Origin of the sequence: Frigoribacterium sp. SL97 (assembly GCF_026625765.1) — a bacterium.
In the GTDB taxonomy this organism is placed as follows: Bacteria; Actinomycetota; Actinomycetes; order Actinomycetales; family Microbacteriaceae; genus Frigoribacterium.
Genome location: NZ_CP113062.1, coordinates 2,841,463 through 2,898,370 on the forward strand (window position 1 = coordinate 2,841,463; position 56,908 = coordinate 2,898,370).

Genomic DNA, 56,908 nt, shown 5'->3' on the forward strand with positions numbered 1-56,908 from the left:
CAAGGGACTCGACCCCGAGAACGCCGGTAGCGACCTGCTGAAGGGCGCCGTCGAGATCCTGCAGGGCACCGACACCACCTTCCGCTTCGACGGTTCCGACCTGATGCCCAAGTCGGTCGGCTCCGACAGCTTCTGGAAGGGCATGGTCGACTGGATCGACGGCACCGACACCGACACGGTGCTCGACGAGATCCAGGCCGGCTACACCTCGTAACACCCGCGCCACAGGGGCCACCGCACGTCGGTGGCCCCTGACCCCGCGCCCGCTCGCCGCCCCGCTCGCCGATCCGAGCGGCGGCGGCGACGGGTCGCGTCCTGCTCGGACCCGAACGTGAAAGGACAGAGATGTCCAGTTTCTTCCAGTGGCTGGCGGGAATCCCGCCCCTGGCGCAGATCCCCTTGATCCTCATCGCCTTCACCGCCCTCGTGGCCGTGGTGCTCGTCTTCGTCGAGTTCGCCCCCCGCCGAGGCACGCAGTACACGATCATCCGACTGGCCGTCTGCGTGGTCGTCCCGGTCGTCGTGCTGCTGGCGTTCGGCCTCTACAACTCGGTCATCTGGGTCGCCGCCGTCGCGGCCGTCCTGGGAGGCGGACTGTTCCTGCTCGACTACCGCTCGAAACGCGGTGCCGGCTACTCGCTGCAGCTGATCGCCTTCATGACCCCGGCCGTGTTCTTCCTCGTCATCGGCCTGATCTACCCGACCATCACGACCGCCGGCCAGGCCTTCATGAAGAACGACGGATCGGGCTTCGCCGGGCTCGACAACTTCGTCTGGGTGTTCACGAGCCCCGACGGCCTGACCGCCTTCGGCAACACTCTCGTCTGGGTGCTGCTCGCACCGATCACGGCGACCGCGATCGGCCTCGCCTACGCCGTCTTCATCGACAAGAGCCGGGGCGAGAAGTTCCTCAAGCTGCTCGTGTTCATGCCGATGGCCATCTCGTTCGTCGGCGCCTCGATCATCTTCAAGTTCTTCTACGACATCCGCCAGGGAGAACAGATCGGCCTGCTCAACGGCATCCTCGTCGCCTTCGGCGGCCAGCCGGTCGACTGGCTGGGGCTCGAACCGTGGAACACGCTGCTGCTCGTGATCGTGCTGATCTGGACCCAGGCCGGATTCGCCATGACGGTGCTGTCGGCAGCGATCAAGGGCGTCCCCGCCGAGCAACTCGAGGCGGCGTCGCTCGACGGCACCAACGGGTTCCAGGCGTTCCGGCACATCACCGTCCCCGGCATCCGAACGACCATCATCGTCGTGCTGACGACCATCTCGATCGCCTCGCTGAAGGTCTACGACATCGTCTCGGCCATGACCGGCGGACGCAACGACACGACGATCCTCGCGTTCGAGATGGTCCGGCAGTTCCAGCTCGGCAGCCGTACCGGCTACAGCTCGGCGCTGGCGGTCATCCTCTTCGTGCTCGTGCTGCCGATCGTCATCTACAACGCCCGCCAGATCCAGAAGCAGAGGGAGATCCGATGACTGCCACACCCACCCCCGTCGGGGTCGCCGTCGGCTCGGGCACCGAGAGACAGCTCAAGCGAGGAATCGCGAAGATCGAGACCTCGAGCGGCAAGCTGAAGAAGGGCACGACCAGCCGCGGCGCCACCATCGCCGCGTTGATCATCGCCGTGATCTGGACCCTGCCCACGGCCGGGCTGTTCATCTCGTCGTTCCGGCCCGCGAACGACATCAAGACCACCGGCTGGTGGACCGTCTTCGCCAACCCGGGGTTCACGCTCGACAACTACGTGAACGCCCTCAACTCGGGCGACAGCCTCACGCTCGGGAAGGCGTTCCTGAACTCGCTGGTGATCACGTTGCCGGCGGCGCTGATCCCGATCACGATCGCCAGTCTCGCTGCGTACGCGTTCGCCTGGATCGACTTCAAGGGACGCAACACGATGTTCGTCCTGGTGTTCGCCCTGCAGATCGTCCCCATCCAGATGGCTCTCGTGCCGCTGCTGCGACTGTTCTCGGACGGTCTGCGCATCGGCGGTCTGTACATCCTGCCGGGGCTCGGGGTGAACGGTCTCGACGGCTCGTTCGCGAAGGTCTGGATCGCCCACACGATCTTCGCCCTGCCGCTGGCCATCTTCATGCTGCACAACTTCATCTCCGAGATCCCGGCCGAGGTGATCGAGGCCGCCCGCATGGACGGCGCCGGTCACGGACAGGTGTTCTTCCGCATCGTGCTGCCGCTGTCGATGCCCGCGATCGCCTCGTTCGGCATCTTCCAGTTCTTGTGGGTCTGGAACGACCTCCTCGTGGCCACGGTCTTCACCTCGGGCCAGGGCTTGCCGATCACGAAGGCACTGCAGGACCTCTCGGGGTCGTACGGCCAGTCGTGGGAGCTGCTCACGGCCGGGGCGTTCATCTCGATCATCGTGCCGCTCATCGTGTTCTTCGCCCTGCAGCGGTTCTTCGTGCGCGGCCTGCTGGCCGGCGCCACGAAGGGCTGAGCCCGTCGCAGCACGAGAGACCGCCAGGCGACCGCCTGGCGGTCTCTCGTCATGTCGTCCGGTCTTGCGCCGTGCCGGGCCGTGTCGGACCGTGTCGGGTCGGACCGTGCCGGGTCGGACCATGCGGGGCCGTGCCGTGTCGGACCACGTACCGGAAACGAAAAAACCGCCAGGCGAGAGCCTGGCGGTTTCTGTCGGTGCTGGTGACCCCAACGGGATTCGAACCCGTGTTACCGCCGTGAGAGGGCGACGTACTAGGCCGCTATACGATGGGGCCGTATTTGCAACTCGTCGAGTATGCCACACCCCGCGAGCCCGTCACAAATCGAGGCACCGGCGCGTCGAGATCGACCCGCCCGACGCGCGTACAGTCGCTGTCATGCGCCTCACGAAGCTCGAACACGCCTGCCTGATCCTCGAGAAGGACGGGCGCAAGCTCGTCGTCGACCCCGGGTCGTTCACGGCTCCCCTCATCGACCTGCACGACGTCGACGCCGTCGTGGTCACCCACGAGCACGCCGACCACTGGACGCCCGACCAGCTGACCCATCTGCTCGCCACGAACCCCGGGGTGACGGTCTACGGCCCCGCGGGCGTGGCCACGGCCGCCGAGGGCTTCGACGTGCACGTGGTCGGCGACGGAGACACGGTCGAGGTCGGCCCCTTCACGCTGGCCTTCCACGGCTCGCGGCACGCGGTCATCCACGAGAGCCTCCCGGTCGTCGACAACGTCGGCGTGCTCGTCGACGGGTCGCTGTTCTACCCGGGTGACCAGTTCACGGTCCCGCCCGTGCCGGTCGACGTCCTCGCGACGCCCGTCGGGGCGCCCTGGCTCAAGGTGGCCGAGGTGATCGACTACGTCGCGGCCGTCGCACCCCGACTGGCCTTCCCCACCCACGAGCAGACGCTCTCCGGCCCCGGGCTCGCCATGCACTTCGACCGCATGAAGGCGTCCGCGCAGTCGATCGGTGGCGACGCCGTGAAGCTCGAGGCGCACGAGTCGATCGACCTCTAGCCCCACCCGCGAGGGGCACTCCCCCGACGACGAACCGCCCCCCTCCGGCCTGACCGGATGAGGGGCGGTTCGTCGTCGGCCGCCGTGACTACAGCGTGACGTCGATCTCGCGCAGCGTCTTCGCGTCGATGGCCACGCGCACCTTCTCGACGAGCTCGTCGGGCGCGGGGCTGTCGATGGTCAGGACGCTCAGCGCCTGACCACCGGCGCTCTGGCGGGCGATCTGCATGCCCGCGATGTTGATGCCGGCGTCACCGAACTCGCGACCGTAGACCGCCACGATGCCGGGGCGATCGGTGTAGACCATCACGAGGTGGTGGGCCGCCAGGGGGACCTCGACGTCGTAGCCGTTGATCTCGACGATCTTCTCGACCTGCTTCGTGCCGGTCAGGGTGCCCGAGACCGAGATCTGCGAGCCGTCGCTGAGTGAGCCGCGCAGGGTGATGACGTTGCGGTACTCGTCGCTGGTCGGGTCGGTGAGCAGACGAACGGTGATGCCGCGCTGCTCGGCCAGCAACGGCGCGTTCACGTAGCTCACCGACTCGCTGACGATGTTCGTGAAGATGCCCTTCAGGGCCGCCAGCTTCAACACGCTGACGTCGTACTCGACCAGGTCGCCGCGCACCTCGACGTCGACGCTCGTCAACGGGCTGTCGGCGAGGCCGGAGAACACCTGACCGATCTTCTCGACCAGGGGGATGCCGGGTCGCACGTAGGGGTCGATGACGCCGCCGGCCACGTTGACCGCGTCGGGGACGAGCTCGCCGCCGAGTGCGAGCCGCACCGAGCGGGCCACCGAGACGCCGGCCTTCTCCTGCGCCTCGTCCGTCGAGGCACCGAGGTGCGGGGTCACCACGACGTTCTCGAGACCCAGCAGCTTCTGGTCGACCGGGGGCTCCTTCACGAACACGTCGAGTCCGGCACCGGCGATCTCGCCGGTGGTCAGGGCCTCGTACAGGCCGTCCTCGTCGATGAGGCCGCCGCGTGCCACGTTGACGACGAAGGCCGACTTCTTCATCGCCTTCATCTGCTCGAGGCCGATCATGCCGGTCGTCTCGGGGGTCTTGGGCATGTGGATCGTCACGAAGTCGCTCGTGGCGAGCAGCTCGTCGAGCGACAGCAGCGTGACCCCGAGCTGCTGGGCGCGGGCCGGCGTGACGTAGGGGTCGTAGGCGACGACGTTCACGCCGAAGGCCTGCAGGCGCGCCGTGATGAGGGCGCCGATGCGGCCGAGGCCGACGATGCCGACCGTCTTCTCGTAGAGTTCGACGCCCGTGTACTTCGACCGCTTCCACTGCCCCTGGGCCAGGGCGGAGTGCGCTGCCGGGATGTGACGCGCGAGGCTGAGGATGTGACCGACGGTAAGCTCGGCGGCGGAGATGATGTTCGACGTCGGTGCGTTGACGACCATGACACCGGCCGTGGTGGCCGCCTTGATGTCGACGTTGTCGAGCCCGACGCCGGCGCGCGCGACGACCTTGAGCGACGGGGCGGCGGCGATGGCCTCGGCGTCGACCTGCGTCGCCGACCGCACGAGGATCGCGTCGGCGTCGGCCAGGGCGGCCAGCAGTGCGGGGCGGTCGGTGCCGTCCACCGATCGCACGTCGAAGTCGGGCCCGAGGGCGTCGACGGTTGCGGGTGACAGTTCTTCTGCGATCAACACGACGGGCTTGGCCACGGGGCGGACGTCCTTCTCTGGATGATGTTCGGTGAGGGGCCGCGACGCGCCGTGGGCGCGGCTGATGACGACTCTATCGACTCGCGCGGATCGTTACGTCCGCATGACGACGTCCCCGGTGGGCGGCGTCACGGACGCGGCCCGCGCCTCCTGGGCTCGCTCAGACGGTCGTGACGTAGGCCGTCAGGGTCAGCGACACGGCCGCCACGAGACCCAGGGCCGCGAACAGCGCCAGCGTGAACTTCCACAGTTCACGACGGCGCCCCACCACGATCGCCGCGACGAAGGCCAGCGGCGGCACGACGACACCCACGATCAGCGGCACCCACGGGGGTGAGACCACCAGGCCGTCGAGGCCGTTCTCACGGTAGAACTCGTTGTTCTGCGTGAAGACCTGCGGCACGAGCACGAGGTTCGAGATGGCCTCGAACAGGTCGAAGGCGAAGAAGACGGCGAAGACGATCGCCACGGCGAGGTAGAAGAAGAAGAAGGAGGCGCGGCCCGGTTCGCTCGCGTCGCCTGCCGTCACCGAGACGGCGTCGTGCTCGTGGTTGTCGCCGTGGTCGTGGTCGTGCTCGTGCTCGTGCTCGTGGCCGTGGTCGTTCATGCGGAGCCTCCCGTCACGAGGGGCCAGGGGGCCACGAGGAGCGCGCCGAGGGCCATCCACGCGAGGCGACGGCCCGTGCGATCGACGGGGACGAGGACGATGACGGCCACGAACCACGCGATCGGGGCCACCACGGCGAACAGTTCGCCGAGGTTCCACATGAGCGACGAGATCGCATCGGTGAACGGGTTGGTGAAGTCGCCGACGGCGACGATCCAGCCCGCGGCCCAGAGGAGGAACACGCCGCCGAGGACGCCGTGGACCACGAGCGACGCCGAACTCATCACCGCGGGGCCGTCGTCGACGTCGTCCTCGTCTTCTTCGTCCGGGTCGACGGGCTCGTCGACGGGCTCGTCGCCTGCACCGTCCGACCGCCGGGCACGACGCGGACGACCCGTCGGCGCAGGCCCCTCGACGTGGCTGCTGTCGGCCTCGTCACCCCAGGTCAGGGCGTCATCGGCGTCGCCGCCGGTCGGCACCCGCGGGTCGGCTGGCGTCATGCGGTGAGCTTGGACGAGACCGCCGCGAGCAACGCGGGGAACAGCGGGTGGTCGTCCTGGACGCCCGTCAGCGTGCGCGTCAGCTCGTCGGCGGCGAGGCCCGAGCTCAGCAGCGACTGCAGCTCGACGCTCTCGACGTCGTCCGGCACGGAGAAGTCGAGGGCGGCACGCACGGCGCGGACGAGTGCGTCGTAGGGCAGCCCCCGCTCGGCGGCCTGGGCCGCGGGACCCACGAACCGCTCGTGGCGGCTGAGCTTGCGGAGGGGGTTGCGGCCGACGCGTTCGGTCGTGTCGGGGAGGTGCGGGTTGGCGATGCGGACGAGGTTCTTCTCGATGTAGGACTGCTGCTCGTCGGCGTCGAGCTCGTGCTTGGCCACGAGCAGGCCCTTCGTCTCGGCGAGGACGCCGCGGACCTCGGCCATGACCTCGGCGTCGTCCAGGGCCTCACGGATGCTCGTGAGCCCCTTGCGGAACCCATGATAAGCGGCCGCGGCGTGGGCGGTGTTGACCGTGAAGAGCTTGCGCTCGATGAAGGGCTCGAGGTCGGCGACCCAGGTGACGCCCTCGATGTCGGGGCGGTGCTCGCCGAACGGCGTGCTCTCGACGACCCATTCGAAGAACGACTCGATGGTGACGTCGAGCGTGCCGCCGGCCTGCTCGGGCACGATCCGGTCGATGGCACAGTTCGCGAAGACGGCGTTCTCGGCCGGATCGTGCTCGCGCACCGCGGCCGCCAACGAGTCGGTGGCGTTGATGGCGTTCTCGCACGCGATGACGGAGAGCGACGCCCGATCGGCGGACCGCTGGGCCAGCCCCTTGGCGATGACCGGTGCGACGAACGGCAGGATGCGGGCACCGACCGCGGTGGTCACGACGTCGGCGGTCGCGATCTCGGCGACGAGGGCCGCCTCGTCGGTGCGGCTGTTGATGGCGCGATAACCGTCGACGACGGTCGTACGGCTGTCTTCACCGACCTCGTGCACCTCGAACGACGACTGCGACTGCAGCGCCCCGATCAGGTCGTCGTTCACGTCGGCGAAGACGACCTCGTAACCACTCGCGTGGAGGAACTGGGCGACGAAGCCCCGACCGATGTTGCCGGCGCCGAAGTGCACGGCCTTCTTGCTGTGAGCCATGCCATAGATCATGCCACGACGTCACCGCGCCGGCGGACGGCGAGAGGGCCCCGCACCGGGTGGTGCGGGGCCCTCTCGGGTGGTTCCGGTGCTGCGTCGAGGTCAGCGCGCAGCGCTGCCGTCGACGTAGTCGGAGTCCTGCTGCTTCCAGGCGAACAGGGCACGCAGCTCTTGGCCGGTGGCCTCGATCGGGTGCTCCTCGCCCTTCTTGCGGAGCTCCGTGAACTCGGGCGCGCCGGCGTCCTGGTCCTCGATGAAGCGCTTCGCGAAGGCGCCCGACTGGATGTCGGCGAGCACGGCCTTCATGTTGTCCTTGACGTCGGGGGTGATGACGCGAGGGCCCGAGACGTAGTCGCCGTACTCGGCCGTGTCGGAGACGCTCCAGCGCTGCTTGGCCAGGCCGCCCTCCCAGATCAGGTCGACGATCAGCTTGAGCTCGTGCAGCACCTCGAAGTAGGCGATCTGCGGCTGGTAGCCGGCCTCGGTCAGGGTCTCGAAGCCGTACTGGATCAGCTGCGAGGTCCCGCCGCAGAGCACGGCCTGCTCGCCGAAGAGGTCGGTCTCGGTCTCTTCGGTGAAGGTGGTCTTGATGCCGCCGGCACGCAGGCCGCCGATGCCCTTGGAGTACGACCAGGCGAGATCCCACGCGGCGCCGGAGGCGTCCTTCTCGACGGCGACGATGACGGGCACGCCGCGGCCGGCCTCGAACTCGCGACGGACGGTGTGGCCGGGGCCCTTGGGGGCGACGAGGACCACGTCGACGCCCTCGGGCGCCTCGATGTAGCCGAACCGGATGTTGAAGCCGTGGCCGAAGACCAGGGCCTTGCCGTCCGGCGAGGTTCGGCGCGATGTCGTCGGCGTACACGTGACGCTGGACCTGGTCGGGCGCGAGGATCACGATGACGTCGCCCCAGGCCGAGGCCTCGGCGGGCGTCTGCACCGTGAAGCCGGCCTCCTCGGCCTTGGCGCGGCTCTTCGAGCCCTCCTTGAGGCCGACGACGACCTCGACGCCCGAGTCGCGGAGGTTCAGCGCGTGGGCGTGGCCCTGCGAGCCGTAGCCGATGACGGCGACCTTCTTGCCCTGGATGATCGACAGGTCGGCGTCGTTGTCGTAGACGATTTCAGTCACGGTGTGGTTCTCCTTGGGTGGTGACGGTGGGGTGTCGGGGCGAGGAGGCGCGGTGCGCGACCCCTCGCGGGTTCAGTTCTTGAAGACGCGGTCGGTGATCGACTTCGCGCCGCGGCCGATGGCCAACAGGCCCGACTGCGAGATCTCCTTGATGCCGTAGGGCTCGAGCACGCGGAGCAGCGCCGTCGTCTTGCCGGTGTCGCCCGTGACCTCGATGACGAGGGCGTCGGTCGACACGTCGACCACCGAGGCGCGGAAGAGGGTGACGGCCTCGAGCACCTGCGAGCGGGTCGTGTTGTCGACGCGCACCTTGATCAGCAGGTGCTCGCGCTGCACGGACTGCGAGTAGTCCAGCTCGACGATCTTGATCACGTTGATGAGCTTGTTCAGCTGCTTGGTGACCTGCTCGAGCGGCAGTTCTTCGACGTCGACGACGACCGTGATGCGGCTCAGCCCCTCGACCTCGCTCTTGCCGACGGCGAGGCTCTCGATGTTGAAGCCGCGCCGGGCGAAGAGGCCGGCGACACGGGTCAGCAGACCCGGCTTGTCTTCGACGAGCAGGGACAGGACGTGGCTCATGCGTGTTCTCCGGTCATGTCGCCGTCGCGGGTGGTGTCGGAGGCGCTCGTGCCCGGCGCCTCGTCGTCCCACTCGGGAGCGAGGGCGCGGGCGTGCTGGATCTCGGAGTTCGAGACCCCCTGCGGCACCATCGGCCAGACCATCGCGTCGCGGCTGACGACGAAGTCGATGACGACCGGGCGGTCGTTGGTCGCGAGGGCGAGCTCGATGGCCGCGTCGACCTCGTCCTCGGTGCGGACCCGGATGCCCAGGGCGCCGTAGGCGTCGGCGAGCTTGACGAAGTCCGGCACCATGCGCGTCTCGTGACCCGTGTTGAGGTCGGTGAACGAGTGGCGCCCCTCGTAGAAGAGCGTCTGCCACTGCCGCACCATGCCGAGCGACGAGTTGTTGATGATCGCGACCTTGATCGGGATGTCGTTGATGACGCAGGTGGCCAACTCCTGGTTGGTCATCTGGAAGCAGCCGTCGCCGTCGATGGCCCACACCACGCGGTCGGGCTGGGCGACCTTGGCCCCCATGGCGGCCGGGACCGAATAGCCCATCGTGCCCGCGCCTCCGGAGTTGAGCCAGGCGTGCGGGCGCTCGTACTCGATGAACTGGGCCGCCCACATCTGGTGCTGGCCGACGCCGGAGGCGTAGATCGCCTCGGGGCCGGAGAGCTGCCCGATGCGCTGGATGATCGCCTGGGGTGACAGCAGGCCGTCGTCGGGCTGGGTGTAGCCGAGCGGGAACTGTTCGCGAAGACCCTCGAGGTGCTCCCACCACGCCGCGATGTCGGGCTTGACCCCACCCGTGACCTCGGCGAACGCGCTCGTGAGGTCGGGGATGACGACCTTGGCGTCACCCACGATGGGCACGTCGGCGATGCGGATCTTCGAGATCTCGGCGGGGTCGATGTCGACGTGGACGACCTTGGCACCGGGCGCGAAGAGCTCGGCCTTGCCGGTCACCCGGTCGTCGAAGCGCGCGCCGAGGGCGATGATGAGGTCGCTCTCCTGGAGTCCCAGCACGGCCGGCACCGTGCCGTGCATGCCGGGCATCCCGAGGTGTTGCGGGTGGGTGTCGGGGAACGCACCGCGGGCCATCAGGGTGGTGACGACGGGAGCCCCGGTGAGCTCGACGAGGGCCTTGAGCTCGGCCGACGCCCCGGCGCGGATCACGCCGCCGCCGACGTAGAAGACGGGTTGCTTGGCGTCGGCGATCATCTGGGCCGCGGCGGTGATCTGCTTGCCGTGCGCCCTCGTCACCGGTCGGTAGCCCGGCAGGTCGACGACGGGCGGCCAGATGAAGGGTGCGCTGTTCTGCTGCGCGTCCTTCGTGATGTCGACGAGCACCGGGCCGGGACGCCCCGTGCTCGCGATCTGGTACGCGGCGGCGAGCGTCGCCGGGATGTCCTCGGGCTTGGTCACCAGGAACGAGTGCTTCGTGATCGGCATCGTGATGCCGACGATGTCGGCCTCCTGGAAGGCGTCGGTGCCCATGAGGGTCGAGAAGACCTGCCCGGTGATGGCCAGCAGCGGCATGCTGTCCATGTAGGCGTCCGCGATCGCCGTGACGAGGTTCGTCGCGCCGGGGCCGGACGTCGCGATCGCGACGCCGACGCGACCGGACGCGGCGGCGTAGCCCTCGGCGGCGTGCCCGGCGCCCTGCTCGTGGCGGACCAGGATGTGTCGGATCGCCGTCGAGGCCATCAACTCGTCGTAGAACGGGATGATGGCTCCGCCGGGCAACCCGAAGACGTCGGTGACGCCCAGGTGCTCGAGCGACTTGAGGATGGCGCCCGACCCGGTCAGCACGGGAGGCGCGGTCGGCGCCCCGACGGACGCGCCGGCGCTCGGCCGGGCCGTCCGCGTCGCGGTGCCGGGCGTGGGGGTGGACTCTGCAGGCATCAGTGCCGGTTCCCTGTTCGTGGTCGGTGATCGATGGTGACGGTGCGGGACGCGGCCGTGCACGGGGTGCGACGTCGCGACGGCTCGACCGGCGGTGGGACGCGTCAGTAGGTGACGGCGCCCTCGGCCGCGGAGCGGACCTGGCGTGCGTACTTCGCGAGGACACCGCGGGTGTAGCGCGGGGGAAGCGGTGCCCAGCCGTCTCGGCGGGCTTCCAGCTCTGCGGCGTCGACGAGTAGGTCGATCGAGCGAGCGGCGATGTCGACCCGAATCAAGTCACCATCGCGCACGAAGGCGATCGGACCGGAGTCGACCGCTTCGGGTGCTATGTGGCCGATGCACAGGCCGGTTGTGCCGCCTGAGAATCGTCCGTCCGTCAACAGTAGTACATCTTTGCCGAGCCCTGCGCCCTTGATGGCCGCGGTGATGGCGAGCATCTCGCGCATGCCCGGGCCGCCCTTGGGGCCCTCGTAGCGGATGACGACCACGTCGCCGGACTCGATGCGCCCCTCGGTGAGGGCGTCCATGGCGCCACGTTCGCGTTCGAAGACCTTCGCCGGCCCCTCGAACACCGACGCGTCGAAGCCCGCCGTCTTGACGACGGCGCCCTCGGGGGCCATCGAGCCGCTGAGGACGGTGAGGCCGCCGGTCGCGTGGATCGGGTTGTCGAGCGTCCGCAGCACCTCGCCGTCGAGCGGCTTCGGCTTGATGGACTCGAGGTTCTCGGCGACGGTCTTGCCGGTGACGGTGAGGCAGTCGCCGTGCAGCAGACCCGCGTCGAGCAGCGCCTTCATGACGACGGGGACGCCACCCATGCGGTCGACGTCGTTCATGACGTACTTGCCGAAGGGCTTGAGGTCGCCGATGTGCGGCACCTTGTCGCCGATGCGGTTGAAGTCGTCGATGGTCAGGTCGACCTCGGCCTCGTACGCGATGGCGAGCAGGTGCAACACGACGTTGGTCGAGCCACCGAAGGCCATGGCCACGGCGATGGCGTTCTCGAACGCCTTCTTGGTGAGGATGTCGCGCGTCGTGATGCCCTGACGGAGCATCTCGACGACGGCCTCGCCCGAACGGTGGGCGAAGTAGTCGCGGCGGCGGTCGGCCGACGGCGGGGCCGCCGAACCGGGGAGGCTCATGCCGAGGGCCTCGGCGACGCTGGCCATGGTGTTGGCCGTGTACATCCCGCCACAGGCGCCCTCGCCCGGCACGATGGCGCACTCGATCGCCTTCAGGTCGTCGTCGCTCATGTTGCCGGCCTTGTAGGCGCCCACGGCCTCGAACGAGTCGATGATCGTGACGTTCTTCTCGGTGCCGTCGCTGAGCTTGACCCAACCGGGGGCGACGCTGCCGGCGTAGAGGAAGACGCTGGCGAGGTCGAGCCGGGCGGCGGCCATCAGCATGCCGGGCAGCGACTTGTCGCAACCGGCGAGCAACACCGACCCGTCGAGCCGCTCGGCGTTCATGACGACCTCGACGCTGTCGGCGATCACCTCGCGTGAGACCAGCGAAAAGTGCATGCCCTCGTGGCCCATCGAGATGCCGTCGGACACCGAGACGGTGCCGAACTGGAGCGGGTACCCTCCCCCGGCGTGGACGCCTTCCTTGGCACCCTGGGCCAGACGGTCGAGCGACAGGTTGCAGGGGGTGATCTCGTTCCAGCTGCTGGCGATGCCGATCTGGGGCTTGCTCCAGTCCTCGTCGCCCATGCCGACGGCACGGAGCATGCCTCGCGACGTGGTGGCCTCGACGCCGTCGGTGACGACGCGGCTGCGGGGTTTGATGTCGATCCCGTCCGGGGTGGGCTTCTCTGGCATGGGTCGAGTTTAGGGCGTGACCGCGCTCGTGCCGTCCACCGTCGCCGACGGCCTCAGAGCTCGCCCGGCTCCCCCGCGGCGTCTCCGGTCGACCGCGTCCGCCGACCCTCGTGGTCGCGGGCGTCGTCGTCACCCTCCCTGTCGTCGAGCCCGGACGAGTCCCCGACCCGGTCCATCTCGACGGCCAACGCGTCGGCCGACCCGACGGGCAGGTCGGACACGTCGAGATCGGCGACGTCGCCCTCGGTCGTCTCGGCGATCTCGCCGGCCGCCCGGGCCACGGCGTCGTCGAGTTCGTCCACGACCAACCGATCGCGCAGGAGGTCGCCGTTGCGGTACCCCGCCCGACCGATCATGTGCGCCGAGATGGGTGCGGTGAGCATCTGGAAGACGAGGACGACGAGCAGGGACGCGATCGTCCCCACGGTGTGCTGGTCGAGCGCGATCGCCGCCAGGACCAGGATGAGGCCGAAGATCTGCGGCTTGGTCGCGGCGTGCATGCGCGACAGGGCGTCGGGGAACCTCAGGAGGCCGATGCCCGCCGCGACCGAGAGCAGTGCCCCGCCGATGAGCATGACCGAGGCCGCCACGTCGTAGACCGTCTCGGGGATCACGAGGGATCCTGCTTCGAGACGTAGCGCGCGACCGTGATGGAGCCGAGGACGGCCGTCAGCGCGAGGGCGAGGATGACCGGGATGGTCCGGGTGTGGCCGTTGAACACCATGTCGGCGGCGAGGACGCAGATCAGGGTGGTCAGCAGCATGTCGGACGCGATCATGCGGTCGAGGATGGACGGCCCCCGCACGATGCGGATGACCGACGCGAGGCCGGCGAACGCGAAGAGCGCTCCGACGACGTAGGCGACGACGGTCACGAGGGACCTCCTTCGTGGGACGAGGAACGGCTGACCGCTTCGTGGACCTCGGCCGCGGCCGGGGTGCCCTCCGCGATGCGACGGCGGTCGTCGTCGCTGCCGAGCACCCGGACGAGGCGGGCCTCGACGACCAGGACGCCGTCGCGGACGCCCTCGACACCGGCGAGGTCCTCGACCGCGAGCGCGTGCAGGTAGAGGATCGACCGCTCGCGGTCGGCCTCGACCACGAGCGACCCGGGGACGAGCGAGATCGCCTCGGCGACGAGGGTCATGATGAAGTCCGACCTCGTGTGCAGCTGCACCGCGACGATCGCGTTCGAGGTCACGCCGCGAGGTCGGACGGCCTGCCAGGCGACGATGACGGAGGCGCGCACCAGGTCGACCACGAAGTGCGCCAGGAAGACCACGGCGTACCAGAGGTTGAACCGGCCGCTCAGTTCGACCGGGGGCAGGAAGAACACCCGGGTCACGAGCAGCGCCACGGCGACGCCGGTGACGAAGGCCAGGACGGTGAACTGGTTCCACAAGGCCATCCAGAGGACGACCAGTCCGACGAGCAGGGGGAGCTGCCGGGCGAGGCTGCGGCCGACCTCGCCGCGGGTGGGACGGCCGGTCACGGGGTGCTCCCCTCGTCTGCGGAGTCCGAGGCGGGTTCGGGCTCGGGCGACGACGGGTCGGACGTCGTCTCGCCCTGACCGCCCGGGAAGACCGTCTGCACGTAGTCGTTCGAGCCGTAGACCCGGCCGGCCGCACGTTCGGCGACGCCGTAGAGCGGGCCGGCAGCGAAGGTCAGGGCGAGCGAGACGAGCACCATGCCCGCGGTCGCGCCCACCATGGTGCGGGGGTTGGTGCGACGTCGCTGGACGGCCACCCGACCCGGGGCCTCCTCGAGGTGCTCGGTGAAGGGCGACTCGTGGTCGTCGACATCGGCCTTCGGGCGCCAGAACGCGAGGTTCCAGGCACGCATGAGCGCGTAGAGCGTCAGCAGCGACGTGAGGGCCCCGGCTCCGATGAGGACGTACACGAGGGGATCGTCGAGCCGGGCACCGGCCTCGAAGAGCGCGACCTTGCCGATGAAACCGGAGAACGGCGGGATGCCGCCCAGGTTGAGGGCCGGGATGAAGAAGAGGACGGCGACGATCGGTGCCGCCTTGAGGAGACCGCCCAGGCGGGTGATCGACGCCGTGCCGCCTCGCCGTTCGATCAGGCCCGCCCCGAGGAAGAGCGTGGTCTGGACCGTGATGTGGTGCACGACGTAGTAGATCGTGGCGGCCAGGCCCTCGACGGTCCCGAGTGCGATGCCGAAGATCATGTAGCCGATGTGGCTGACCAGGGTGAACGAGAGCAGACGCTTGATGTCGGCCTGGGCCACGGCCCCGAGGATGCCCACGATCATCGTCAGCAACGCGATGATCAGCAGGTAGACGTTGACGTTGCTCTCGACGAACAGCACCGTCTCGGTGCGGATGATGGCGTAGACGCCCACCTTGGTCAGCAGGCCGGCGAACACGGCGGTGACGGGGGCGGGAGCGGTCGGGTACGAGTCGGGCAGCCAGAACGACAGCGGGAAGATCGCCGCCTTGATGCCGAACGCCGTGAGCAGCATGACGTGGATGATCGTCTGCACGTCGGGCGGGATGGTGTCCATCTTCTGGGCGATGTCGGCGATGTTGACCGTGCCGAGCGCTCCGTAGATCATCGCGATGGAGGCGAGGAACAGGACGGACGACACCAGGCTGACGACGATGTAGACCACGCCGGCCCGGATGCGCTGCTCGGTGCCGCCGAGGGTGATCAGCACGTAGCTGGCCACCAGGAGGATCTCGAAGCCCACGTAGAGGTTGAAGAGGTCACCCGCGATGAAGGCGTTGAACACGCCCGTGGCGAGGATGAGGTAGGTCGGGTTGTAGATCGAGACCGGGGCCTCGCCGTCGCCGTCGGCCTGGCCCTGCCCGACAGAGAACACGAAGACGGCCAGCAGGACGATCGACGAGATGCTGAGCATGAGCGCCGCGAGTCGGTCGACGACGAGCGTGATGCCGAACGGCGCCTGCCAACCGCCCACCTGCACGGCGATCGCTCCGTGCGTGTCGACGACCACGAGCAGCACCAGGCTGATGACGACGACGAGCGCCAGGGCGACGATCGAGACCACGGCCTGCGAGCGGGGCCGCCGACCGGCGATCAGGGCCGCCGCGGCTCCGAGCAGCGGGATGAGGACGACGAGCGGCACGAGGTAGCTGGGGTTCATGCTCGGTGCCCTTTCTCGTCGTGGTGAGGCCGGTCGTCGCGCAGCGGCCGGTCGTCCGTCGGCACGGCCGCTTCGGCACGGCTGCCGAACTCGCTGTCGCCACCCGCCTCGTCGTCACCGTCGCCCTGTTCGGACTCTTCTTCGGCCGGGACGCCGCGACGCCCGATCTCGAGGTCTTCGGCGTCGTCCGCGAGGGTGTCGCCCTGGGCCAGCCGCCACGACCGGTAGATCAACGCGAGCATGAAGGCCGAGATGCCGAAGGTGATGACGATGGCCGTCAGCACGAACGCCTGCGGCAGCGGGTCGGCGAAGTCGGTCGGATCGGCCTGGCCGTCGACCACGGGGGCCGCGCCGCGTCGGCCGGACATGAGGAGGATGAGGATGTTGGTGGCGTTCCCGACGAGCAGGAAACCCAGCAGCACACGGGTCATGCTGCGCTCGAGCAGCAGGTAGACGCCGCAGGCGTACAGCGCGGCCATGACGACGATCAGGACGAGGGAGACGCTCATGCGCGGCCCCGCTCGGTCGGGGGCGTACCGGCGACGGACACGGGGAGCGCCTCCTCTTCGGGTTCGGACACCTCGTTCGGGTGGCCGAACGCGTCCTCTTCTTCTTGACGGTCGACCTCGGCTCCGAGGCTCCGGAGCACGTCGAGGACGAGCCCGACGACGACCAGGTAGACGCCGACGTCGAAGAAGGTCGACGTGACGAACTCGACGTGGCCGAGCAACGGCACCTCGGCCTCGACCCAGGTCGAGGTCAGGGCGTCGACGCCGAAGAAGAGCGGGACGAGTGCCGTCGCGGCGACCGTCAGGAGACCGGCACCGAGGAGCTTGCCGGCATCGAGGGGTGCGGCCGCACCGAGTTCGTACCGACCGCCCGCGAGGTACCGGGCCACGAAGGCGAAACCCGCCACCAGACCGCCGGCGAAGCCGCCGCCGGGCAGGTTGTGACCGGCGAAGAGCAGGTAGATCGAGACGACGATGATGGCGTGGAAGATCAGGCGCACGACCACCTCGAGCAGGATCGACCGGTTCTGCGGGGCGAGTTTGCGCCCGGCCAGCAACCAGGCGCGGCGGTCGCCCTCGGTGCTGTCGCCGATCTGCGCCGTCGCCCCACCGACGGGCACGACGGGTGCCGGCTCGCGCACGGGCCGGACCCGTGCCAGGAACCGCTGGGCACGCGTGCGCCGCTCGGGCCGGGGCAGGACGTCGGCGCGGGAGGTCAGGAAGACCAGGCTCGCGACACCGGTCGCGGCGACGATGAGGACCGCGATCTCGCCCATGGTGTCCCATCCGCGGATGTCGACGAGCGTCACGTTGACGACGTTGCGGCCGTGACCGCCGTCGACGGCGAGGTCGGGGAAGGCGCCGGAGACCGTGGGGATCGAGCGTGCCCCCAGGGCGACCACGGCGATGGCGGCCATGACGGACCCGACCGAGATGCCGATGACGGCCCGGATCGCCCGGTGGGTGCGGCCGTTTCGCTCGCCCAGACGGGCCGGCAGCCGACGCAGCACGAGGACGAACGCGATGAGTGTGATGGTCTCGATCAGCGCCTGCGTCAGGGCCAGGTCGGGGGCCCCGTGCAGCGCGAAGAGCGCGGCCATGCCGTAGCCGGTCACCCCGACCAGGACGACGGCCTGGAATCTCTTGTTGGAGAGCGCCGACGCGATGGCGCCGATGATCATCAACCCGCCGATGGCCAGCTGCGCCGGGTAGTCCCAGAGCACGGCGGTGGTCGGCCAATCGCTGTTGAGCGCCAGCGTCACCACCGACGAGGCGATGAACACGACGAGGATGGTGGCGAGGTAGAAGGGCAACGAACCGCGCTGCGTCGTCGCGGTCGTCCGCGACGCCGTCCGGTCGATGGTCGCCATGATCCGCACGTACCCGTCGGAGGCGCGGGGCAGGAACGAGACGGCCTTCTGCACCTGCGACACCCGGTCGCGCTGCCAGAAGAGGAGGGCCCCGACCCCGAGCGAGACCGCCGTGAAGCCGAGCGCGGGCTCGAGACCGTGCCAGAGCGCCAGGTAGTAGGGGCCGTGCTCGCCCGGGGCCGAGGGGAGCGTGTCGGCATAACGAGCGAAGACCGGACCGACCTGGTACGAGACGAGGCCGAGCACCAGGCCGGCGACGGCCAGGACGATCGGCGACGCCAGGAAGTCGACGTGCTCACGGACGAAGTCGACCGGCTCGACGCCCTTCTTGCGACCGAAGGCCCCCCAGAGGAAGCGCAGGCTGTAGGCGGTGGTCAGGATCGACCCGACGACGACGCCGACCAGGGCGACGACGCCCCAGGCCGACCCGGTCACGGCGTCGTCGTAGAGGGCCGTGAGCACGGCCTCCTTCGCGACGAAGCCGAAGGTCGGCGGCACGCCGGCCATCGAGGCGAGGGCGAGGAGCGTCACCACGAGGAGGACGGGAGCCTGACGACCGAGCCCGCAGAGCTTGCGCAGGTCTCGCGTGCCCGCCCGGTGGTCGATGACCCCCACCACGAGGAAGAGCGTCGACTTGAACAGGGCGTGGGCGACCAGCAGGGCGAGCCCGGCGAGGGCCGCGTCGCGGGTGCCGAACCCCACCACGATCGTCAGGAAGCCGAGTTGGCTCACCGTGCCGTAGGCCAGGACGAGCTTGAGGTCGTGCTGACGGAGCGCGCGGTACCCGCCGAGGACCATCGTGACCACCCCGACGGTGACGACGATCTCTTGCCAGCCGGGCTGGTCGTGGTAGCCGGGGGCGAGACGGGCGACGAGGTAGATGCCGGCCTTGACCATCGCGGCGGCGTGCAGGTAGGCACTGACCGGCGTCGGAGCCGCCATCGCGGCCGGGAGCCAGAAGTGGAACGGCACGAGTGCCGACTTCGACAGCGCCCCGACGAGTACGAGCACGACGGCGACCGTGACGACCGTCCCGGTGGGTGGCTGCTCGACGAGCTGGGACAACGAGCTCGTGCCGCCCTGGACGGCGAGGATCACGAGGCCGACGAGCATCGCGAGCCCGCCCGCGGTCGTCACGATGAGCGCCTGCAACGCGGCCCCGCGGCTGGCCTGCTTCGCCGTGTAGTGCCCGATCAACAGGTACGAGAAGACGCTCGTGGCCTCCCAGAAGACGAACAGGACGAACACGTCGTCGCTCGTGACGAGGCCGTACATCGCTCCGGCGAAGGCCACCAGCACGGCGGCGAAGCGTGCCCGACCGGCCTCGTCCCGCTCGAAGTAGCGCGCACAGTAGACGAGCACGAGGCCGCCGATGCCCGTGACGACGAGCGCGAGGACCCAGGCGAGGACGTCCATGCGCAGGGTGAGCGAGATGGCGAGCTGCGGAATCCACGGCACGGCCTCGGTGGGCACCTCGCCCGACAACACGGCGGGCCCCTGGAGGGCCGTGAAGGCGAAGGCGGCGAAGGGGACGACGGACGCCCAGAGGAAGAGCGAACGGCCGAGTCGTCCGCCGACGCAGGCCACGACGACGGCCGCCAAGGCGAACGCTGTCAGGACTACGATCACGAGGACCTCCGTCGGCTGGCGACCTCGTCGGACCGGCTCGGCTGAGCGGCGGCGGGGAGTCGCGGCGGGGTGTCCAGACTACCTTGCAGTCACCTGGGAATGCTCAGACCCGGCCATCACACCCGTTCAAGGCATGCGCTGTCAGGCATGACCGAGATGCCCACGCAGGCCGGCCAGTTCGACGAGCAGGTCCGCCACGGCGGCGGGGTCGGCGACGCGATGCATCGCCCCCGTCTCGCCCGGGCCGACCTTGATCGACAGGTCGCCCTCGCCGAGTGCCCGGAAGCCGTCCTCGTCGGTGACGTCGTCCCCGGCGTAGAGGACGCCCGTGGCCTGGACGGCCTCCCGGAGTCGGTCGATGCCGTCGTTCTTGCCGGTCGCCCGGACGGCGAACTCGAGGACGTTCTTGCCGACGCGCTCGTGCATGCCGCCGAGCGCCTCGACGGCCTCGCGGGCCGCCGCGTGGACGGCCTCGGTGGTCGCGGCGTCCGCGAGCCGCGTGTGCAGGGCGAGGCCTGCGGGTTTCTCTTCGACGAAGACGCCCTCACGCCCCTCGGCCACACCGTGGACGGCATCGGACAAGCGCGCACGGCCGGCCTTCTCGTCGTCGCTCAACGAGGTCTCGTGACCGTCGACCCGCACCTCGATGCCGTGCGAGCCGACCAACAGCACCTCGTCGGGGGTCTGGCTGACCTCGATCAACGAGGCGAGGTCGCGCCCGGACACGAGGGCGACGGTGGTCTGGTCGAGTGCCGACAGGCGCATGATCGCGTCCAGGGCCGCGGGCAACGCCCGGGCCCGCAGGGGCGCGTCGACCTCGGGCGCCAGGGTGCCGTCGAAGTCGAGCGCGACGAGGAGGCGCGGGGTCGTCGCGAGACGACCGAGCGCGTCGCTCAGGGCCAGGGGGTCGGAACCGGTCACGAGACGTCACCGTCCGTCGTCGCCGAGGCCGGGGCGGGCGTGATCTGCTGCCCGGGTCGCACGTTCTCGAGGGCCTGCAGGAAGGACGCCGACCACTTGGCCACGTCGTTCTCGAGGACGCGACGGCGCAGGGCCCGCATGCGGGTGGTGCGGTCGCGCTTGGGCATCTCGACGGCGCGCATGATGGTGTTCTTGAGGCCGCCGATGTCGTGCGGGTTGATCAGCAGGGCGCTCTTGAGCTCGTCGGCCGCGCCGGCGAACTCGCTCAGCACGAGCACGCCGTCGTTGTCGCGCCGCACCGCCACGTACTCTTTCGCGACCAGGTTCATGCCGTCGCGGAGGGCCGTGACCAGCATGATGTCGGCGGCGAGGTACAACGCCACCATCTCTTCGCGCGGGTAGCCGTGGTGGTGGTAGCTGATGGCCGTGTGGCTCATGGTGCCGTAGTCGCCGTTCACGCGGCCGACGGTGAGCTCGATCTCGTCGCGCAGCAGCTTGTACGTCTCGACCCGCTCACGGCTCGGGCTCGCGACCTGCACGAGCGTGGCGTCCTCGACGCTGAGCCGACCGTCGGCGAGCAGCTCGCCGAACGCCTTCATGCGGTGCCGGATGCCCTTCGTGTAGTCGAGACGGTCGACGCCGAGCATGATCGTCTTGGGGTTGCCGAGGCCCTCGCGGATCTCGCGCGCCCTGGCCTGCACGTCCGGGCGCGCGGCGAGCTCTTCGTAGCTGGCGGCGTCGATCGAGATCGGGAAGTGCTTCGCCAGCACCCGACGGACCTTGGTGCCCCGGCGCGAGACCGGCGCGGACTCGTCGTCGACCGGGACCTCGATGTAGGGGCGCGTCGTCGAGTACCCGAGCAGGTGGCGGACGGCGCGGGAGAAGTTCGACGCGTCGTCCGCCCGCTGGAAGCCGATGACGTCGGCACCGAGCAGGCCCTCGACGATCTGCTGCCGCCAGGGCAGCTGCGAGAAGATGCCGAGCGGCGGGAACGGGATGTGGTTGAAGAACCCGATGGTGACGTCGGGCCGGGCCTCGCGCAGCATCTTGGGCACGAGTTGCAGCTGGTAGTCCTGCACCCAGATGGTGCCGCCCTCTTCGGTGATCTCGGCCGCGCGGTCGGCGAAGCGCTGGTTGACCTGCACGTAGGACTCCCACCAGACCCGGTGGTAGGTCGGGGCGGCGATGACGTCGTGGTAGAGCGGCCAGAGCGTGTCGTTGCTGAAGCCCTCGTAGTAGCGCTGCACCTCGTCGGCGCTGAGCGGCACGGGGACGATCTCGATGCCGTCGGACTCGAAGGGCTCGAACTCGAGGTCGGGTTGGCCCGCCCAGCCCACCCACGCCCCGTCGTTGGCCTTCATGACGGGTTCGAGGGCGGTGACGAGACCCCCGGGCGAGTGCTGCCACGACGCCGACCCGTCGTCGGCGATGACCCGGTCGACGGGGAGGCGGTTGGAGACGACGACGAAGCCGTAACGTTCGGGGGTGTCGGGCATGGGGTGGGTCGGCTCCTGTCGCATCGCCCGCACGGACGCGGGACGGCCAGATTATCAGCGGTGCCCCAGACGGCTCCTGGCGACCGGCGTACCCCACCCGGACGATCGTCAGACGAGGCGCAGGGTCGCCTCGGCGGCCCGCACGAGGGACGCCCCGTAGCTCGGTCCGTGTCCGGCGGCGTGCACGGCCAACGGGTGGAGCTGGTGCAGTGGCACGCGACCCCGCCACCCCTCGCCCAGCGGCGAGCGCGCCTGGTAGCCCGCCAGCACGTCCTCGAGGTGCGGGCAGCCGAACAGGGCCAGCATCGCCAGGTCGGTCTCGGGATGACCGCCGTGGGCGGCCGGGTCGATGAGCACGACTCCCCCGGCGTCGAAGAGCACGTTGCCGGCCCACAGGTCCCCGTGGAGGCGGGCCGGGGGCAGGTCGTCGTCGAACGCGCCCTCGGCGACGAGGCGGCAGGCTCGCTCGACGACCTCGAGGCCCGCCCGGTCGAGACCGCCCGCCCGGACGGCGACGCGGGCGTAGGGCAGGACCCGCTGCTCGGCGTAGAAGACCCCCAGGTCGCCTTCGGTCGCACCGTCATCGGACGGCTGCCGATGAAGCACGGCCCCGCCCACCCCCGAGGAGGCGCACCGAACGCCTCCGCGCCGCTCGCGTGGGTCACCGCGAGGGCCTCGCCGAAGGCCCGTGCGGCCTCCGCCGTGGGACGGACCTCGTGCACGGGATCGAGGTCGATGCGCCCCGGGGACGCGGCCTGGACGCCGACCGTGCGCGCGCCTCCTCGGGGCGTGGCCTCGGCGAGCCAGGCGAGACCGGCCGCCTCGGCCTCGAAGAACCCGGCGGGGGCGTCGGCACGCTGCTTCGTGTAGGAGGTCACGGGAATAGCATGCGCCCCATGACCGACACCCGTCCCCCGCGCACCGAGGGGCCCCGCGGCCCCGCCGACGACGGTGCCCGTCCCGACACGACCATCGTCACGCGCGCCTACCGAGGGGGCCAGCTGATCGCCCACGACTTCCCGCTGCACGAGGTGAGCGACCACCTGGAGACGGACGGCTGCCACGTGTGGATCGACCTCACCGACCCGACCGCCGGCGACCTCGCCTCGCTCGAGGACGAACTCGGACTGCACGAGCTCGCCGTCGAGGACGCGCTGCAGGACGGACAGCGGCCCAAGGTCGACCGTTACGACAACCATCTGTTCACCGCTCTCTACGACGTGCGCTTCGACCGGGCCAGCGGCGTGCTCGACACGAGCGAGGTGAAGGCGTTCATCACGGAGCGCGCCCTCGTGACGATCCACCATCCGGAGTTCGACGTCACCCGGCTGCAGGCGACCTTCGACCAGAACCGCGACCTGGCGTCGCACGGCGTCTCGTACTTCCTCTGGGGTCTGCTCGACTGCGTCGTGGACCGGCACTTCGACGCCACGGATGCGCTGGACGACGAGATCGAGGGCATCGCCGACGACCTCTTCGACCCCGCGCCCCGGACCATCGACGTGCAGAAGCGCTCGTTCGCCCTGCGGAAGAGCCTCGTCCAGCTGCGGCGGGTCGCGTCGCCGATGCGCGAGGTGCTGAACACGCTGCTGCGCCGCGACCTGAAGGAGGTCGACTCCGCCATGCACCCGTACTTCCAGGACGTCTACGACCACGTGCTGCGCGTGGCCGAGCAGAACGACTCCCTGCGCGACCTCGTCTCGACCATCCTCGACACGAACCTCAACCTGCAGTCCAACCGCATGAACCTCATCATGAAGAAGGTGACGAGCTGGGCGGCCATCATCGCGGTCCCCACGGCGATCACCGGGTTCTACGGGCAGAACGTGCCGTATCCGGGGTTCCAGTCCGCCGCCGGCTTCGTCACCTCGTGCGTGCTGATCGTGGCGATCGGCGGCCTGCTCTGGTGGCAGTTCAAGCGCCGCGACTGGCTGTAGCCCGCCGTTCCCGCACTGTTCACCGCGGTGTCGACGCCGCCGCGACGCCCCGGTCGTAGCCTGGCCGCGTGATCACGGTCGGAATGAGCACGTCCTGCGTCTTCCCGCTGACGACCGACGAGGCCTTCCGGCTCGCGCGGCTCACCGGCTTCGACGGGGTCGAGGTGATGGTGACGGCCGATCGGGCGACCCGACGACCCGAGCTGCTCCGTGCGGCGACCGCCCGGTGGGGGCTGCCCGTTCTCTCGGTGCACGCCCCCGTCCTGCCCGTCGCGCACTTCGCCTTCGGTCGTGACCAGGTCGACAAGCTGCGGCGCTCGGCCGGACTGGCCCGCGAGCTGGGCGCCACGACCGTCGTCGTCCATCCGCCGTTCGTCTGGCAGCGGTCCTACGCGGCGCGCTTCGTCGACGTCGTCCGCGAGATCGCGACCGAGACGGGCGTCACCCTCGCCGTCGAGAACATGTTCCCCGTGAGGTTCGGACCGGCCGGGTTCGACCCCTACCGCCCGGGACACGACCCCTCGTCCCTCGACGTGGAGGCGGCCACCCTCGACTTCTCGCACGCCGCCGTCGCCGGGCGCGACGCGCTCGACCTCGCCCTGGCGCTCGGGCCGAGGTTGCGCCACGTCCACCTGACCGACGGCGTCGTCTCGTCCCGCCCCGGCGGGCTGCACGACCAGCACCGGGTGCCGGGTCGCGGCACGCAGCCGGTCGCCGAGGTGCTCACCCACCTGGCCCGGTCGGGGTGGGCCGGCACCGTCGCCGCCGAGGTGCACACCGACGGGGACGAGGAGGCGCGGCTCGGCCAGCTCCGGCGGACGCTCGCCTTCGCGCGCCGTCACCTCGCGACCGCACCCGCGTCGGGCCCGAGCGCCCGGGACCCTCAGACGAACAGCACCGTCGCGACGACCGCGAGCGGCACGGCGACCGCCGCCACCCCGAGGCCGGCGAGCACGAACCGCCCCCAGGCGACCTCGACGCCCATCGACGACAAGCGCGAGTGCCAGAGCAGCGTGGCGAGCGAGGCCCACGGCGTCACGAGGCAGCCGATGTTGACCCCGACGAGTACGGCGACGAGCCGCAGCGGCGACCCGGCCACCGGCTCGAGGGCGAGGTAGGCCGGGAGGTTGTTGGCCACGTTCGCGGCCACCGCGCTGCCGCCCGCCAGTCGAAGCAGGTCGGGCAATTGGTCGCCGGTGCCCACGACGGCTCCGAGCAGGTCCGCCAGGCCGAGCGAGTGAGCGGCCTCGACGACGAGGAACAGCCCGCCGGCGAAGAGCAGCGTGCCCCACGGCACCAGCCCGAGTCGGAGGACGCCGCGGCGGCGGACGGCCGTGGTGACGACGAGCACGAGCGCCGCGACGGCGGCGGGGATCCAGACCTCGACGCCCGAGACCAGGGCCGGCACGAGCAGCCCCGTCGCGACCGCGGCGACGCCGAAGAGCACGCGGTCGGCCACGGGCTCGGACGCCGGCGCCTCGAACCGGCCGACCAGCTGACGGCGGTAGCGCAGTCCGATGGCCACGACGGGGACGACGACGCCCACCACGGCGGCCGGTGCGACCAAGGCGGCGAATTGCACCGGGGCCGGTGATCCGAGCTCGTGCAGCGCGAGCAGGTTGGTGAGGTTCGAGACCGGCAACAGCATCGAGGCGCAGTTCGCGAGCCACACCGTCGTCAACGCGAACGGCATCGGCGGCAGGCCGGCATGCCGGGCCACGATCACGACCACCGGCGTGAGCAGCACCGCCGTCGTGTCGAGCGAGAGGAACACCGTGCAGAGCACCGCGAGCGCCACGACCAGGAGCCACAGCACGAGCACCCGCCCTCCGGCCAGCCGGGCCGAGGCGGACGCCAGCCACGAGAAGAGTCCGGCCTCTGCCGCGAGCTCCGCGACGATCGTCAGGCCGACGACGAAGCCGAGCACGGGCGCGACCCGTTCGACGAGCGCGAGCAGTTCGTCACCGGTCAGGACGCCGGTGAACACGGCCACGAGGCCGAGCAACACGAACACGCCTCCGAGCAGGGCAGTGCGCACGGCATTCTCCTTCGACCGCAGGACGCACCGGCACGGGACGCCGGGCAGCTCAACCTACCCCCACCCGGACTCGTGCCACGTCACGCGGTACCGTGGTCGAAACGACCCCTGGGAGCCCCACCGTGCGCAAATTCCTCTTCAACGGCGCGATCATCAGCGCGATCTTCTCCGGCATCAGCCTCCTCAAGAGCCTGAGCGCCGGCCCTCGTGACTGGCGCCTCGCCCTCATGGCGATCAGCTGGGCGGCCTCGACCGCGATCGCCGTGGGCAACGTCATCGAGGCCGCGAACGACGACGACTGACGTCTGCCGAGACACCGAGGAGGCGCGTCCCGCTCTGGCGGGGCGCGCCTCCTCGTCCGTGTGGTCGCGTCAGCGACGCCCGTCGACGCCGGGCGTCGGCCCGGCCGGATCGCCGTCGGGACGGCCGGTCGGCAGGCCACCGGGTCGTCCCGCGACGTGCGGGTCGTGTTCCGCCTCGGCGCCGAGCGAGGCCTGGTACTCGGCGACGTCGTGGATCGGGATGGCCGCCGTGAAGAGCGCCGTGCGTTCGGAGTCGGCGTTGTCGCCGCTGAACAGGGCGGAGGCCTCCGACGTCGACCGGTGGGCCCGTCCCTTCGGCGCCGGTTCGGCCTCGACCATCTGCACCCGCGTCCGCGGGATCGACTGCGGGCTCTTCGCGTGCAGCCAGGCGATCAGGTCCTCTCGGACGAGGCAGCGCAGGTCGAACAGGGTCGGTGCGTCCTTGGCCGTGACGAGCACCCTCACCCGCACGTAGCCGGCCTGGGCGTCGGTGACCTGGAGCACCTTGGTGCGTCCGTCCCAGAGGTCCGTCCCCGCGAGGATCACGTCGAGCTCCTTCCGCATGGCCCCCGGGTCGACCCGCCAGTCCAGGTCGAACTCGACCGCTCCGAGCAGCTCGCTGTTGCGCCGAGTCCAGTTCTCGAACGGGGTGGTCGTGAAGTAGGTCGACGGCAGCACGAGACGCCGGTCGTCCCAGACGTGGACGACGACGTACGACAGGGTGATCTCCTCGATCAGGCCCCATTGCCCCTCGACCACGACGACGTCGTCGATGCGGATGGCGTCGCTGAAGGCCAGTTGGATGCCCGCGAAGACGTTCGCCAGGGTCGACTGCGCCGCGAGGCCCGCGACGACCGAGACCAGCCCCGCACTCGCGAGGACGCTCGCACCGACCGCCTCGACCCCCGGGAACCCGAGCAGCACGGTGCCCGCGGCCAGGATCACGATCAGGGCCACGGTCAGCCGTCGGAGGATGAGCACCTGGGTGCGGACCCGACGCGCCACCCGGTTGTCGGGGGTGTCGACCCGGTAGCGCGACAGGCCGAGGTCCTCGAAGAAGATCGCGAGGGCACCCACGAACCAGGCGACGACGACGATGACGGCGCAGCGGAAGGCCTGTGACACCCACCCCTCCCCCGGGTAGTCGGCGGGGAGCAGGGCGTCGAACGACGTGGTCAGCGCGACGACGAGCAGCACGACGAGCAGCGTGGCGCGGAAGGGGCGGCGCATGCGCGTCACGAAGGCCTGCGCCCACTCCTTGCGCTTGGCGACCACGCCGACGACCAGGCCGACGACGGCCGAGATGACGAAGGTGAGGACGACGGCGGCGACGAGCGAGATGACGAGTTGTATCCAGGGCATCCCCCGAGCCTGTCGCATGACGCACGGCTCCGTCCCGGCTGGCCCCTGGGACGATGGAACGGTGAGACGATCCACAGCTTCCCGTCGCGAGTCCGCCCCGCCCGCTCCTCCCCGGCGTCACGCCTCCCGGCGACGACGCGTGCTCAAGGGCGTGGCCCTCGGACTGTTCGCCGTCGTCGTGCTCGCCGCCACGGGGTTCTTCGTCTGGGCCAAGACGCCGATGTCGGCGACGGCGTCCTCGCTCGCCTCGGTGTCCGCCGACGAACGGGTCGAGGTGACGAGCAGACCCGACACGGTCGTGATGCGACCGACCGAGACGGCCGCCACCGGCCAGGGTCTCGTCTTCGTCGCCGGTGCCCGGGTCGACCCGCAGGCCTACGAGCAGACCTTCGCGGGTCTCGTCGCCACCGGCGTCACCGTCGTCGTCGAACGACCCACGCTCGGGTTCGGCATCCTGGACCCCCGCCCGCTGTCGACCTTCACCGACCTCGCCCCCGAGGTCGACGCGTGGGCGGTGGGCGGTCACTCGCTCGGCGGGGTGCGTGCCTGTCAGTACGCCGCCGACGACAGGTCGGTGGACGCCCTGGTGCTCCTCGGCTCGTACTGCGCGACGACCGACCTCTCGGACGACGACGAGTTGGCCGTCCTCAGCCTCGGTGGTTCCGAGGACGGCCTCAGCACCCCGGCGAAGATCGCGACCTACCGCGACATGCTGCCGGGCAGCGCGTCGATGGTCGAGATCGACGGGTCGAACCACGCCCAGTTCGGCAGCTACGGCGCGCAGTCCGGAGACGGTTCGGCCACGATCTCGGACGAGGAGGCGCGCGAGCGCATCACGCGCCAGCTCACGTCGTTCTTCGCGGGCGTCGGCGTCTAGGCCCCCGAGGGCCTCCTACCGGCGGCGCCGCACGGACGGGCGGGCCCGGCGGCGGTTCAGATCGAACGCTTGCGCTGCCGCAGGGCCTCGAGGGCGAGCCCCTCGGAGGGGTACCGCCCGACGACCTCGCCCCAGCGGGGGTCGGCGCCGCGGAGCGCGACGAAGGCGCCCTGCTCGGCCCGGACGTGGCCGAGCACGCGGTCCGGGGTCGACACCTGGACGAGGTCGGACGAGACGGTGCGCGTGATGACGCGGGCCATTCTCCTCAGGACGTCGGTCGGTGCGGTGGTGCTCACGGGTGGTGCCTCTCGTGGTGCTCGTGCGGGTGGTGCGACGACGTCTCGGTGACGTCCGTCGACGACGCTACCCGCGCCTCCCGGGGTGTGACCTCGGGGTTCGCTGTGCGTCGGGTGTCGTCCGGCTGTGGTTTCACCCGGCTCCGTCACCCACCACCGGGCCCCGCCCCGGCACCCCGCCGGGCGCCCGGTACGACGACGCCCCGGACGAGCGGGGCTCGGCCGGGGCGACGTCCTAGGCGGATCGGATCAGCTGGTCAGGCCGTCGACGTAGTCCTGGTTCTCGGAGATCCACTTCTCGACGACGGGGGCGTAGTCGTCGCCGTCGACCTCGTCACCGTTGAACATGGCGTTCTCGAGCGAGGACAGGGTCTCGGTGTCCATCTCGAAGCCCTGCAGCCACTCGGTCAACTGCGGGAAGTCCGCCGTGAAGCTCTTGCCGCCGAACGAGTGGATGCCCTCGGCGTCGCCCAGGGTGCCCTCGGGGTCGGCGAGGTCCTTGATGGGGAACGCGTCGTAGGCCCAGTGCGGGCTCCACAGCGTCACCGCGATGTTCTCGCCCGCGTCGGTCGCGCTCTTGAGCTCGGTCAGCATCGCGGCGGTCGACGAGGTCTGCAGCTGCAGGTCGCTGAGGCCGTAGGTGGGGATGGTCTCGTCCTGGACGGCGGCCGTGAGGCCCGCGCCCGGCTCGATGCCGACGATCTTGCCCCCGAACAGGTCCGCGTTGGCCGCCAGCTCGTCGAGCGAGTCGATCGGGGCGTCCTCGTTCACGGCGACCGCGAGCTTGGCGCCGTCGTTCCAGGCGCCGAGATCGGTCAGGTCGTCGCCGTACTGCTCGATGTACGAGGCGTGGGTGGTCGGCAGCCAGGTGTCGAGCACGACGTCGTAGTCGTCGGTGGTGAGCCCGCTGTAGACGGGGGCCACGTCGGCCGGCTGGAGGTTGACCGTGTAGCCCTCGTCCTCGAGGACGGTCTTCCACAGCCACGAGGCCGCGATGCCCTCGTCCCAGCCGTTGAACACGGCGAGGTCGACGACGGCCTGGTCGCCGTTGTCGAGGGTCTCGCCCTCGGCCGACGAGCCGCTGCCGGGAGGCGAGCAGGCGGCCAGTCCGAGGACGGCGGTGGTGCCGAGGGCGATCGATGCGGCGATGGTGCGCTTCTTCATGTGTTCCTTTCGGGTGGTGCAGGAGGCGCGGGTCGGGTGGGTACGTGCTGCTCCCGTCCCGCAGGTGGTCGGGGTCTAGGCCGAGGCCGTCGCGGGTTCGCGGCGGTCGGCCGGGGGAAGGGGCTGCTCGGCCTCGGCGCGGTCGGGGGCCGGGGTCGGCGGGACGGACCGGCGGTTCTGCGCCCGGGCCAGCCGTCGGGCGTGACGGTCGGACCCGAGGGCCGCCGTCATGCGGTCGAGGACGATCGCCAGGATGACGACCGAGATGCCGGCCTCGGCACCCAGCCCGACATCGATGCGGTTGAGGCTCGCGACGATGTCGCCGCCCAGTCCCCCCGCGCCGACCATGCCGGCGATGACGACCATCGAGAGCGAGAGCATGATCACCTGGTTGACGCCGGCCATGATGCTGGGCTTCGCGAGGGGCAGCTGGATCTGACGCAGGATGCGCCACGGTGACGAGCCGAACGCCTGGCCGGCCTCGACCACCTCCTTGTCGACGCCGCGGATGCCGAGCTCGGTCAGGCGGACGCCGGGGGCCATGGCGAAGACGATGGTGGCGACGATGCCGGGCACGACGCCGACGCGGAACAGCAGCAGGGCGGGGATGAGGTAGACGAACGCGGGCGTCGTCTGCATGAAGTCCAGCACGGGCCGGATGATCTGCGACGCGACGCCCGACTTCGCCGCGAGCACGCCCAGAGGGATGCTCAGCGCGATGGCGAGCGTGCTGGCGACGAGCACGAGGGCGAGGCTCGACATCGCGTTGTCCCACTGGTTGACCGTTCCGATGAACAGCAGGCCGACGGCCGTGCCGAGCGAGAACTTCCAGCCCTTCGCGACGAAGGCGAGGGCGGCGATCACGATCACGACCGCCCAGAAGGGAGGTGCGCCGAGGAAGTACGCGACCCACTCGTAGAAGAACGTGAAGACCAGGCGGACGACGTCGAAGAAGCCGCCCAGGTGGGTGGTGATCCAGTCGACGACGTCCGAGACCCAGGAGCCGAAGGGGATGCGGAGGTACTCGTTCATCGGGTGGCTCCTTCGAGGGTGGCGTCGAGCTCGACGTCCGAGATGCGGGTGACGGGCTCGAGCACGGGGATGGGCGAGGTGGTCGTGTCGACGTTGCCGAGCGCCGCGAGCAGGGTCACGCGGGGGATGACGCCGAGCAGGCGGTCGGCGTCGTCCACGACGGCGATCGGCAGCGGACTCTCGACCGCCAACTCGAAGAGGTCGACCAGCGCGGCCTCGGGCCCGACCTTCGAGAACTCCGCGTTGACGATGGCGGCGAGGTCGGTGTCGTTCGCCTTGACCTGGCGCATGACGTGCCGGTCGCGCACCCAGCCGAGGAGCTTGCGGTCACGGCCGGTGACGAACAGGGCGGCGGTCTGGAGGTCGCGCAGGGAACGCAGGGCGCCCCGGGGGCCGACCGTGAGCGGGACGACCGCCCGGGCGGGCTCCATGACGCTGGCCGCCGTGAGGACCCGCGCCCGGTCGACGTCCTGCACGAACTGGGCGACGTAGTCGTTGGCGGGGTCGGTGAGGATGTCCTCGGGCGTCCCGATCTGCACGATGCGGCCGTCGCGCATGACGGCGATGCGGTCCCCGAGGAACATCGCCTCGTTCAGGTCGTGGGTGATGAAGACGATCGTCTTGCCGAGCTTCGCCTGCAGCTCGACGAGCTGCTCCTGCATCTCGCGGCGGATCAGCGGGTCGAGGGCCGAGAACGCCTCGTCCATCAGCAGGATGTCGGTCTCGGAGGCGAGGGCGCGGGCGAGGCCGACGCGCTGCTGCATGCCGCCCGAGAGCTGGCTCGGCAGCTCGTCCTCCCAACCCGCGAGGCCGACGATCTCGGTGACCTCCCGGGCCTTCGCCAGACGAGCCGCCTTCGCGACCCCCTGCACCTCGAGGCCGTAGGCGACGTTGTCGATGACGGTGCGGTGCGGCAGCAACGCGAAGTGCTGGAACACCATCGACACGTTCTGCCGACGCACCTCGCGGAGCCGCTTGGCCGGGACGTCCGAGATCGCGGAGCCCGCGACCTCGACCGAGCCGGACGTGGGCTCGAGCAGGCCGTTCAGCATGCGGATGAGGGTCGACTTGCCCGAGCCGGAGAGCCCCATCACGACGAAGATCTCGCCGGGCCGGACGTCGAACGAGGCGTCGATGACGGCAGCGGTGCCGAGGCCCGCGGCCTCGGAGCGGGAGGCGCCGGCCTCGAGTCGGGCGACGGCGTCCTTGGGTCGGCGGCCGAACACCTTGTACAGGTTCCGGGCACGCACGGCAGGCGTAGTGGTCACAGGTGTCTCCAGGCGCGCCGAGGGGGCACCGGCCGCTCGGGCCGGTTCGCCGTCGGCGGCGATCGGGTCGGGCGAACGGGTCGACGACGCGTGCGGACCGTGTCGGCTCAAGCCCACCGTGGAACCACGGGGCGAACCTGTCCTCCGCCGGGTCGGTCATGGGACCGGACCCTCGCGCCACCAGACCGTACGACGACCGGAACCCGAACTGATCGGACCATCGGTCGGCGCGTCCTGATGATGACGGGCCCGGTCTCCCGGGCCTCCACGACCGTAGCCGACATCCGTCGTCCATCCGAATTGCGAACCGGCCCGACGTCGCCGCGGGTGTACCCCGCGCACCCTGCGTCCCGGCGTGTCGCCCATGCCTGCGGGCCTGGTGATCGTCACCCATTCGTTACCCGCATGTGAATCGGCACCGCGCCTCCTGGGGGTTCGCCCGTCTCGCGGCGGTGATGCGGGCGAAACCGATAGGGGCTACGGTCGACCGATGACGAGTCCCACGAACGGGGACGGCGACGCCTCCACCGAGACGCACCTCCCGCAAGACTTCTCGCACGAGCAAGAGGGTTTCCAGCACGGGCTCAAGCCGCGTCAGCTGCAGATGATCGCCATCGGCGGGGCGATCGGCACGGGGCTCTTCCTCGGCGCCGGCGGTCGACTGGCCTCGGCCGGTCCGGCTCTCGCGATCGTGTTCGCGATCTGTGGCGTCTTCGCGTTCTTCATCCTGCGTGCCCTCGGCGAGCTGGTGCTGCACCGCCCCTCCTCGGGATCGTTCGTCTCGTACGCCCGCGAGTTCTTCGGCGAGAAGTTCGCCTACGCGGCCGGGTGGATGTACTTCCTGAACTGGGCGATGACGGCCATCGTCGACGTCACCGCGGTCGCCCTGTACCTGCACTACTGGTCCGCGTTCACCGCGGCACCCGACTGGCTGCTGGCCCTGGTGGCCCTCGCCGTGGTGCTCTCGGTCAACCTGCTGGCCGTGAAGGTCTTCGGCGAGATGGAGTTCTGGTTCGCGATCATCAAGGTCGCCGCTCTCGTGGTGTTCCTCGTGGTCGGCGTCGTGTGGCTCGCGGCGGCGTTCCCCGTGACGCACGACGGTGCCGCGGTCGACACCGGCTGGGGCCTCGTGGCGTCGTCGGGCATCCTGCCGAACGGCCTGCTGCCGGCCGTGATCGTGGTGCAGGGCGTCGTCTTCGCCTATGCCGCGATCGAGCTGGTGGGCACGGCGTCGGGCGAGACCCAGAACCCCGAGAAGGTCGTGCCACGCGCGATCAACACGGTCATCATCCGCATCGCGGTCTTCTACGTCGGGTCGCTGGTGCTGCTCTCGCTGCTGCTGCCGTACACGGCGTACAAGGCGGGCGAGAGCCCGTTCGTCACGTTCTTCGGCAGCATCGGCAGCCCCGAGGTGGGCGACGTCGCGGGGTCGATCATGAACTTCGTGGTCGTGACGGCCGCGCTGTCGAGCCTGAACGCCGGGCTGTACTCGACCGGCCGCGTGCTGCACTCGATGGGCATGAACGGCTCGGCCCCGAAGTTCACGACGAAGATGTCGAAGGGCGGGGTACCGTTCGGCGGCATCCTGTTGACCGCGAGCATCACCCTGCTGGGCGTCGTGCTGAACGCGATCGTGGGGGCGAACACGGCGTTCGAGATCGTGTTGAACATCGCGTCTCTGGGCATCCTGACGGCGTGGGGCACGATCATCCTCTGCCAGATGCGACTGCGTCAGTGGGCGAAGCAGGGCAAGGCGAAGGAGCCCTCGTTCCGGTTGCCGGGGGCGCCGGTCACGAGCTACCTGACGCTGGCCTTCCTGGCCGCGGTCGTCGTCCTGATGGCGATCGACTGGCCGATCGGGTCGTTCACGGTCATGTCGCTCGTCGTGATCATCCCCCTGTTGATGCTCGGGTGGCACCTGCAGCGCGACCGCATCCTGGCTGCCGCCCGCCTCCGTGAGGGCATGACGGGCCCCTACCCCGTGACCGGCCGCGACGCCGCCTCGCAGCTCCCCCGCGACGGCCAGTAGCCCCCCCCCCCCCCCCCCACCCCACCGACGCAGGAGGCGCGGGCCGCCCCGCCCGCGCCTCCTGCCGTCTCCCCCCGCTGACGACCCACCCGACGTCACTCCCCCGTGACGAGCAAAGCAACGTCACCCTCCGTGACGAGCGAAGCGACGTCACCCCCGTGACGAGCGAAGCGATGTCACCCCCCGTGACGAGCGAAGCGACGTCACCCCCCGTGACGAGCGAAGCGACGTCACCGTCCGTGACGAGCGAAGCGACGTCACCCCCGAGCAACGGCGACCTGGCGGGCCCGGCTGGTTCCCCGTGCGAGGTGGGCCGCGGTCCGCGGAGCGGACCAGACCCATACGACGAAAGAATCCCCCGCTTCTGCGACTGCAGAACACGGGGGACCCAATTCTTTCGTGCACCCCCTCGGACTTGAACCGAGAACCCACTGATTAAGAGTCAGTTGCTCTGCCAATTGAGCTAGAGGTGCGTGCTGCGATCTCTCGCAACGACGGTCAACACTAGCATGAGATCCGACCCACTCAGAACCATCGGCGCCGTCCGTGGCGCCCGCAGATCGGAGCACCATGTCCACGAAGCTCGAGAAGGGCGCTGCCGCGCCGACGTTCACCCTCGACGACGAGAACGGTTCGCCCGTCTCGCTGGCGGATTACTCGGGGCAGAAGGTCATCGTGTACTTCTACCCGGCGGCGTCGACGCCGGGCTGCACGACGGAGGCGTGTGACTTCCGCGACAACATCAACTCGCTGAAGTCGTCGGGCTACCAGGTGCTGGGCGTCTCGAAGGACGAGCCCGCCGCCCTGCAGGAGTTCAAGGACGAGCAGGGGCTGAACTTCCCGCTGCTCAGCGACCCCGAGCTGACGGTGCACCAGGCGTACGGCGCCTACGGCGAGAAGAACAACTACGGGCGCATCGTGACGGGCACGATCCGTTCGACGTTCGTGGTCGACGAGCAGGGCGCCGTCGAGCTGCCGCTGTACAACGTGAAGGCGACGGGGCACGTGGCGTCGCTCCGCAAGAAGCTCGGCCTCGACTGACCCCTTCGGCGACGAGGAGCGCAGGAGGCGCGGCGCCGGTCTCGAGGACCGGCACCGCGCCTCCTGCGTGTCGTCTCGCGACGGCGGCGGGCGGGTCGGTCAGTAGACGTGGGGGTCCGAGTCGCGGGCCGAGGTGGCCGCGACGACCGACGGCACGAGCAGCAGGACCACGACGGCGACGGCCGGCGCGAGGAGCGCGAGGCCGATGGTCGGGTTGGCGAAGACGCCCTGCAGGCTGCCGATGCCGACCGCGAACTGCAGCACCTGCCACACGATCGCCGCTCCCCTGATCCAGGCCCGGCCGCGCAGGGCGCCAACCACGATGGACCCGAGCCAGGCGGTCGCCAGCAGGGTCAGGACGAAGATCGCGACGGCCGACGGGTACGAGTCGGGACGGGCGACGAGCAGCTCGACGAGCAAGAAAGCCGCCGTTGCGGCGACCAGCAGGAACTCGGCGGAGAGCAGCACGATCACGACCCAGAGCAGTGCGGGTCGACGGGTCTCGGCAGACCGACCGGTCTCGTCTCGGGCGCCGTCCGGGCCTGCTGTGGTCACGTGTGAGCCTCCGAAAAATCCTTGATTTGGCCGTACCAGTATGCGACCATATTCGAGGTCGAAGTGACGCGCACATTGCGGTGCGCGCCTCCCGAATTCTTCTCTTTCCCCATCCCGAACCAGGCGCTTCGACGTGCCTGGTTCTGCACTTTTAAGGAGTACCCATCGATGGATTGGCGCGACAAAGCCGCTTGCCTGCAGGCTGACCCGGAGCTCTTCTTCCCCGTCGGCAACACGGGTCCCGCCGTCGACCAGATCGACAAGGCCAAGGCCGTGTGCGGCCGCTGCACCGTGACCGAGACCTGCCTGCAGTACGCGCTCGAGACCTCGCAGGACTCCGGCGTCTGGGGCGGTCTGAGCGAAGACGAGCGTCGCGCGCTCAAGCGTCGCGCGGCCCGCGCCCGCCGCGCCAGCTGATCGACCGTCGACCGCCCGCTGCGGTCGACCTCCGGCCCTCGGGGCCGATGACGAAGCCCGGCACCTGATCGCAGGTGCCGGGCTTCGTCGCGTCCGGGGCGGGGTCGTCGCCGGCCTCCGCTGTGGCTCAGGGCTGGGTGAGCCAGCGGAACGGGATCTCGATGGTGACCTCGGTGCCGTTGCCGACGAGGGTGTGCCAGTCGATGGTGCCACCGAGTTCGCCCTGGATCAGCGTGCGGACGATCTGGGTGCCGAGCCCCGAGCCGACCTTGCCCTCGGGCAGCCCGACCCCGTTGTCGCGCACCTTGACCGTCAACTCTTCCGCCCGACGGTCGGCGACGATCTCGACCTCGCCGTCGCGACCGTCGAGGCCGTGCTCGACGGCGTTCGTCACGAGTTCGGTCAGGGCGAGGGCCAGGGGCGTCGCGTACTCGCTCGGCAGGGCACCGAAACTGCCCGTCATGGTGGGGCGGACCGTCGTGTTGTGACTCGACGCGACCTCGGCGATCAGCATGAGGACCCGGTCGAAGACGGTGTCGAAGTCGACGTTCTGGCTGAGCCCCTCGGACAGCGTGTCGTGCACGACGGCGATCGACTGCACTCGGCGCATGGCCTGCGTCAGTGCCTCACGGGCGACGTCGGTGTGGGTACGACGTGCCTGGATGCGCAGCAGCGAGGCGACGGTCTGCAGGTTGTTCTTGACCCGGTGGTGGATCTCGCGGATCGTGGCGTCCTTGGTGATCAGCTCGCGCTCTTGGTGACGCAACTCGGTCACGTCGCGACAGAGGACGATCGCCCCGACGCGCTCACCACGGTCACGCAGCGGGATCGCGCGCAGCGACACCGTGACCCCGCGCGCCTCGATGTCGGTGCGCCAGGGCGCCCGGCCCGTGACGACCAACGGCAGGGACTCGTCGATCACGAGCTTGCCCGCGAGCAGGCCGGTGGTGACCTCGGCCAGCGACTCGCCTTCGAGCTCGCCGGCGAACCCCATGCGGTTGAAGGCCGACAGGCCGTTGGGGCTGGCGAACGTGACCATGCCGTCGACGTCGAGGCGCAGCAGCCCGTCGGAGGCGCGGGGTGCGCCCCGTCGCGGACCCGTCGGCGCCCCCAGGTCGGGGAAGTCGCCGGCGGCGATCATGGCGAAGAGGTCGTTGGAGCACTGGTTGAAGGTCAGTTCTTGACGGCTCGGCGTGCGCGCCTCGCTGAGGTTCGTGTGCCTCGTGATGATGGCGATCGGTGCGTCGGTCACGTCGGGCCGGCTGGCCCCCAGGCGGCGGAGCACGGGCACGGCCCGGACGCGCGTGGGCGTCTCTTCGTACCAGTCGGGTGCGGCCGAGTCGACGATGCGGGTCGTCGTGAACGCCTGCTCGATCTGCTCGCGCCACTCGGGCCGCACCTCTTGTCCGACGAAGTCGCGGTAGAAGAGCGTGGCCGAACTCGAGGGCCGGGCGTGGGCGACGGCGACGAAGCTGTCGGTCTGCGTGGGGACCCAGAGGACGATGTCCGCGAAGGCGAGGTCGGCGAGCAGCTGCCAGTCCCCCACCAGCAGGTGCAACCACTCGACGTCCACCTCGCTCGAGAGGCCCTGGGCGAGAACGAGATCACTGAGCGTCGACACCCGCCCAGTCTAGGTCGACGGTCCGTCCGGCGACGTCGGCCACTCCCCGGCGGGAGGACCCGACCACCGCTTCTCCACAGACCGTCGAGTCGGTCTGGTTTTGCAATCTCACATGTCATATCTTCTAGTCATGCCCGGACGCACGTGAACAGGAAGACTGCCCATGCCCTCGAACCACCACGCCCTCGCCCTCGTCGAGCCCCAGGGGCCCACCGCACCGCCTCGGCCGCATCTGAGGCCCGTCCCGCCGCTCGCGAACCCGGGCCCGACCGACCCCGTGCCCGGGGGTGGGCCGTCGGAGGGTCGACCATCCGGTCCCCGACCTGCCGTCCGCACGGTCCCTCGTGGCGGCACCTCGTCCGGGTCCCCCTTCCCGGACGATCCGGACCTGCTCGTCGAGAACCTGGTCCGCTGCGTCGTCGAGATCCTGGCCGGGGCACGAGAACTCGACCAGGTCTCGCGGTGGGTCACCGAGGACGTCTACCGCACCCTGCACAAGCGGGTCGTCCTGGCCGCCCGGGCCCGGTCCGCACACGGCATGCGTGCTCGGCGACCGGTGTTCACGATCGGCGGCATCCGGTCGAGTTCGCCCGCGGACGGGGTGATCGAATCCGTCGTCGTCGTGCACGGCCGCGCTCGGAGCCGAGCGGTCGCCGTCCGACTCGAGACCTACGACAGCCGGTGGAGAGCAGCGGCCGTGCACGTGCTCTGAGGGTCGGCCCGGTCACCGCCGACGGACGACGCGCCCCCGAGCCAGGCTCGGGGGCGCGTCGATAGTCGTTCGGACGACTCGGTCAGCGGGTCTTCTTACCCGCCGCTCGGCGATCGGCCCGGTTCACCGGAGCCTCGCCGCCGGCGGTCTTCTGGCCGAAGGCGCCGACCTTGCCGTCGTCGGCCTGCCGTGCCGCCGGGCCACCGGAGGCGCGAGCCGCCGCGATCTCGGGCGAATCGGAACGCTCGGCTTCGTCCTGAGCCTTCTGGGCCTTCGCGGTCGCACCCTTCTCGAGCTGACCGCGCTGGTTGCGCACCTCGACCTCGCCGTCGATGTTGGGAGCCGAGTAGGCCAGCTGGGCCTGCGGTTGCTTCTCGGCCTCGAGCCCCTTGGCCGCGATGACCGGTGCCTCGGTGGCGCCGACCTGGCCCTGCACCTCGACCTCGAGGTTGAACAGGAAGCCCACGGTCTCTTCGCGGATCTGGCCCATCATGCTCTGGAACAGGGCGTAGCCCTCGCGCTGGTACTCGACGAGCGGGTCTCTCTGGGCCATCGCGCGGAGACCGATGCCGTCCTTCAGGTAGTCCATCTCGTAGAGGTGGTCGCGCCAGCGACGGTCGATGACCGACAGCACGACCCGACGCTCGAGTTCGCGCATGGCGGGCTCGCCGAGGGTCTCGGTGCGCGCCTCGTAGGCGACCTTGGCGTCGGAGAGGATCTCCTGCCCGAGGAACGCCCGGGTCGCCTTGCCCTTCGAGCCGGCCTCGGTGATGACCTCGTCGATGGTGATCGAGATCGGGTACAGGGTGCCGAGTTCGGTCCAGAGGGCGTCGAGGTCCCAGTCGTCGGGGCTGCCGTCACCCGTGTGCTGGTCGATGACCTCGTTGACGACGTCCTCGAGGAACTTCTGGCTGCGGTCCTTGAGGTCGTCGCCCTCGAGGATGTGGCGACGGTCACCATAGATGGCCTCGCGCTGACGGTTGAGGACGTCGTCGTACTTGAGGACGTTCTTGCGGATCTCGGCGTTGCGCGACTCGACCTGCGACTGGGCCGAGCGGATGGCCCGCCCCACGATCTTGTTCTCGATGGCGAGGTCGTCGGGCACGTTGCCGCGACCCATCAACGACTCGGCGGCGCCCGAGTTGAACAGGCGCATCAGGTCGTCGGTCAACGACAGGTAGAAACGGCTCTCACCGGGGTCGCCCTGACGACCCGACCGACCGCGCAGCTGGTTGTCGATCCGTCGCGACTCGTGGCGCTCGGTGCCGAGGACGTACAACCCGCCGGCGTCGATGACCTTGTCGGCTTCTTCTTGCACGGCGGCCTTCTGGGCGGCGAAGACGTCGTCCCACGCGGCCTCGTACTCGTCGGGGGTGTCCACCGGGCTGAGACCCTTGGCGTTCATCTCGGCGACGGCGAGGAACTCGGCGTTGCCGCCGAGCATGATGTCCGTCCCGCGACCGGCCATGTTGGTGGCGACGGTCACGGCGCCGGCGCGACCGGCCTGGGCCACGATGGCGGCCTCTCGAGCGTGGTTCTTGGCGTTGAGCACCTCGTGCTTGACGCCCTTCTTGGCGAGCAGTCGCGAGAGGTACTCGCTCTTCTCGACGCTGGTCGTGCCGACCAGCACGGGCTGGCCCTTCTCGTGCCGCTCGACGATGTCTTCGACGACCTGGTCGAACTTGCTCGTCTCGTTCTTGTAGACGAGGTCGGTCTGGTCGATGCGCTGCATCGGACGGTTCGTCGGGATGGGCACGACGCCGAGCTTGTAGGTGCTCATGAACTCGGCGGCCTCGGTCTCGGCCGTACCGGTCATGCCGGAGAGCTTCTTGTAGAGGCGGAAGTAGTTCTGGAGGGTGACCGTCGCGAGGGTCTGGTTCTCGGCCTTGACCGTAACGCCCTCTTTCGCCTCGATGGCCTGGTGGATGCCCTCGTTGTAGCGGCGACCGCTGAGGATGCGACCCGTGTGCTCGTCGACGATCAGGACCTCGCCGTTGATGACGACGTAGTCCTTGTCGCGCTTGAACAGCGCGTCGGCCTTGATGGCGTTGTTGAGGAACGAGATGAGCGGGGTGTTCGCCGACTCGTACAGGTTGTCGATGCCGAGGTAGTCCTCGACCTTCTCGATGCCGGGTTCGAGGACCCCGACGGTGCGCTTCTTCTCGTCGACCTCGTAGTCGGTGCCCGCGACGAGGCGCCGGGCGACCGTGGCGAACTCGGTGAACCACCGGTTGGCCTCGCCCGACGACGGGCCCGAGATGATCAGCGGCGTGCGGGCCTCGTCGATCAAGATCGAGTCGACCTCGTCGACGATCGCGAAGAAGTGGCCACGCTGCACCATGTCCTGCGCCTGCCAGGCCATGTTGTCGCGGAGGTAGTCGAAGCCGAACTCGTTGTTGGTGCCGTACGTGATGTCGGCGGCGTACATCTCGCGACGCTCGGCCGGGGTCTGGCCCGACAGGATGCAGCCGGTCGTCATGCCGAGCGCCCGGAAGACGCGCCCCATGAGCTCGGACTGGTAGCTGGCGAGGAAGTCGTTGACCGTGATGACGTGCACGCCGCGCGACGCGATGGCGTTCAGGTACGCCGCCGTGGTGGCGACGAGCGTCTTGCCCTCACCGGTCTTCATCTCGGCGATGTTGCCGAGGTGCAGGGCCGCGCCACCCATCAGCTGCACGTCGAAGTGCCGGAGGCCCAGGGTGCGCTTGGACGCCTCGCGGACGGCAGCGAAGGCCTCGGGCAGGAGGTCGTCGAGCGACTCACCCGACGCGTACCGCTCGCGCAGCTCGACGGTCTCGTTGCGCAGCTCGTCGTCGGTGAGGGTCGTGAAGTCGTCCTCGAGCTCGTTGACCGCCTTGGCGTAGGCCTTCAGCTTGCGCAGTGTGCGGCCCTCGCCGACGCGGAGGACCTTCTCGAGGACGTTGGCCACTGGTGTGCTCCCATGTGTTCGGTCGAACCCGCGGAACGCTCCGCGGTCTCGCTGAGGTGATCCGCATCGGAGCACCGAGGTGTCGAAGGTCCGTCCTGGACCGGCCCACGATCGTAGCAAGCGTAGTGGCCGACCCCCTGGGAGGCGACAGGGACGTGCCCGCGCCTCCCGGGGTGTCGGCCACCCGGTGGGTCAGGAGGTCAGCTCGCCAGACCCGCCCGCAGGGCCGTCGCCGTCTCTTGCAGGTCGGGCGAGTCCTGGTCGAGCCCGATCACGCCGTAGTCCCAGCCCTTGCGGCGGTACACGACGCTCGGACGCTCGGTCTCGGCGTCGATGAAGAGGTAGAAGTCGTGGCCGACGAGCTCCATGTAGTAGAGCGCGTCGTCGACCGACATGGGCGTCGACGCGAAGACCTTCTCGCGGATGACCACGGGGCAGTACTCCTCTTCGAGTTCGTCGGCGGGGGCCTCGTCGCCCACCACCGTCACGGCCCCGGTGCGGACCTGGTCGAGCGTCTCCGCCGCGGCGGGGGTGACACCCACGCCGCTGAAGTCGGCCGTGGCCGCCTCGCGCAGCGACGTCGGTCGGTGTTGCCCGCGATGGATCTTCTGCCGGTCCTTCGCCCGGCGCACCCGTTCGAGGAGCCGACCGATCGCGAGGTCGAACGCCGCGTACTTATCGGCGGCCGTGGACTCGGCCCGCACGAGGGGGCCGGGGCCGATCAGCGTGATCTCGACCCGGTCGTCGCCCGCCTGCCCACCGGACTTCTCGTGGTGCCGCGACACCTTGACCTCGAGGGCGAGGGCCTTCGTGGCCAGCGCGGCGACCTTGTCTGCCTTCTCGGTGGCGTACTCGCGGAAACGATCGGTGATGCCGACGTTTCGACCCGTGACGGAAATTTCCATGACGACCTCCTGTGGCTATCGACGTGCCGCCTGTCAGCCAGGCGGATGTCCTTTCACGCCTTTCGCCCCACCGTAGCCACCCGGACACCCCCGTGTCACGCACCGTTCACCGTTCGCTCAGGGGCGACCGGCGCCCGAGCCCGACGGGGTGGCGGCCACGCACGCCGCACCGACCACGATCGCGCCCCGGGCGACCAGCGCACGACGCGCCTCCTGGAGGGTGCCCCCGGTCGTCACGACGTCGTCGACGAGGACCACCTGCGACCCCGTGAGATCGCGGGTGGCGCGGAGGCTGCCCTCGCGGTCCCTCAGACGCTGCTGTCGGTCGCGGCCCTTCTGTCCGCCGCCGGCCCGCGCCGTCGGCACGAGGACGCGCGAGCCCACCACGAGACCGAGCCGACGCAGCACCAGGTCGACCGGGTCGTAGCCCCGCCGACGCCGCCCCCGTCGGGACGCCGGCACCGGGACGACCAGCAGCGACCGATCCCCCGGGCGTGCGTCCCCGACGGGCGCCTCCTCGGCCGTCACCTGACCGGCACAGGATCGGAGGGCGGCACCAAGAGCCGGGGCGAGCACCTCGGCCAGGCGCACGCGTCCGCCGTTCTTGAAGGCCAACACGACGCCCCGCGCCTCGAAGGCGTAGACGAGTCCGGCGAAGACGGTCAGCCCGTCGGGGAGGTCGATCCGGACGACCTCGGGGACGAGCCGGCCCCGGCAGTCGCGGCACAGGCCGACGTCCGGAGCGTGGCAGCCCGCGCACGAGACGGGCGACACGACGGACAGCGCCTCGCGGACGGCCCGCACCAGGGCGTCCCGCGCATCGACGGCGGGACGGGGACGAGGCGACCGGGGCACACCGACAGCGTGGACTCCCCCGGGTGCGCACGCCGCGCCTCCGTCGTCGCAGGGGGACGACCTACCCCCCACCTGCCCTGGGGAGGAGGCGACCCGGGGCGTCAGCGCTGGGTCGCCACCAGGTCGGCCGTCAACCCCGTGGCCTGCCAGCTGCTGCCCCTGGGTTCGAGCACGTCGCCGTCGGCACCCAGCAGCAGCAGTCGGTCGAAGCCGTTGCCCCCGACGATCGCGACCGCCTCGCCCGACGGACGGCCGGCGCTCGAGGAGTCCCCGCCGACCTCGGACATCGTCACCCGTGACGACTCCCCGACGGTGGTCAGGACGGCGACGGTCAGTTGATCCGCCCAGGTCGCGTCGACGGGGGCGCCGTCCGGAGCCGACAGTTCGAGGGTCGGGCCCAGCCGGAGCGGGACCCCGTCGGCGTCCCGCACGACGGCGGCCACGAGGAGGCGCGACTCGCCCTGGTCGTCGAGCAGCAGCAACGCGCGGGTGCCGTCGCGCGAGATGCGGAAGGTGTTGACGCTCGGCCCCGCCGGCAGCGACGTCACCACCGGGTGGGGCGTGCCGTCGAGGGCGTACGCCGTGAGGCTCGTCGGGTCGTCGGCGACGAGCGACCAGACGAATCCCGCGTCGTCGAGCGAGGGGGCGACGAGTCCGGTCCGGGCGTCGACCAACCGGGCTCCTCCCTGAGAGGTGACCGCGTACGCGCCCGACGAGGTGCCGACGGCGGCGGTCGTCTGGTCTGCGGACAGCTCGACCGACCGGGGGCGGAGCGCCTCCACCGCGTCCGAGAGGCCCGGGAGCTGGCTCGTGGCGCTCGTGGTGGCGAATCCCAGCACGCCGTCGGCCAGCACGAGGGGCCGGGCGTCGACCGCGGGGTCGCGCACCGGCACGGGCTGCTGCATGGCCGGCACGGTCAGAGGCGCGCCCTCGACGCTGAGCTCGACGGCGGTCACGGTCGCGAGGGTCGAGAAGCTCGCCAGCAGCTGCGCCTGCATCCGGGCCCGGGCGGCGGGGGTCGCCTCGAGGGCGTCGGCGGTGAGGTCGACGCGGGCCGTCCCGTCGTCGACCGTGATGGCCGTCAACGACAGCTGGGTGCCCTCGGGGAAGGCCGAGACGACGGCACCCTGCAGCCAGTCCGACGGTCCGTCGAGCAGGGCCGTCGCGAGGCGCGTGCTCGTCGACGACCGTGCGAGGAACCACCGCTCGTCGGGCACGAGATAGGTGAAGGTGGGGTCGTAGAAGTAGGCGGCGTGCGACCGGAAGACCGAGTCGAACGTGGCCGGCGAGAGGACGATGCCGTCGGGGGCGTCGCTGATGCGCCACTCGCCGCCCTCGCGGACGAAGGAGAACGCCAGGGACGTCGTCGTGGAGGACGTGGCCGGCGTGTAGTGCCCCGCCGAGTCGACCGTCGCCGAGCCCACGAACGCGTAGTCGAGCGTCGACTCCCCGACCCGCGAGGTCGACCCGACCCCGGGCCTGATGGTGACGCTGGCCCGCGGCTCCCACTCGTCGGCGAAGCCGGTGCTGAGGAACTGCCGGGCCACCCCGTAGTTGTCCTGGGACCCGGTGCCCGCCGAGAGGAAATCGCGCAGCAGTCTCTCTTGCGAACTGCCGGCGACCGGCCCGTTGGGCCGGAACACGAAGTCGCTGACGACGTCGTCGCTGACGGTGTCGCCCTGCTGCACCTGACCGGCGTCCGGGATTCCGACGCACCCGGTCAGGGTGATCGCGGCGCCCACGAGGACCGCCAGCACCACGGACCGGCGGCCCCGCCGGGCGTTCCGTCGTGGATCAGTCATCGTCGGCACCCCCCGATGACGGCGACGGGATCGGCACGCCCGGCGTCTCGGCCACCGGGACCGAACCCGACCACGGTTCGCCCGTCACCGGCACGGTCGTCTCGCCCCGACGGTCCGGCGGCACGACCGGCAGGGGCGCCCCTCGATGCGACCGCCCGCCACGCGGGGCAGGGTGACGACGAACCGGCTGCCCGAGCCCGGCTCGGACCATACCTCGAGCCGGCCGCCGTGCAGTGCCGCGTCCTCGAGGCTGATCGCCAGGCCCAACCCGGTGCCCCCGATGGTGCGCCGGCGAGAGGGATCGGCCCGCCAGAACCGGTCGAACACGCGCGAGGCATCGGCCGGGCTCATGCCCACACCGTGGTCGCGGACGGACACCGCGACGGCCGTGGCGTCGCTGTCGACCTCGACCTCGATCGGCCGCCCCTCGCCGTGTTCGATGGCGTTGCCCAGCAAGTTGCGCAGGATGCGGCGCAGCCGCCGCGGGTCGATCTCGGCCTCGAAGTACCCGCCCCGGGCGACGACCGAGACGACGCTGCCGGACCCGTCTGCGAGCGGCCCGAACTCGTCGACACCGTCCTCGACGAGACGGACGACCGTGACGGGCTCGGTGTCCAGCTCGACGGCACCGGCGTCGAACCGCGAGATCTCGAGCAGATCGGCGAGGAGCAGCTCGAACCGGTCGACCTGGGTGTGCAGCAGCTCGGCCGTCCGGGCGGCCGAGGGCGTGAACGACGTGCGCTGGTCGTAGAGGACGTCGCCGGCCAGCCGGATCGTGGTCAGCGGCGTGCGCAACTCGTGCGAGACGTCGCTCACGAAGCGTTGCTGGACGCGCGACAGCTCGGCCAGCTGCGAGATCTGGCGTTGCATGGCGTCGGCCATCCCGTTGAAGGAGCGCCCGAGCGTGGCCACGACGTCCTGCCCCTTCTCGGGGATGCGTTCTTCCAGGTGGCCGGCCGCGATCTTCTGGCTGGTCTCGGCCGCCGTGCGGATCGGCCCCACGACCAGGCGGACGACGAGGTAGGTGATCGCCGCGATCAACAGCACGAGTGCCAGCGAGCCGATGCCGAGGGTCCGTTGCATGAGGTCGAGCGTGGCCTGCGCGTCGCTGAGGTCGTAGACGAGGTAGAGCTCGTACTGGCCCGCGGTGGGCACCTGCAGGGTCGAGCCGACCGCGATGCCCGGCGAGCCCCCGCCCTGCGAGGTCGGAGGGAGCGACACCGACTGCATCGAGAGACGCTCGTCGTCCGCCGCCACCGCCTCGCGGAGGGCCGGCGAGATCACGGAGTCGGGGAAGTCGGGGCTGGCGATGTTCTGGATTGTCTGCGGGCTGTTCTGCCCCGGCGTCCGGAGGATCGCGATGCTCGTCCCGCCCGGGCTCGAGGTCGAACCCAGGATGGCGGTCTGGGCCTCGTTCTGCAGCGCGTCGAGCTCGACCTGGTTGGCGTCCTCGGTGGCGGTGGCCGAGTCGAAGATGTTCTGCGCGAGGAGCGTCGCCCGGACGCTCTCGGCCTCGACCTGCTCCCGGCGCTGGTCGTAGAGGCTCGTGCCGATCGTCACCGAGATGAGCGTGCCGATCACGGTCACGGCGACGGTCGACAGCACCACCGTGAGCGCGACGGTGCGGAACGACAACGACGACCGCCAGAAGCCGACCACCCGGGTCGGCCACGTGCGCCACGCCGGTGCCCGCCACGACCACGGTCCGCCCGAGCGGACGGGCCCGCCCTGGTCGGGCCCCGCGACCGTCGACACGAGCGCCACCCGACCGGGCTACGAACCCGCGCCGGCGCGGTACCCGACGCCGCGCACGGTCGTGACGATGCGGGGCGCGTCCGGATCGTGCTCCACCTTGGCGCGAAGCCGCTGCACGTGCACGTTCACCAGACGGGTGTCGGCTTTGTAGTGGTAACCCCAGACCTGTTCGAGCAGCATCTCGCGCGTGAAGACCTGCTGGGGCTTCGAGGCGAGCGCGAGCAGCAGCTCGAACTCGAGCGGGGTCAGGGCGATCGGGGTATCGCCGCGCCGAACCTCGTGCGCGGCGACGTCCAGGCGGAGGTCGCCCACCGTGAGCACGTCGTTCGTGGGCTCGGTGGCCGGACGGAGCCGGGTGCGGATGCGCGCGACGAGTTCTTTCGGGTTGAACGGCTTGACCACGTAGTCGTCGGCCCCGCTCTCGAGCCCGCGGACCACGTCGGCCGTGTCGCCCTTCGCCGTCAGCATGATGATCGGCACGCCGCTCTCGGCCCGGATGAGGCGACAGACCTCGATGCCGTCGAGGCCGGGCAGCATCAGGTCGAGCAGGACGAGGTCGGGTGAGGCCTCGTGGAAGGCCTCGAGGGCACCCGCGCCGTCGCCGCAGAAGTGGGGGTCGAACTCGTCGGCGCGAAGGACGATGCCGATCATCTCGGCGAGCGCCGGGTCGTCGTCGACCACGAGGATGCGCGGGTTCATGTTCTCCGTCTGGGCTGGGCCGCTCGGGAGGCGGCACGTCAGGACAGATTAGTGCAGGAGGCGCTCGTCGGCTGGCAGCGCCCGGTCCGGTGTGGAAACATGAACACACTCGTGAGGACGACCTCACGGTCAGGACGACCAGGGGGACCATGAGCGATCCGAACGCCTGGAGCACACCGGGGGGCGACACGTCCCCGCCGCGCTGGGGCGAGCGCGTCGACCCCACGTCACCCGGCCCCCTCCCCGCGGGGCCCGTCCCGGGGGCCGCCCCGGGCGGCACCACCCCGCCGGCACCCGGCTGGGCTCCGCCGCCGAAGCCGGGCCTCGTCCCGCTGCGCCCCCTCACCTTCGGCGAGATCCTGGGTGCCTCGTTCCAGGTCTTCCGCCGCAACCCACGGACCACGTTCGGCACGGCCCTGCTGTCGCAGGTCGTCCTGCTCGTGGTGACCGTGGTGATCACCGGCGGCAGCGCCTTCCTCGCCTTCGGACGCGTCGAGCAGGCCCTCCCCCGGGACCGTGACGCGGTCCTGGCCGGCGCCGTCGCCGTCGTCGCCGCGTCGGCCCTCGTGCCGATCGCCCTGCAGGTGATCGTCACGGCCCTGTTGCAGGGGCTCTTCGTGCTCGAGACCTCGCGGCAGACGCTCGGGGAGAAGCTCCGACTCGGCGGCCTCTGGGCGATGGCCAAGGGCCGCGTCGGCACGCTCGTCGGGTGGTCCGCCCTGCTCACGGTCGCCTACGTCGTGGCGCTGGCGCTCGTGGCCGGCGTCGTCGTCGTCGGCGTGGCCGTCGGCTCCGGGCCGAGCATCGCCGTCGGCGTCGTGCTCGCGGTCCTCCTCGGCCTGGGCCTCCTCGTCCTCGGCGTGTGGCTGACCGTGAAGACTGCCCTCGTGCCGAGCGCCATCATGCTCGAACGGCTGACGCTGGGCGCGGCCGTGCGGCGCTCGTGGTCGCTGACCCGCGCCTCCTTCTGGCGGACCTTCGGCGTGATCGCCCTGGTGTTCCTCATGGTCCAGGTCGCGTCGCAGGTCGTCGCGACGCCGTTCTCGGTGCTGTTCAGCGTGTTGACGGGCACGCTCGCGCCGACGGGGGACGTGACCGACCCGACCTTCCTGGCCCTCACGGCGGGCACCTACGCCGTCACCCTCGGCATCACGGCCGTCATCGGCGCGATCGGGTCCGTGCTGCAGGCGGCGTCGGCCGGCCTCGTCTACGTCGACCGACGCATCCGCACCGAAGGGCTCGACCTCGAACTCGTGCGCTACGTCGAGCGCGGCGGGCGGGCGGTCGGAGGACAGCCCGACCCGTACCGCACGCCCGAGGCCCCGGTCCCGCCGACGACGCACCCGGGAGCACCGCGCTGGTGAGCCCGCTGCCCTTCGCCGCCGGGCCGCCCCTGACCCCTGACGCCGACGACGCCCGGCGCGAGGTCCTGCGCGAGCTCACCGGGCCCGAGTACGTGGCGGCGCAGCCGTCCTGGCTCGACCGTGCGGCGCAGGCGTTCTGGGACTGGCTGGGGTCGATCCGGTTCGGAGGGACAGAGGGGGCGCCGGCGGTCGCGTTGATCGTGCTGCTCGCGGTCGTCGTGGTGGTCGTCCTGGTCGTGCTGCTCGTCTACGGGGTGCCGCGACTCAACCGCCGGTCCGCGCGTGACCTCGCCCTCTTCGGCGACGACGACGTCCGTGACGCCGACGCCATGCGTGCCGCGGCCCGGGAGGCGGCCTCCCGGGGTGATCTGACGCTCGCCGTCGCCGAGGCCTTCCGGGCGATCGCCCGTTCGCTGGCCGAGCGGGGCGACGTCGCGGTCTCCCCCGGCACCACCGCACGCGACGTGGCCCGCCGGGCGGGCGACGTCTTCCCCGACCTCCGGGCCGACTTCGCGGACGCCGCCACGGCCTTCGACGGCGTCCGCTACCTCGACCGCCCGGGCACCGACGAGGACTACCGGGCCGTCACGGAGCTCGACCGGCGCGTCACCTCGTCCCGGCGGGTGCCCGCGTGACCGCCGCCGCACCGTCCGAGGCGCCCACCTCCGTCTCGACCCCCACCGTCGCGGTGTCGGTCCGACGTGCCCGGTTCTGGGTCGCACTCGCCCTCGTCCTGGCCCTCGGCGTCGGGGCGGCTCTCCTCGTGGGCTCGGGCTCGGGAGAAGGCCGCGCCCTCGGCCCCGCGAACGCCGCCCCCGGCGGGGCCAAGGCACTCGTCGAGGTGCTCGGCCGCCAGGGCGTCGACGTGACCGTCACGACCACCCTCGACGAGACCCTGGACCGACTCGGGTCCGGTGGCGGCACGCTCCTCGTCGACGACGCCTCGGGGTTCCTGGTCGGCGACCAGTGGGGGCGTCTCGTCACGGCGACCTCCCACCTCGTGCTCCCCGCCCCGGGGCCCGCCGCGCTCGACGCCGTGGCCGCGGGCGTCGCGTCGACCGGCCCGGTCGACGAGGGCACGGCCGGGCCCGCCTGCTCGTCACCGGCCCTCGCGCAGACGTCCCGGGTCGACGTCGCGGGCGTCGCGTACGACGTCGACGCCCCCGGCGCCGTCCGCTGCCTGCCGACCGACGACGGCTACGGGCTCGTCGAGCTGGAGGACGGCGACACGCGCGTGTCCGTCCTGGGAGCCACGGACGCCCTGACCAACGGCTCGATCGGGACGCACGACGACGCGGCCTTCGCACTCGCGCTGCTCGGCGGGTCCTCCGAGCTGACCTGGTACCTGCCCTCGGCCGGCGACCTGCCCGAGGGCGAGGGCACTCTCGCCACGCTGACGCCGTCATGGGTGACGCCGTCGCTGGTCGTGCTCCTCCTGGCCGGAGTGGCCGCGATGGTGTGGCGGGGTCGACGCCTCGGAGCTCTCGTCGTCGAGCGGCTGCCGGTCACCGTCAAGGCCTCCGAGACCACCGAGGGGCGCGCCCGCCTCTACGAGCGCTCCGGGCAGCGCCGCCATGCCCTCGACCAGCTCCGCATCGGCACGCTCGGGCGACTCGCGCGCACGACGGGCCTGTCCTCGACCGCGTCGGTCGACGAGATCGTCGCCCGGGTGGCCGCACTGATCTCGGCCGACCCCCGGGGCCTGCGGCACGTGCTCGTCGACGCCGACCCGGTCGACGACCGCGAGCTCGTCGCGCTGAGCGACAGCCTGCTCGACCTCGAGGGTGCGGTCCGACGGGCGACGACTCCGTCGTGACCCGCCCCGCGCCTCCCCTGCCTCGTCCGATCGCCCCCGCATCGACCCCCACCCCGGAGAAGACCACCAGATGAGCTCAGAACTGCAGCAGACCTTCGCCCGAGTCCGAACCGAGGTGGGCAAGGCCGTCGTCGCCCAGGACGGTGCCGTGACGGGCCTGATCGTGACCCTGCTGGCCCAGGGTCACGCCCTGCTCGAAGGCGTCCCCGGCGTGGCCAAGACCCTTCTCGTGCGCGCCCTCAGCCACTCGCTCTCGCTCGACACCGCCCGCGTGCAGTTCACGCCCGACCTGATGCCCGGCGACATCACCGGATCGCTCGTGTACGACGCGAAGTCGGGCGAGTTCGAGTTCCGGGCGGGGCCGGTGTTCACCAACGTCCTGCTCGCGGACGAGATCAACCGCACGCCTCCCAAGACGCAGTCGGCGCTGCTCGAGGCCATGGAGGAGCGCCAGGTCTCGGTCGACGGCGTCAGTCGCGCGTTGCCGACCCCGTTCCTGGTCGCGGCCACCATGAACCCCGTCGAGTACGAGGGCACCTACACGCTGCCCGAGGCCCAGCTCGACCGCTTCCTGATGAAGCTCACGCTCGACCTGCCGCCGCGCGAGGCCGAGGTCGAGGTGCTCGGCCGTCACGCCGCCGGCTTCTCGCCCCGCGACCTGCGAGCCGCGGGCGTGACCCCGGTCCTCGGGCCCGACGACCTCGCCCGCGCCCAAGCGGAGGTGGCCCGGGTCGGTGCCTCCCCCGACGTGCTCGCCTACATGGTCGACCTGGCCCGGGCCACGCGCGAGAGCCCGTCGGTCAAGATCGGCGTGAGCCCCCGAGGGTCGACGGCCCTCCTCGCCGCCTCGAAGGCCTGGGCGTGGCTGACCGGCTTCGACCACGTCACGCCCGACCACGTCCAGGCCATGGCCCTGCCCGTGCTGCGACACCGCCTGCAGCTGCGGCCCGAAGCCGAGCTCGAGGGCGTCGACGCCGACGCCATCGTCCGCTCGGTGCTGCAGCAGGTCCGGGTCCCGCTCTAGCCATGGCGATCACCGGTTGGTTCGTGGTGCTCGTCGCGCTCGGCGTCGTGCCCGTCGTCCTGACGGGCAGCGGGTGGGCGATCGTCGGCTGGCTCGGCGTCGTCGCCGCGCTGACGGTGCTCGACGTGGCCCTCACGGCGTCGCCCCGGTCGCTCACCATCCGGCGCGAACTGCCGGGGGCGATCCGTCTCGGCGAGAGCGCACCCGCCCGGCTGACCGTGGTGAACGACGGCCGACGCACGCTGCGCGGACTCGTGCGCGACGCATGGCAGCCGTCGGCCGGAGCGACCCCGACCCGCCGTCGCCTGTCCCTGCGACCGGGGCGGGCCGCGACGCTCACCGTCACGCTGACCCCGTTCCGCCGGGGCGAACGCCGCGCCGGCGGCGTCACCGTCCGCACGATCGGTCCCCTGAGGCTCGCCGGTCGTCAGGCGACGCACGAGGTGCCGGGCGCGGTCCGCGTGCTCCCGCGGTTCTCGTCGCGCAAGCACCTGCCGTCCCGTCTGGCCCGTCTCCGAGAACTCGACGGGCGCACGAGCGTGATGATCCGCGGCCAGGGCACCGAGTTCGACAGCCTGCGCGAGTACGTGCGAGGGGACGACGTCCGCTCGATCGACTGGCGGGCGACCGCACGCCGCGACGACCTCGTCGTGCGCACCTGGCGGCCCGAGCGCGACCGTCGGGTGGTCGTCGTGGTCGACACGGGGCGGACCTCCGCGGCCCGCATCGACGACGAACCGCGGCTCGACACGGCCTTCGAGTCGGCACTGCTGCTCGGGGCGTTGGCCTCGCGGGCGGGCGACCGGGTCGACGTCGTCCTCTTCGACCGACGGGTCAGGGGTCGGGTGCAGGGCGCGACGGGGCCCGCCCTGCTCTCGTCGATGGTCGAGACCATGGCCCCCGTCGAGCCCGAACTGGTCGAGACCGACTGGGCCGCCGTGCCGGCCCTCGTCCGCTCGGTCACGTCCCGTCGGGCGCTCGTCGTCCTCGCGACCACCGTCGACAGCCCCGGCGCCTCCCGCTCCTTGCTGGCGGCGATCCCCCAACTGACCCGCCAGCACCTCGTGGTCGTCGCGTCGGTCACCGATCCGGCCCTCGACGAGACGGTGGTGCGACGGGGCACCCGCGACGAGGTCTACCGGGCCGCCTCGGCCGAGCGGGCCCGACTCGACCAGGGCCGGGTCGCCGCCGCCCTGCGTCAGGTCGGCGCCGACGTCGTGACCGGAGCGCCGGCCGACCTGCCCCCCGCCCTCGCCGACCGCTACCTCGCGCTCAAGGCGGCCGGCCGCCTCTGACGCAGGCTCGGTGGCCGACGACGCGGGATCAGTCGGCCACGAGTTGTGTGGCCCCGGCCTCGAACTCGTCGAGGTCGCCGGTCTGTCCCGCCCGGTGGGCCCGTCCGCCGAGCAGCCACTGATAGGCCAGGAACCCCAGGAGGGCCACGGTGCCGATGCCGATCTTGATCGGCCAGGGCCAGGCCTGCCGGGTGACGAACCCCTCGATGACGCCCGAGACCAACAACGAGAGCATCAACCCGACCGCGATGGTCACGAGCGCGCGTCCGTCCTGGGCCAACGCCTGCCCCCGGGTGCGGGCACCGGGTGCCACCCAGGACCAGAAGATCATCAGACCGGCGGCCCCGGCGACGAAGATGCTGTAGAGCTCGAGCTGACCGTGCGGAGCGATGTACAGGAAGAACTGGTCCAGCCGCCCCTGGTCGGCCATGAGCCCGGCCGAGATCCCGACGTTCATGGCGTTGCTGAGGATCGCGTAGGGAACCCAGACCCCGGTGATGCCGAACGCCACGCACTGCGCGGCGATGTAGGCGTTGTTCGTCCACACCTGGCCGGTGAACGACGTCGAGGCGCTCTCGGAGTAGTAGTTCACGAAGTCCTGCTCGGCGAACTGCCGGCGGAACTCCTCGCTGCCGAACGAGGCCAGCAGCGCGGGTGTGTTCGCGGCCCAGGTCGCGAACACGGCCGCGACGACCACCGTCACGAGCGTCAACACGAGCGACAGCCACCGCACGCGGTAGAGGGCGGCTGGCAGCTGCACGACGAAGAAGGTCGGCAATTGGCTGAACAGGTTGCGACCCGCCCCCGTGAACCGCAGGCGTGCTCGCGACAGGGTCATGGAGAGCCGGTCGGCCACGACCGAGTCGCCGGTGGCGGTCTTCAGCGCCGACAGTTGCCCGGCCCCCGACTGGTACAGGCGGACGAGCTCGTCTGCCTCGGGCCCGCTCAGTCGCCCGCGCCGGGCGAGGCGCTCGAGCTCGGCCCAGTCGTGGCCGTGAGCGGCGGCGTAGGCGTCGATGTCCATTCTGCTTAGATACTAGGCATGTCCCGCACGAAGGCACGAGGCGCCTCCCCGGTGGTGCTGCGACCCGACCAGGTCGAGGCCTTCACGGCGGGTGGGGACGAACTGGTCACGGGCGAGGCGGTCGCTCTCGACCTCCGACCGACGAGCTTCGTGTTGCGCGCGGCCGGGGTGCTCATCGACTACCTGGCCTACGCCCTGCTGCTCGTCGGTGCGTTGGTGCTCGTCTCGTTGCTGAACGACGGCGGGGTGCTCGACGACGCCCTGTCACAGGCGTTCCTCGTGGCGTCGATCGCCATCTGCTTCATCGTCGTGCCGACGGTGGTCGAGACCGCGAGCCACGGGCGGTCCCTGGGCAGACTCGCCGTGGGCGCGCGCATCGTCCGCACCGACGGAGGGGCGATCGGCCTGCGCCACGCCCTCACCCGAGCGCTGGTGGGGCTGCTCGAGATCGTGTTCACCAGTGGCGGCCTGGCCGTCGTCGTCGCCCTGCTGAACGGCTCGTCGCGGCGTCTCGGCGACCTCATGGCCGGCACGTACAGTCGCAACGAACGCGTGCCCAAGGCCGCTCACGTGGTCTACGGCGTGCCGGCGCACCTGCAGGGGTGGGCCGAGATCGCGGACGTCGGGCGCCTGCCCGACGGCCTGGCCCGTCGCATCGCGTCGTTCCTGCAGCAGGCGCCGCAGCTCTCCCCGGCCAGTCGGCGACGCGTCGCCGACGAGTTGGCGGCCGAGACCATGCCCTACGTCTCGCCCGTGCCGTCCGGCGACCCGGAGTTCCTCCTGGCCGGCGTCTCGGCGCTCCGGCGTCGGCGTGAGTCCGCCGCCCTCGCTCGCGAGTCCGCGTTGCTCGACCGCCTCACCCCGGCGCTGACCGAGACGGTCCGGGGCTTCCCCGGCGCTGACCCGCGTCGCCGCCGGCCCCGGCCTCCGCGTCAGGACCGGACGAGCCTCGCGATCGCCGCCGAGGCCTCGCGGACCTTGGCGTCCGCGACGTCGCCTCCCTCTCGGGCCGCCTGGGCGACGCAGTGGGCGAGGTGGTCCTCGAGCAACTGGAGCGCCACGGTCTCGAGGGCACGGGTCGCCGCACTGACCTGCGTCAGGACGTCGATGCAGTACGTGTCGTCCTCGACCATGCGCTGGATGCCCCGGACCTGGCCCTCGGCGCGGCGGAGGCGCTTGACGATCTGTTCCTTGTCGCCGCTGTAGCCGACGTGCGTCGCCGTCGCGTGCTCACCCTGCTGCGCCACCCGCGCCTCCTCGTGTGTCGTCCGGTCACGCCGTGTCGACCGGTCCCGCCAGGATACCCCCAGGGGGTAACCGCTCCGCCCGCCCGGCCGCACCCGGCCGACCGTCAGCCGCGGATCAGCCCGAGCACGTCGTCGCGGACGCGCTCCATGCCGGCGGGCGTCGCCGCCTCGGCGTTGAGGCGCAGCAGCGGCTCGGTGTTCGACGGCCGGACGTTGAACCACCAGAACCCGTCGTCGGACGAACCACTGACCGTGAGGCCGTCGAGCTCGTCGAACTCGCCGACCCCGGTGTAGGCCTCGACGATGCGGGCGTACGCCGCCGGCACGTCGGTGACGGTCGAGTTGATCTCGCCGCTCGCCGCGTAGGGCGTGTACCGGTCGGTCAGGGTCGAGAGGGGCTCGGCCTGCGACCCGAACTCGGCCAGGACGTGCATGGCGGCCAACATGCCGTTGTCGGCGCTCCAGAAGTCGCGGAAGTAGTAGTGCGCCGAGTGCTCGCCCCCGAAGATCGCCCCGGTCGCCCGCATCTCGTCCTTGATGAGCGAGTGGCCGACGCGGGTGCGCACCGGCGTCGCGCCGGCCGCCTCGATGGCCTCGGGCACCGCGCGGGACGTGATGAGGTTGTGGATCACCGAGATCTCGACGTCGGGCTCGGCGGCCCGGACGCGCGCGATCTCGCGGACGGCGACGATCGCCGCCACGGCCGACGGGGTCACGGCGTCACCCTTCTCGTCGACGACGAAGCAGCGGTCGGCGTCGCCGTCGAACGCGAGGCCCAGGTCGGCCCCGTGCTCGAGGACGGCCTTCTGCAGGTCGACGAGGTTGGCCGGGTCGAGGGGGTTGGCCTCGTGGTTCGGGAAGGTGCCGTCGAGTTCGAAGTACAGCGGGACGATCTCGATCGGCAGCTCAGGCAGCCCGGCGGCCTCGCCCAGCACGGCCGGGACGGTGAGCCCGCCCATGCCGTTGCCGGCGTCGACGACGACCTTGATGGGCCGGATGCCCGCGAGGTCCACGAGACCGCGGAGGTACGCGGCGTAGCCCGGCAACGCGTCGTGCTCCCGCACGGCGCCCGGCTCGGCGACGGCCTCGATGCCGTCGGCCAGGAACGAGGAGGCGCGGTCACGGATCGAGGACAGCCCCGTGTCGAGGCTGATGCCCTGGGCGCCCGCCCTGCTCATCTTGATGCCGTTGTAGGTGGCCGGGTTGTGGCTCGCGGTGAACATGGCCGCCGGGGCGTCGAGCGAGCCGGAGGCGAAGTACGACTCGTCGGTCGAGCACAGGCCGAGGGCGACCACGTTCGCGCCCCGGGCCCGGGCCCCGCGGGCGAAGGCCTCGGCGAAACCCGGCGAGGAGTCGCGCATGTCGTGACCCACGACCAGGTCGTGGCCGGCGCCGTCGATCTCGTCGGCGAAGGCCGCACCGAACGCCTCGACCACCTCGTCGGTGAGCTGGGTGCCCACCAGTCCACGGACGTCGTAGGTCTTGACGAAGGCGGTCAGGTCGACGGGGGCGTTCTCAGAGGTCATGGCCCAAAACTACCCGGCGCAGGACCTCCCAGCCCTGCGGGACCGACAACGAGCCCGCGTGGCGGGCGCACAGGTCGTAGCCGTGCGGCTCGACGCGGTCGCTCAAGGGCCCGACCACGACCATCGAGTCGGCGTACACGTAGGTCAGCGT

50 protein-coding genes, 2 tRNA genes and 3 pseudogenes (2 of these 55 running past the window's edge) are annotated in these 56,908 nt (G+C 70.8%); 18 read left to right on the forward strand and 37 right to left on the reverse strand.

The genetic code is table 11. The annotated features are described in order from the left end of the window. The 3 genes from OVA02_RS13920 to OVA02_RS13930 all read left to right on the forward strand — a co-directional run. A protein-coding gene (locus OVA02_RS13920) for an ABC transporter substrate-binding protein (RefSeq protein ID WP_267658709.1) crosses the window boundary here: on the forward strand, positions 1–214 show its 3' end. Its footprint begins 1,145 nt before the window's first position; the window shows 214 of its 1,359 coding nt (coding positions 1,146–1,359); its start codon lies beyond the left edge, outside the window; it ends in the stop codon at positions 212–214. Between the two features lie 131 nt (positions 215–345). After that, positions 346–1,485: a carbohydrate ABC transporter permease gene (locus OVA02_RS13925; RefSeq protein WP_056046238.1), complete on the forward strand. Its 1,140-nt coding sequence runs from the start codon at positions 346–348 to the stop codon at positions 1,483–1,485. Continuing rightward, positions 1,482–2,465: a carbohydrate ABC transporter permease gene (locus OVA02_RS13930; RefSeq protein ID WP_043593968.1), complete on the forward strand. Its 984-nt coding sequence runs from the start codon at positions 1,482–1,484 to the stop codon at positions 2,463–2,465. The genes OVA02_RS13925 and OVA02_RS13930 overlap by 4 nt, the downstream gene beginning before the upstream one ends. A 201-nt stretch (positions 2,466–2,666) precedes the next feature. Here OVA02_RS13930 and OVA02_RS13935 read toward each other — a convergent pair. Continuing rightward, positions 2,667–2,742, reverse strand: a tRNA-Glu gene (locus tag OVA02_RS13935). Positions 2,743–2,844: 102 nt separating this feature from the next. Between OVA02_RS13935 and OVA02_RS13940 the strand changes: the two genes are divergently transcribed. Next, entirely contained in the window at positions 2,845–3,480 is a 636-nt protein-coding gene (locus tag OVA02_RS13940; protein ID WP_267658710.1) for an MBL fold metallo-hydrolase, read from the forward strand. Positions 3,481–3,568: 88 nt separating this feature from the next. Here the strand turns inward: OVA02_RS13940 and serA are convergent, their stop codons facing one another. From serA to OVA02_RS14025, 17 genes and pseudogenes are all read right to left on the reverse strand, one after another. Further along, positions 3,569–5,158, reverse strand: a complete 1,590-nt coding sequence (gene serA / locus OVA02_RS13945) for a phosphoglycerate dehydrogenase (protein ID WP_056046242.1) — start codon at positions 5,156–5,158, stop codon at positions 3,569–3,571. Positions 5,159–5,318: 160 nt separating this feature from the next. Then, positions 5,319–5,765 (reverse strand): hypothetical protein, encoded by a 447-nt coding sequence (locus tag OVA02_RS13950; RefSeq protein ID WP_267658711.1) that lies wholly within the window; start codon positions 5,763–5,765, stop codon positions 5,319–5,321. Beyond that, entirely contained in the window at positions 5,762–6,265 is a 504-nt protein-coding gene (locus OVA02_RS13955) for a hypothetical protein (RefSeq protein ID WP_157485333.1), read from the reverse strand. Before OVA02_RS13955 ends, OVA02_RS13950 begins: the two co-directional genes overlap by 4 nt. Then, positions 6,262–7,401, reverse strand: a complete 1,140-nt coding sequence (locus OVA02_RS13960) for a mannitol-1-phosphate 5-dehydrogenase (RefSeq protein WP_056046248.1) — start codon at positions 7,399–7,401, stop codon at positions 6,262–6,264. Before OVA02_RS13960 ends, OVA02_RS13955 begins: the two co-directional genes overlap by 4 nt. 102 nt (positions 7,402–7,503) lie before the next feature. Beyond that, positions 7,504–8,530: pseudogene (gene ilvC, locus OVA02_RS13965) on the reverse strand (ketol-acid reductoisomerase). A 72-nt stretch (positions 8,531–8,602) separates the two neighbouring features. Beyond that, complete coding sequence (gene ilvN / locus OVA02_RS13970; RefSeq protein ID WP_043593980.1) at positions 8,603–9,109, reverse strand: acetolactate synthase small subunit; 507 nt, start codon at positions 9,107–9,109, stop codon at positions 8,603–8,605. Next, positions 9,106–10,998, reverse strand: coding sequence for an acetolactate synthase large subunit (locus OVA02_RS13975; protein ID WP_082460282.1), 1,893 nt, complete (start codon positions 10,996–10,998; stop codon positions 9,106–9,108). The genes ilvN and OVA02_RS13975 overlap by 4 nt, the downstream gene beginning before the upstream one ends. A 104-nt stretch (positions 10,999–11,102) precedes the next feature. Beyond that, positions 11,103–12,815, reverse strand: coding sequence for a dihydroxy-acid dehydratase (ilvD, locus tag OVA02_RS13980; RefSeq protein ID WP_056046252.1), 1,713 nt, complete (start codon positions 12,813–12,815; stop codon positions 11,103–11,105). 53 nt (positions 12,816–12,868) lie between these two features. After that, positions 12,869–13,429 (reverse strand): monovalent cation/H(+) antiporter subunit G, encoded by a 561-nt coding sequence (gene mnhG / locus OVA02_RS13985; protein WP_235452595.1) that lies wholly within the window; start codon positions 13,427–13,429, stop codon positions 12,869–12,871. Then, positions 13,426–13,689 (reverse strand): monovalent cation/H+ antiporter complex subunit F, encoded by a 264-nt coding sequence (locus OVA02_RS13990; protein WP_054145652.1) that lies wholly within the window; start codon positions 13,687–13,689, stop codon positions 13,426–13,428. Before OVA02_RS13990 ends, mnhG begins: the two co-directional genes overlap by 4 nt. After that, entirely contained in the window at positions 13,686–14,306 is a 621-nt protein-coding gene (locus tag OVA02_RS13995) for a Na+/H+ antiporter subunit E (RefSeq protein WP_056046254.1), read from the reverse strand. Before OVA02_RS13995 ends, OVA02_RS13990 begins: the two co-directional genes overlap by 4 nt. Further along, positions 14,303–15,940 carry a Na+/H+ antiporter subunit D gene (locus OVA02_RS14000; RefSeq protein ID WP_082460283.1) on the reverse strand — a complete coding sequence of 546 codons (1,638 nt, stop codon included), beginning with the start codon at positions 15,938–15,940 and terminating at the stop codon, positions 14,303–14,305. The genes OVA02_RS13995 and OVA02_RS14000 overlap by 4 nt, the downstream gene beginning before the upstream one ends. Next, positions 15,937–16,449, reverse strand: coding sequence for a Na(+)/H(+) antiporter subunit C (locus tag OVA02_RS14005; protein ID WP_082460284.1), 513 nt, complete (start codon positions 16,447–16,449; stop codon positions 15,937–15,939). Before OVA02_RS14005 ends, OVA02_RS14000 begins: the two co-directional genes overlap by 4 nt. Beyond that, a complete protein-coding gene (locus OVA02_RS14010) occupies positions 16,446–19,448 on the reverse strand; it encodes a Na+/H+ antiporter subunit A (protein ID WP_267658712.1) in 3,003 nt (1,000 codons plus the stop codon). Before OVA02_RS14010 ends, OVA02_RS14005 begins: the two co-directional genes overlap by 4 nt. Before the next feature lie 141 nt (positions 19,449–19,589). Then, positions 19,590–20,369, reverse strand: a complete 780-nt coding sequence (gene otsB, locus OVA02_RS14015; protein ID WP_056046256.1) for a trehalose-phosphatase — start codon at positions 20,367–20,369, stop codon at positions 19,590–19,592. Continuing rightward, positions 20,366–21,865 carry an alpha,alpha-trehalose-phosphate synthase (UDP-forming) gene (otsA, locus tag OVA02_RS14020; protein ID WP_173151134.1) on the reverse strand — a complete coding sequence of 500 codons (1,500 nt, stop codon included), beginning with the start codon at positions 21,863–21,865 and terminating at the stop codon, positions 20,366–20,368. The genes otsB and otsA overlap by 4 nt, the downstream gene beginning before the upstream one ends. Before the next feature lie 108 nt (positions 21,866–21,973). Beyond that, a complete protein-coding gene (locus OVA02_RS14025; protein WP_267658713.1) occupies positions 21,974–22,471 on the reverse strand; it encodes a fructosamine kinase family protein in 498 nt (165 codons plus the stop codon). Positions 22,472–22,761: 290 nt separating this feature from the next. On the opposite strand from OVA02_RS14025, the gene OVA02_RS14030 reads away from it, so the two are divergent. After that, on the forward strand, positions 22,762–23,802 hold the full coding sequence (locus OVA02_RS14030) for a magnesium transporter CorA family protein (protein WP_082460287.1): 1,041 nt from the start codon (positions 22,762–22,764) through the stop codon (positions 23,800–23,802). Positions 23,803–23,885: 83 nt separating this feature from the next. Then, positions 23,886–24,614 (forward strand): annotated as a pseudogene (locus OVA02_RS14035) (sugar phosphate isomerase/epimerase family protein); the annotation flags it as partial. 71 nt (positions 24,615–24,685) lie between these two features. Here the strand turns inward: OVA02_RS14035 and OVA02_RS14040 are convergent. Next, positions 24,686–25,840 (reverse strand): SLC13 family permease, encoded by a 1,155-nt coding sequence (locus tag OVA02_RS14040; protein WP_056046260.1) that lies wholly within the window; start codon positions 25,838–25,840, stop codon positions 24,686–24,688. Positions 25,841–25,962: 122 nt separating this feature from the next. Between OVA02_RS14040 and OVA02_RS14045 the strand changes: the two genes are divergently transcribed. Next, on the forward strand, positions 25,963–26,142 hold the full coding sequence (locus OVA02_RS14045; RefSeq protein WP_043593989.1) for a hypothetical protein: 180 nt from the start codon (positions 25,963–25,965) through the stop codon (positions 26,140–26,142). 69 nt (positions 26,143–26,211) lie between these two features. On the opposite strand, the gene OVA02_RS14050 is transcribed toward OVA02_RS14045, so the two are convergent. Beyond that, a complete protein-coding gene (locus tag OVA02_RS14050; RefSeq protein WP_082460288.1) occupies positions 26,212–27,504 on the reverse strand; it encodes a mechanosensitive ion channel family protein in 1,293 nt (430 codons plus the stop codon). Between the two features lie 61 nt (positions 27,505–27,565). Between OVA02_RS14050 and OVA02_RS14055 the strand changes: the two genes are divergently transcribed. Further along, positions 27,566–28,381 carry an alpha/beta hydrolase gene (locus OVA02_RS14055; protein ID WP_056046261.1) on the forward strand — a complete coding sequence of 272 codons (816 nt, stop codon included), beginning with the start codon at positions 27,566–27,568 and terminating at the stop codon, positions 28,379–28,381. A 56-nt stretch (positions 28,382–28,437) separates the two neighbouring features. Here the strand turns inward: OVA02_RS14055 and OVA02_RS14060 are convergent, their stop codons facing one another. The 4 genes from OVA02_RS14060 to OVA02_RS14075 form a co-directional block, all read right to left on the reverse strand. Then, a complete protein-coding gene (locus tag OVA02_RS14060; RefSeq protein WP_148053626.1) occupies positions 28,438–28,677 on the reverse strand; it encodes a hypothetical protein in 240 nt (79 codons plus the stop codon). A 249-nt stretch (positions 28,678–28,926) separates the two neighbouring features. Further along, entirely contained in the window at positions 28,927–29,841 is a 915-nt protein-coding gene (locus OVA02_RS14065; protein WP_173151146.1) for a glycine betaine ABC transporter substrate-binding protein, read from the reverse strand. 75 nt (positions 29,842–29,916) lie between these two features. After that, positions 29,917–30,873: an ABC transporter permease gene (locus OVA02_RS14070; protein ID WP_200412241.1), complete on the reverse strand. Its 957-nt coding sequence runs from the start codon at positions 30,871–30,873 to the stop codon at positions 29,917–29,919. Beyond that, positions 30,870–32,141, reverse strand: coding sequence for a quaternary amine ABC transporter ATP-binding protein (locus OVA02_RS14075; RefSeq protein WP_267658714.1), 1,272 nt, complete (start codon positions 32,139–32,141; stop codon positions 30,870–30,872). Before OVA02_RS14075 ends, OVA02_RS14070 begins: the two co-directional genes overlap by 4 nt. 490 nt (positions 32,142–32,631) lie before the next feature. On the opposite strand from OVA02_RS14075, the gene OVA02_RS14080 reads away from it, so the two are divergent. Beyond that, positions 32,632–34,170: an amino acid permease gene (locus tag OVA02_RS14080; protein WP_267658715.1), complete on the forward strand. Its 1,539-nt coding sequence runs from the start codon at positions 32,632–32,634 to the stop codon at positions 34,168–34,170. Between the two features lie 400 nt (positions 34,171–34,570). Here OVA02_RS14080 and OVA02_RS14085 read toward each other — a convergent pair. Continuing rightward, a tRNA-Lys gene (locus OVA02_RS14085) sits at positions 34,571–34,643 on the reverse strand. 97 nt (positions 34,644–34,740) lie between these two features. Between OVA02_RS14085 and bcp the strand changes: the two genes are divergently transcribed. Next, positions 34,741–35,211, forward strand: a complete 471-nt coding sequence (gene bcp, locus OVA02_RS14090; protein WP_123570409.1) for a thioredoxin-dependent thiol peroxidase — start codon at positions 34,741–34,743, stop codon at positions 35,209–35,211. 99 nt (positions 35,212–35,310) lie between these two features. On the opposite strand, the gene OVA02_RS14095 is transcribed toward bcp, so the two are convergent. Next, positions 35,311–35,766 carry a hypothetical protein gene (locus tag OVA02_RS14095; protein WP_200412244.1) on the reverse strand — a complete coding sequence of 152 codons (456 nt, stop codon included), beginning with the start codon at positions 35,764–35,766 and terminating at the stop codon, positions 35,311–35,313. 168 nt (positions 35,767–35,934) lie between these two features. Here OVA02_RS14095 and OVA02_RS14100 point away from each other — a divergent pair, with 168 nt between their 5' ends. After that, positions 35,935–36,183 (forward strand): WhiB family transcriptional regulator, encoded by a 249-nt coding sequence (locus OVA02_RS14100; protein WP_043594001.1) that lies wholly within the window; start codon positions 35,935–35,937, stop codon positions 36,181–36,183. Between the two features lie 127 nt (positions 36,184–36,310). Here OVA02_RS14100 and OVA02_RS14105 read toward each other — a convergent pair whose 3' ends face one another. Next, on the reverse strand, positions 36,311–37,804 hold the full coding sequence (locus OVA02_RS14105) for a sensor histidine kinase (RefSeq protein WP_173151150.1): 1,494 nt from the start codon (positions 37,802–37,804) through the stop codon (positions 36,311–36,313). A 163-nt stretch (positions 37,805–37,967) separates the two neighbouring features. Between OVA02_RS14105 and OVA02_RS14110 the strand changes: the two genes are divergently transcribed. Then, positions 37,968–38,516: an Rv3235 family protein gene (locus OVA02_RS14110; RefSeq protein ID WP_267658716.1), complete on the forward strand. Its 549-nt coding sequence runs from the start codon at positions 37,968–37,970 to the stop codon at positions 38,514–38,516. 82 nt (positions 38,517–38,598) lie between these two features. Here OVA02_RS14110 and secA read toward each other — a convergent pair whose 3' ends face one another. The 6 genes from secA to mtrA all read right to left on the reverse strand — a co-directional run bounded on the left by secA (position 38,599) and on the right by mtrA (position 47,461). Beyond that, positions 38,599–41,445, reverse strand: a complete 2,847-nt coding sequence (gene secA / locus OVA02_RS14115) for a preprotein translocase subunit SecA (RefSeq protein ID WP_123570411.1) — start codon at positions 41,443–41,445, stop codon at positions 38,599–38,601. 200 nt (positions 41,446–41,645) lie between these two features. Next, positions 41,646–42,350: a ribosome hibernation-promoting factor, HPF/YfiA family gene (hpf, locus tag OVA02_RS14120; protein ID WP_056046276.1), complete on the reverse strand. Its 705-nt coding sequence runs from the start codon at positions 42,348–42,350 to the stop codon at positions 41,646–41,648. Between the two features lie 117 nt (positions 42,351–42,467). Continuing rightward, positions 42,468–43,205, reverse strand: a complete 738-nt coding sequence (locus tag OVA02_RS14125; protein WP_267658717.1) for a ComF family protein — start codon at positions 43,203–43,205, stop codon at positions 42,468–42,470. Positions 43,206–43,306: 101 nt separating this feature from the next. Beyond that, complete coding sequence (locus OVA02_RS14130) at positions 43,307–45,007, reverse strand: LpqB family beta-propeller domain-containing protein (RefSeq protein WP_267658718.1); 1,701 nt, start codon at positions 45,005–45,007, stop codon at positions 43,307–43,309. An 84-nt stretch (positions 45,008–45,091) separates the two neighbouring features. Beyond that, positions 45,092–46,771 (reverse strand): MtrAB system histidine kinase MtrB, encoded by a 1,680-nt coding sequence (gene mtrB / locus OVA02_RS14135; protein WP_267658719.1) that lies wholly within the window; start codon positions 46,769–46,771, stop codon positions 45,092–45,094. A 9-nt stretch (positions 46,772–46,780) separates the two neighbouring features. Beyond that, positions 46,781–47,461: an MtrAB system response regulator MtrA gene (gene mtrA / locus OVA02_RS14140; RefSeq protein ID WP_043594311.1), complete on the reverse strand. Its 681-nt coding sequence runs from the start codon at positions 47,459–47,461 to the stop codon at positions 46,781–46,783. Positions 47,462–47,610: 149 nt separating this feature from the next. Here mtrA and OVA02_RS14145 point away from each other — a divergent pair, with 149 nt between their 5' ends. From OVA02_RS14145 to OVA02_RS14165, 5 genes are all read left to right on the forward strand, one after another. Continuing rightward, positions 47,611–48,825 (forward strand): hypothetical protein, encoded by a 1,215-nt coding sequence (locus OVA02_RS14145; protein ID WP_159826195.1) that lies wholly within the window; start codon positions 47,611–47,613, stop codon positions 48,823–48,825. Further along, complete coding sequence (locus OVA02_RS14150; RefSeq protein WP_056046287.1) at positions 48,822–49,460, forward strand: DUF4129 domain-containing protein; 639 nt, start codon at positions 48,822–48,824, stop codon at positions 49,458–49,460. Before OVA02_RS14145 ends, OVA02_RS14150 begins: the two co-directional genes overlap by 4 nt. Then, complete coding sequence (locus tag OVA02_RS14155) at positions 49,457–50,641, forward strand: DUF4350 domain-containing protein (RefSeq protein WP_056046289.1); 1,185 nt, start codon at positions 49,457–49,459, stop codon at positions 50,639–50,641. Before OVA02_RS14150 ends, OVA02_RS14155 begins: the two co-directional genes overlap by 4 nt. Before the next feature lie 70 nt (positions 50,642–50,711). Then, positions 50,712–51,665 carry an AAA family ATPase gene (locus OVA02_RS14160; RefSeq protein WP_056046296.1) on the forward strand — a complete coding sequence of 318 codons (954 nt, stop codon included), beginning with the start codon at positions 50,712–50,714 and terminating at the stop codon, positions 51,663–51,665. A 2-nt stretch (positions 51,666–51,667) separates the two neighbouring features. Next, on the forward strand, positions 51,668–52,960 hold the full coding sequence (locus tag OVA02_RS14165) for a DUF58 domain-containing protein (RefSeq protein ID WP_056046297.1): 1,293 nt from the start codon (positions 51,668–51,670) through the stop codon (positions 52,958–52,960). Between the two features lie 28 nt (positions 52,961–52,988). Here the strand turns inward: OVA02_RS14165 and OVA02_RS14170 are convergent, their stop codons facing one another. Beyond that, entirely contained in the window at positions 52,989–53,984 is a 996-nt protein-coding gene (locus OVA02_RS14170; protein ID WP_056046300.1) for a stage II sporulation protein M, read from the reverse strand. A gap of 18 nt (positions 53,985–54,002) precedes the next feature. Here OVA02_RS14170 and OVA02_RS14175 point away from each other — a divergent pair. Beyond that, a pseudogene (locus OVA02_RS14175) lies at positions 54,003–54,503 on the forward strand (RDD family protein); the annotation flags it as partial. 413 nt (positions 54,504–54,916) lie between these two features. On the opposite strand, the gene OVA02_RS14180 reads toward OVA02_RS14175, so the two are convergent. The 3 genes from OVA02_RS14180 to OVA02_RS14190 form a co-directional block, all read right to left on the reverse strand. Continuing rightward, positions 54,917–55,168, reverse strand: coding sequence for a metal-sensitive transcriptional regulator (locus OVA02_RS14180; protein WP_233568399.1), 252 nt, complete (start codon positions 55,166–55,168; stop codon positions 54,917–54,919). Positions 55,169–55,335: 167 nt separating this feature from the next. After that, complete coding sequence (locus OVA02_RS14185; protein WP_056046304.1) at positions 55,336–56,757, reverse strand: phosphomannomutase/phosphoglucomutase; 1,422 nt, start codon at positions 56,755–56,757, stop codon at positions 55,336–55,338. Then, positions 56,747–56,908, reverse strand: partial view of a DUF3499 family protein gene (locus OVA02_RS14190; RefSeq protein WP_056046306.1) — the 3' portion only. 51 nt of this gene lie beyond the right edge of the window; only the last 162 of its 213 coding nucleotides appear in the window; its start codon lies beyond the right edge, outside the window; it ends in the stop codon at positions 56,747–56,749. Before OVA02_RS14190 ends, OVA02_RS14185 begins: the two co-directional genes overlap by 11 nt.

What these genes read in the sequence shown, in the direction of transcription:
- OVA02_RS13925 (WP_056046238.1), top strand. Translation starts at nt 346, where the DNA reads ATGTCCAGTTTCTTCCAGTGGCTGGCGGGAATCCCGCCCCTGGCGCAG.
- OVA02_RS13930 (WP_043593968.1), top strand. Translation starts at nt 1,482, where the DNA reads ATGACTGCCACACCCACCCCCGTCGGGGTCGCCGTCGGCTCGGGCACC.
- OVA02_RS13940 (WP_267658710.1), top strand. Translation starts at nt 2,845, where the DNA reads ATGCGCCTCACGAAGCTCGAACACGCCTGCCTGATCCTCGAGAAGGAC.
- OVA02_RS13950 (WP_267658711.1), bottom strand. Translation starts at nt 5,765, where the DNA reads ATGAACGACCACGGCCACGAGCACGAGCACGAGCACGACCACGACCAC.
- OVA02_RS13955 (WP_157485333.1), bottom strand. Translation starts at nt 6,265, where the DNA reads ATGACGCCAGCCGACCCGCGGGTGCCGACCGGCGGCGACGCCGATGAC.
- OVA02_RS13960 (WP_056046248.1), bottom strand. Translation starts at nt 7,401, where the DNA reads ATGGCTCACAGCAAGAAGGCCGTGCACTTCGGCGCCGGCAACATCGGT.
- ilvN (WP_043593980.1), bottom strand. Translation starts at nt 9,109, where the DNA reads ATGAGCCACGTCCTGTCCCTGCTCGTCGAAGACAAGCCGGGTCTGCTG.
- OVA02_RS13975 (WP_082460282.1), bottom strand. Translation starts at nt 10,998, where the DNA reads ATGCCTGCAGAGTCCACCCCCACGCCCGGCACCGCGACGCGGACGGCC.
- ilvD (WP_056046252.1), bottom strand. Translation starts at nt 12,815, where the DNA reads ATGCCAGAGAAGCCCACCCCGGACGGGATCGACATCAAACCCCGCAGC.
- OVA02_RS14000 (WP_082460283.1), bottom strand. Translation starts at nt 15,940, where the DNA reads ATGAACCCCAGCTACCTCGTGCCGCTCGTCGTCCTCATCCCGCTGCTC.
- OVA02_RS14005 (WP_082460284.1), bottom strand. Translation starts at nt 16,449, where the DNA reads ATGAGCGTCTCCCTCGTCCTGATCGTCGTCATGGCCGCGCTGTACGCC.
- otsA (WP_173151134.1), bottom strand. Translation starts at nt 21,865, where the DNA reads ATGCCCGACACCCCCGAACGTTACGGCTTCGTCGTCGTCTCCAACCGC.
- OVA02_RS14030 (WP_082460287.1), top strand. Translation starts at nt 22,762, where the DNA reads ATGACCGACACCCGTCCCCCGCGCACCGAGGGGCCCCGCGGCCCCGCC.
- OVA02_RS14050 (WP_082460288.1), bottom strand. Translation starts at nt 27,504, where the DNA reads ATGCCCTGGATACAACTCGTCATCTCGCTCGTCGCCGCCGTCGTCCTC.
- OVA02_RS14065 (WP_173151146.1), bottom strand. Translation starts at nt 29,841, where the DNA reads ATGAAGAAGCGCACCATCGCCGCATCGATCGCCCTCGGCACCACCGCC.
- OVA02_RS14070 (WP_200412241.1), bottom strand. Translation starts at nt 30,873, where the DNA reads ATGAACGAGTACCTCCGCATCCCCTTCGGCTCCTGGGTCTCGGACGTC.
- OVA02_RS14080 (WP_267658715.1), top strand. Translation starts at nt 32,632, where the DNA reads ATGACGAGTCCCACGAACGGGGACGGCGACGCCTCCACCGAGACGCAC.
- bcp (WP_123570409.1), top strand. Translation starts at nt 34,741, where the DNA reads ATGTCCACGAAGCTCGAGAAGGGCGCTGCCGCGCCGACGTTCACCCTC.
- OVA02_RS14100 (WP_043594001.1), top strand. Translation starts at nt 35,935, where the DNA reads ATGGATTGGCGCGACAAAGCCGCTTGCCTGCAGGCTGACCCGGAGCTC.
- OVA02_RS14110 (WP_267658716.1), top strand. Translation starts at nt 37,968, where the DNA reads ATGCCCTCGAACCACCACGCCCTCGCCCTCGTCGAGCCCCAGGGGCCC.
- hpf (WP_056046276.1), bottom strand. Translation starts at nt 42,350, where the DNA reads ATGGAAATTTCCGTCACGGGTCGAAACGTCGGCATCACCGATCGTTTC.
- OVA02_RS14130 (WP_267658718.1), bottom strand. Translation starts at nt 45,007, where the DNA reads ATGACTGATCCACGACGGAACGCCCGGCGGGGCCGCCGGTCCGTGGTG.
- mtrA (WP_043594311.1), bottom strand. Translation starts at nt 47,461, where the DNA reads ATGAACCCGCGCATCCTCGTGGTCGACGACGACCCGGCGCTCGCCGAG.
- OVA02_RS14145 (WP_159826195.1), top strand. Translation starts at nt 47,611, where the DNA reads ATGAGCGATCCGAACGCCTGGAGCACACCGGGGGGCGACACGTCCCCG.
- OVA02_RS14160 (WP_056046296.1), top strand. Translation starts at nt 50,712, where the DNA reads ATGAGCTCAGAACTGCAGCAGACCTTCGCCCGAGTCCGAACCGAGGTG.
- OVA02_RS14165 (WP_056046297.1), top strand. Translation starts at nt 51,668, where the DNA reads ATGGCGATCACCGGTTGGTTCGTGGTGCTCGTCGCGCTCGGCGTCGTG.
- OVA02_RS14170 (WP_056046300.1), bottom strand. Translation starts at nt 53,984, where the DNA reads ATGGACATCGACGCCTACGCCGCCGCTCACGGCCACGACTGGGCCGAG.
- OVA02_RS14185 (WP_056046304.1), bottom strand. Translation starts at nt 56,757, where the DNA reads ATGACCTCTGAGAACGCCCCCGTCGACCTGACCGCCTTCGTCAAGACC.